The sequence below is a fragment of the Streptomyces sp. T028 genome, from assembly GCF_048159505.1.
In the GTDB taxonomy this organism is placed as follows: domain Bacteria; phylum Actinomycetota; class Actinomycetes; order Streptomycetales; family Streptomycetaceae; genus Streptomyces.
On the sequence record NZ_JBLRVZ010000052.1, the window covers coordinates 1 to 56,484 of the forward strand.

General features: G+C 72.2%; 48 protein-coding genes and 2 pseudogenes. 29 read left to right on the forward strand and 21 right to left on the reverse strand.

What is annotated here, in order from left to right:
- Nucleotides 1-430: pseudogene (locus ACLZN2_RS40665) on the reverse strand (RNA-guided endonuclease TnpB family protein); the annotation flags it as partial.
- Between the two features lie 687 nt (nucleotides 431-1,117).
- Between ACLZN2_RS40665 and ACLZN2_RS40670 the strand changes: the two are divergent.
- Nucleotides 1,118-1,810 carry a response regulator gene (locus tag ACLZN2_RS40670; RefSeq protein WP_416984885.1) on the forward strand — a complete coding sequence of 231 codons (693 nt, stop codon included), beginning with the start codon at nucleotides 1,118-1,120 and terminating at the stop codon, nucleotides 1,808-1,810.
- A 67-nt stretch (nucleotides 1,811-1,877) separates the two neighbouring features.
- On the opposite strand, the gene ACLZN2_RS40675 is transcribed toward ACLZN2_RS40670, so the two are convergent.
- Entirely contained in the window at nucleotides 1,878-2,300 is a 423-nt protein-coding gene (locus tag ACLZN2_RS40675) for a pyridoxamine 5'-phosphate oxidase family protein (RefSeq protein WP_416984698.1), read from the reverse strand.
- A gap of 161 nt (nucleotides 2,301-2,461) precedes the next feature.
- On the opposite strand from ACLZN2_RS40675, the gene ACLZN2_RS40680 reads away from it, so the two are divergent.
- Nucleotides 2,462-2,650: a hypothetical protein gene (locus tag ACLZN2_RS40680; RefSeq protein WP_416984700.1), complete on the forward strand. Its 189-nt coding sequence runs from the start codon at nucleotides 2,462-2,464 to the stop codon at nucleotides 2,648-2,650.
- 44 nt (nucleotides 2,651-2,694) lie between these two features.
- On the opposite strand, the gene ACLZN2_RS40685 is transcribed toward ACLZN2_RS40680, so the two are convergent.
- A complete protein-coding gene (locus tag ACLZN2_RS40685) occupies nucleotides 2,695-3,159 on the reverse strand; it encodes a cyclic nucleotide-binding domain-containing protein (RefSeq protein WP_416984701.1) in 465 nt (154 codons plus the stop codon).
- A 191-nt stretch (nucleotides 3,160-3,350) separates the two neighbouring features.
- Between ACLZN2_RS40685 and ACLZN2_RS40690 the strand changes: the two genes are divergently transcribed.
- The 4 genes from ACLZN2_RS40690 (at nucleotide 3,351) to ACLZN2_RS40705 (ending at nucleotide 7,067) form a co-directional block, all read left to right on the forward strand.
- Nucleotides 3,351-4,079, forward strand: coding sequence for a DUF429 domain-containing protein (locus tag ACLZN2_RS40690; protein ID WP_416984702.1), 729 nt, complete (start codon nucleotides 3,351-3,353; stop codon nucleotides 4,077-4,079).
- 119 nt (nucleotides 4,080-4,198) lie between these two features.
- Nucleotides 4,199-5,113 carry a universal stress protein gene (locus ACLZN2_RS40695; protein WP_416984703.1) on the forward strand — a complete coding sequence of 305 codons (915 nt, stop codon included), beginning with the start codon at nucleotides 4,199-4,201 and terminating at the stop codon, nucleotides 5,111-5,113.
- Nucleotides 5,114-5,230: 117 nt separating this feature from the next.
- Nucleotides 5,231-6,136, forward strand: a complete 906-nt coding sequence (locus ACLZN2_RS40700; protein WP_416984705.1) for a universal stress protein — start codon at nucleotides 5,231-5,233, stop codon at nucleotides 6,134-6,136.
- 25 nt (nucleotides 6,137-6,161) lie between these two features.
- Complete coding sequence (locus ACLZN2_RS40705) at nucleotides 6,162-7,067, forward strand: universal stress protein (RefSeq protein WP_416984707.1); 906 nt, start codon at nucleotides 6,162-6,164, stop codon at nucleotides 7,065-7,067.
- A 118-nt stretch (nucleotides 7,068-7,185) separates the two neighbouring features.
- On the opposite strand, the gene ppk2 is transcribed toward ACLZN2_RS40705, so the two are convergent.
- A complete protein-coding gene (ppk2, locus tag ACLZN2_RS40710; protein ID WP_416984708.1) occupies nucleotides 7,186-7,989 on the reverse strand; it encodes a polyphosphate kinase 2 in 804 nt (267 codons plus the stop codon).
- 191 nt (nucleotides 7,990-8,180) lie between these two features.
- Between ppk2 and ACLZN2_RS40715 the strand changes: the two genes are divergently transcribed.
- From ACLZN2_RS40715 to ACLZN2_RS40725, 3 genes are all read left to right on the forward strand, one after another.
- Nucleotides 8,181-8,678 (forward strand): flavodoxin domain-containing protein, encoded by a 498-nt coding sequence (locus tag ACLZN2_RS40715; protein ID WP_416984709.1) that lies wholly within the window; start codon nucleotides 8,181-8,183, stop codon nucleotides 8,676-8,678.
- Between the two features lie 14 nt (nucleotides 8,679-8,692).
- Nucleotides 8,693-9,394, forward strand: a complete 702-nt coding sequence (locus ACLZN2_RS40720) for a helix-turn-helix domain-containing protein (protein WP_416984710.1) — start codon at nucleotides 8,693-8,695, stop codon at nucleotides 9,392-9,394.
- 143 nt (nucleotides 9,395-9,537) lie between these two features.
- Nucleotides 9,538-11,259 carry a GAF domain-containing protein gene (locus tag ACLZN2_RS40725; protein WP_416984711.1) on the forward strand — a complete coding sequence of 574 codons (1,722 nt, stop codon included), beginning with the start codon at nucleotides 9,538-9,540 and terminating at the stop codon, nucleotides 11,257-11,259.
- Nucleotides 11,260-11,359: 100 nt separating this feature from the next.
- Here the strand turns inward: ACLZN2_RS40725 and ACLZN2_RS40730 are convergent, their stop codons facing one another.
- Nucleotides 11,360-12,514 (reverse strand): Gfo/Idh/MocA family protein, encoded by a 1,155-nt coding sequence (locus ACLZN2_RS40730; RefSeq protein ID WP_416984713.1) that lies wholly within the window; start codon nucleotides 12,512-12,514, stop codon nucleotides 11,360-11,362.
- Nucleotides 12,515-12,635: 121 nt separating this feature from the next.
- Between ACLZN2_RS40730 and ACLZN2_RS40735 the strand changes: the two genes are divergently transcribed.
- A complete protein-coding gene (locus ACLZN2_RS40735) occupies nucleotides 12,636-13,646 on the forward strand; it encodes a LacI family DNA-binding transcriptional regulator (protein ID WP_416984714.1) in 1,011 nt (336 codons plus the stop codon).
- 64 nt (nucleotides 13,647-13,710) lie between these two features.
- On the opposite strand, the gene ACLZN2_RS40740 is transcribed toward ACLZN2_RS40735, so the two are convergent.
- On the reverse strand, nucleotides 13,711-14,748 hold the full coding sequence (locus ACLZN2_RS40740) for a PucR family transcriptional regulator (protein ID WP_416984715.1): 1,038 nt from the start codon (nucleotides 14,746-14,748) through the stop codon (nucleotides 13,711-13,713).
- Between the two features lie 111 nt (nucleotides 14,749-14,859).
- Here ACLZN2_RS40740 and ACLZN2_RS40745 point away from each other — a divergent pair, with 111 nt between their 5' ends.
- The 3 genes from ACLZN2_RS40745 to ACLZN2_RS40755 all read left to right on the forward strand — a co-directional run bounded on the left by ACLZN2_RS40745 (nucleotide 14,860) and on the right by ACLZN2_RS40755 (nucleotide 17,925).
- Nucleotides 14,860-15,774 carry an alpha/beta hydrolase gene (locus ACLZN2_RS40745; protein ID WP_416984716.1) on the forward strand — a complete coding sequence of 305 codons (915 nt, stop codon included), beginning with the start codon at nucleotides 14,860-14,862 and terminating at the stop codon, nucleotides 15,772-15,774.
- Nucleotides 15,775-15,852: 78 nt separating this feature from the next.
- Complete coding sequence (locus ACLZN2_RS40750; protein WP_416984718.1) at nucleotides 15,853-16,398, forward strand: TetR/AcrR family transcriptional regulator; 546 nt, start codon at nucleotides 15,853-15,855, stop codon at nucleotides 16,396-16,398.
- A gap of 102 nt (nucleotides 16,399-16,500) precedes the next feature.
- Nucleotides 16,501-17,925 carry an MFS transporter gene (locus ACLZN2_RS40755; protein ID WP_416984720.1) on the forward strand — a complete coding sequence of 475 codons (1,425 nt, stop codon included), beginning with the start codon at nucleotides 16,501-16,503 and terminating at the stop codon, nucleotides 17,923-17,925.
- A gap of 118 nt (nucleotides 17,926-18,043) precedes the next feature.
- Here the strand turns inward: ACLZN2_RS40755 and ACLZN2_RS40760 are convergent, their stop codons facing one another.
- The gene (locus tag ACLZN2_RS40760) at nucleotides 18,044-18,787 is read right to left on the reverse strand and encodes a class I SAM-dependent methyltransferase (RefSeq protein ID WP_416984721.1); all 744 of its coding nucleotides are present in this window, start codon (nucleotides 18,785-18,787) and stop codon (nucleotides 18,044-18,046) included.
- Nucleotides 18,788-18,871: 84 nt separating this feature from the next.
- Between ACLZN2_RS40760 and ACLZN2_RS40765 the strand changes: the two genes are divergently transcribed.
- On the forward strand, nucleotides 18,872-20,368 hold the full coding sequence (locus ACLZN2_RS40765) for a glycoside hydrolase family 3 N-terminal domain-containing protein (RefSeq protein WP_416984723.1): 1,497 nt from the start codon (nucleotides 18,872-18,874) through the stop codon (nucleotides 20,366-20,368).
- Nucleotides 20,369-20,424: 56 nt separating this feature from the next.
- On the opposite strand, the gene ACLZN2_RS40770 is transcribed toward ACLZN2_RS40765, so the two are convergent.
- The gene (locus tag ACLZN2_RS40770) at nucleotides 20,425-21,651 is read right to left on the reverse strand and encodes a glycoside hydrolase 5 family protein (protein WP_416984886.1); all 1,227 of its coding nucleotides are present in this window, start codon (nucleotides 21,649-21,651) and stop codon (nucleotides 20,425-20,427) included.
- 77 nt (nucleotides 21,652-21,728) lie between these two features.
- Between ACLZN2_RS40770 and ACLZN2_RS40775 the strand changes: the two genes are divergently transcribed.
- Together ACLZN2_RS40775 and ACLZN2_RS40780 are read left to right on the forward strand one after the other, a co-directional pair.
- Nucleotides 21,729-22,760: an N-acetylglucosamine kinase gene (locus ACLZN2_RS40775; protein ID WP_416984724.1), complete on the forward strand. Its 1,032-nt coding sequence runs from the start codon at nucleotides 21,729-21,731 to the stop codon at nucleotides 22,758-22,760.
- A gap of 24 nt (nucleotides 22,761-22,784) precedes the next feature.
- Complete coding sequence (locus ACLZN2_RS40780) at nucleotides 22,785-25,082, forward strand: glycoside hydrolase family 3 N-terminal domain-containing protein (protein WP_416984725.1); 2,298 nt, start codon at nucleotides 22,785-22,787, stop codon at nucleotides 25,080-25,082.
- On the opposite strand, the gene ACLZN2_RS40785 is transcribed toward ACLZN2_RS40780, so the two are convergent.
- From ACLZN2_RS40785 to ACLZN2_RS40810, 6 genes and pseudogenes are all read right to left on the reverse strand, one after another.
- Nucleotides 25,072-25,950, reverse strand: a complete 879-nt coding sequence (locus ACLZN2_RS40785; RefSeq protein ID WP_416984726.1) for a carbohydrate ABC transporter permease — start codon at nucleotides 25,948-25,950, stop codon at nucleotides 25,072-25,074. The genes ACLZN2_RS40780 and ACLZN2_RS40785 overlap by 11 nt on opposite strands.
- Nucleotides 25,947-26,909 (reverse strand): carbohydrate ABC transporter permease, encoded by a 963-nt coding sequence (locus tag ACLZN2_RS40790; protein WP_416984887.1) that lies wholly within the window; start codon nucleotides 26,907-26,909, stop codon nucleotides 25,947-25,949. The genes ACLZN2_RS40785 and ACLZN2_RS40790 overlap by 4 nt, the downstream gene beginning before the upstream one ends.
- Nucleotides 26,910-26,968: 59 nt before the next feature.
- A pseudogene (locus tag ACLZN2_RS40795) lies at nucleotides 26,969-28,334 on the reverse strand (extracellular solute-binding protein).
- Between the two features lie 142 nt (nucleotides 28,335-28,476).
- Nucleotides 28,477-29,103, reverse strand: coding sequence for a peptidyl-prolyl cis-trans isomerase (locus ACLZN2_RS40800; protein ID WP_416984727.1), 627 nt, complete (start codon nucleotides 29,101-29,103; stop codon nucleotides 28,477-28,479).
- A complete protein-coding gene (locus ACLZN2_RS40805) occupies nucleotides 29,100-33,431 on the reverse strand; it encodes an NEW3 domain-containing protein (RefSeq protein ID WP_416984728.1) in 4,332 nt (1,443 codons plus the stop codon). Before ACLZN2_RS40805 ends, ACLZN2_RS40800 begins: the two co-directional genes overlap by 4 nt.
- A 116-nt stretch (nucleotides 33,432-33,547) precedes the next feature.
- Entirely contained in the window at nucleotides 33,548-34,432 is an 885-nt protein-coding gene (locus ACLZN2_RS40810) for a MurR/RpiR family transcriptional regulator (protein ID WP_416984730.1), read from the reverse strand.
- Nucleotides 34,433-34,622: 190 nt separating this feature from the next.
- On the opposite strand from ACLZN2_RS40810, the gene ACLZN2_RS40815 reads away from it, so the two are divergent.
- Together ACLZN2_RS40815 and ACLZN2_RS40820 are read left to right on the forward strand one after the other, a co-directional pair.
- A complete protein-coding gene (locus tag ACLZN2_RS40815; protein ID WP_416984732.1) occupies nucleotides 34,623-35,411 on the forward strand; it encodes a sugar isomerase domain-containing protein in 789 nt (262 codons plus the stop codon).
- A gap of 106 nt (nucleotides 35,412-35,517) precedes the next feature.
- The gene (locus ACLZN2_RS40820) at nucleotides 35,518-38,100 is read left to right on the forward strand and encodes an NACHT domain-containing protein (RefSeq protein WP_416984734.1); all 2,583 of its coding nucleotides are present in this window, start codon (nucleotides 35,518-35,520) and stop codon (nucleotides 38,098-38,100) included.
- A 184-nt stretch (nucleotides 38,101-38,284) separates the two neighbouring features.
- Here ACLZN2_RS40820 and ACLZN2_RS40825 read toward each other — a convergent pair whose 3' ends face one another.
- The 4 genes from ACLZN2_RS40825 to ACLZN2_RS40840 all read right to left on the reverse strand — a co-directional run bounded on the left by ACLZN2_RS40825 (nucleotide 38,285) and on the right by ACLZN2_RS40840 (nucleotide 42,424).
- Nucleotides 38,285-39,169 (reverse strand): aminoglycoside phosphotransferase family protein, encoded by an 885-nt coding sequence (locus tag ACLZN2_RS40825; RefSeq protein ID WP_416984735.1) that lies wholly within the window; start codon nucleotides 39,167-39,169, stop codon nucleotides 38,285-38,287.
- A gap of 48 nt (nucleotides 39,170-39,217) precedes the next feature.
- The gene (locus ACLZN2_RS40830) at nucleotides 39,218-40,306 is read right to left on the reverse strand and encodes an IS630 family transposase (RefSeq protein ID WP_416984737.1); all 1,089 of its coding nucleotides are present in this window, start codon (nucleotides 40,304-40,306) and stop codon (nucleotides 39,218-39,220) included.
- A 628-nt stretch (nucleotides 40,307-40,934) separates the two neighbouring features.
- On the reverse strand, nucleotides 40,935-41,315 hold the full coding sequence (locus tag ACLZN2_RS40835) for a hypothetical protein (protein WP_416984739.1): 381 nt from the start codon (nucleotides 41,313-41,315) through the stop codon (nucleotides 40,935-40,937).
- Between the two features lie 29 nt (nucleotides 41,316-41,344).
- Nucleotides 41,345-42,424, reverse strand: coding sequence for an FUSC family protein (locus ACLZN2_RS40840; protein ID WP_416984740.1), 1,080 nt, complete (start codon nucleotides 42,422-42,424; stop codon nucleotides 41,345-41,347).
- 197 nt (nucleotides 42,425-42,621) lie between these two features.
- Between ACLZN2_RS40840 and ACLZN2_RS40845 the strand changes: the two genes are divergently transcribed.
- The gene (locus ACLZN2_RS40845; RefSeq protein WP_416984741.1) at nucleotides 42,622-43,314 is read left to right on the forward strand and encodes a GNAT family N-acetyltransferase; all 693 of its coding nucleotides are present in this window, start codon (nucleotides 42,622-42,624) and stop codon (nucleotides 43,312-43,314) included.
- On the opposite strand, the gene ACLZN2_RS40850 is transcribed toward ACLZN2_RS40845, so the two are convergent.
- The 3 genes from ACLZN2_RS40850 to ACLZN2_RS40860 form a co-directional block, all read right to left on the reverse strand.
- On the reverse strand, nucleotides 43,301-45,376 hold the full coding sequence (locus tag ACLZN2_RS40850; protein WP_416984743.1) for a SpoIIE family protein phosphatase: 2,076 nt from the start codon (nucleotides 45,374-45,376) through the stop codon (nucleotides 43,301-43,303). The two genes, ACLZN2_RS40845 and ACLZN2_RS40850, sit on opposite strands and share 14 nt — an antisense overlap.
- A gap of 74 nt (nucleotides 45,377-45,450) precedes the next feature.
- Entirely contained in the window at nucleotides 45,451-45,936 is a 486-nt protein-coding gene (locus ACLZN2_RS40855; RefSeq protein WP_416984744.1) for an SRPBCC family protein, read from the reverse strand.
- Nucleotides 45,933-46,307: an ArsR/SmtB family transcription factor gene (locus ACLZN2_RS40860; RefSeq protein WP_416984745.1), complete on the reverse strand. Its 375-nt coding sequence runs from the start codon at nucleotides 46,305-46,307 to the stop codon at nucleotides 45,933-45,935. Before ACLZN2_RS40860 ends, ACLZN2_RS40855 begins: the two co-directional genes overlap by 4 nt.
- 130 nt (nucleotides 46,308-46,437) lie before the next feature.
- On the opposite strand from ACLZN2_RS40860, the gene ACLZN2_RS40865 reads away from it, so the two are divergent.
- From ACLZN2_RS40865 to ACLZN2_RS40910, 10 genes are all read left to right on the forward strand, one after another.
- Entirely contained in the window at nucleotides 46,438-46,695 is a 258-nt protein-coding gene (locus ACLZN2_RS40865) for a DUF6400 family protein (protein WP_416984746.1), read from the forward strand.
- The gene (locus ACLZN2_RS40870) at nucleotides 46,682-46,939 is read left to right on the forward strand and encodes a hypothetical protein (RefSeq protein WP_416984747.1); all 258 of its coding nucleotides are present in this window, start codon (nucleotides 46,682-46,684) and stop codon (nucleotides 46,937-46,939) included. Before ACLZN2_RS40865 ends, ACLZN2_RS40870 begins: the two co-directional genes overlap by 14 nt.
- A gap of 869 nt (nucleotides 46,940-47,808) precedes the next feature.
- Nucleotides 47,809-49,584 carry an enoyl-CoA hydratase-related protein gene (locus ACLZN2_RS40875; RefSeq protein ID WP_416984749.1) on the forward strand — a complete coding sequence of 592 codons (1,776 nt, stop codon included), beginning with the start codon at nucleotides 47,809-47,811 and terminating at the stop codon, nucleotides 49,582-49,584.
- Between the two features lie 63 nt (nucleotides 49,585-49,647).
- Nucleotides 49,648-50,736, forward strand: a complete 1,089-nt coding sequence (locus ACLZN2_RS40880; protein ID WP_416984751.1) for a hydrogenase expression protein HypE — start codon at nucleotides 49,648-49,650, stop codon at nucleotides 50,734-50,736.
- A gap of 110 nt (nucleotides 50,737-50,846) precedes the next feature.
- Nucleotides 50,847-52,628, forward strand: coding sequence for a nickel-dependent hydrogenase large subunit (locus ACLZN2_RS40885; protein WP_416984752.1), 1,782 nt, complete (start codon nucleotides 50,847-50,849; stop codon nucleotides 52,626-52,628).
- Entirely contained in the window at nucleotides 52,625-53,158 is a 534-nt protein-coding gene (locus ACLZN2_RS40890; RefSeq protein WP_416984753.1) for a hypothetical protein, read from the forward strand. Before ACLZN2_RS40885 ends, ACLZN2_RS40890 begins: the two co-directional genes overlap by 4 nt.
- Nucleotides 53,155-53,784 carry a DUF5947 family protein gene (locus ACLZN2_RS40895; protein ID WP_416984755.1) on the forward strand — a complete coding sequence of 210 codons (630 nt, stop codon included), beginning with the start codon at nucleotides 53,155-53,157 and terminating at the stop codon, nucleotides 53,782-53,784. The genes ACLZN2_RS40890 and ACLZN2_RS40895 overlap by 4 nt, the downstream gene beginning before the upstream one ends.
- Nucleotides 53,781-54,485, forward strand: a complete 705-nt coding sequence (locus ACLZN2_RS40900) for a DUF6084 family protein (RefSeq protein WP_416984756.1) — start codon at nucleotides 53,781-53,783, stop codon at nucleotides 54,483-54,485. Before ACLZN2_RS40895 ends, ACLZN2_RS40900 begins: the two co-directional genes overlap by 4 nt.
- A complete protein-coding gene (locus ACLZN2_RS40905; protein WP_416984757.1) occupies nucleotides 54,482-55,930 on the forward strand; it encodes a hypothetical protein in 1,449 nt (482 codons plus the stop codon). The genes ACLZN2_RS40900 and ACLZN2_RS40905 overlap by 4 nt, the downstream gene beginning before the upstream one ends.
- Nucleotides 55,927-56,460 carry a hydrogenase maturation protease gene (locus ACLZN2_RS40910; RefSeq protein WP_416984758.1) on the forward strand — a complete coding sequence of 178 codons (534 nt, stop codon included), beginning with the start codon at nucleotides 55,927-55,929 and terminating at the stop codon, nucleotides 56,458-56,460. The genes ACLZN2_RS40905 and ACLZN2_RS40910 overlap by 4 nt, the downstream gene beginning before the upstream one ends.
- The last annotated feature ends 24 nt before the right edge of the window (nucleotides 56,461-56,484 follow it).

Here is a 56,484-nt window from a genome sequence, read left to right on the forward strand (position 1 = left end):
ATCCACGCTTGGTGTAGTTCAGCGTGGGCAGGGCCTCGCGCTTCTTCTTGTGCCCGGGCATCCCGGCGCGGCGGTGCATCGGCAGCCGGTCCCTGATGTCCTTCTGTGCCTTCGTACGAGACTTGCCGAAGTCGCGGATGATCTGCTGCTGCGGCACCGAGGAGCCCTGGGCCAGCCACGGAGTGCGGGCGCGGGCCTCGGTCAGCATCTTGTCGAGCTGTGCGGGACCGCATGTCCGCCTGTCGTGCGGGTGTGTCTTGTTGTGCAGGTGGACCGCCCTGGACTTGGCCACGCACTCGTTCCAGATCCAACGGCAGCGCCCCCACTCCGCCTCCAGCGCTACCCGGGCCGTGGCGGACACCCGGAGCCGGAAGGTGTAGCGGGCGTGCCCGCCGACCACGCCCGGTTCCATCGCCACGGTGGCTGTCATACGCCCTGCCTCCCTTCCCGANGCACTCGTTCCAGATCCAACGGCAGCGCCCCCACTCCGCCTCCAGCGCTACCCGGGCCGTGGCGGACACCCGGAGCCGGAAGGTGTAGCGGGCGTGCCCGCCGACCACGCCCGGTTCCATCGCCACGGTGGCTGTCATACGCCCTGCCTCCCTTCCCGACCCACGTCACGGCCGGCGTTCCGCCCCCGCACACCAAGACCGTATGCGCGAACAACGCACACCTGTACCCCGATTACGCCACCGCCACCGCCACCCGCACCAGCGACCGCGGGCACACATGTTCGCCAGGACTGCCCCGGGCTGATCAGCCGTGGGCGCCCCGCGCCCGGACCAGACGTCGCGACGCTCCGCGTCGCCGTGCCGGGATGCAAGTGCGCGATCCGGTCCAGGAGCGTGTCGGGGCGGGTGCCCGGGCCGAACAGGGGGACCAATGGCCCCGTCGACTCGGGAGCATCGGCCCGGCGGTGATCCCGGCCGCAGGGCCCTACGGCGGGACACGACCGCCTTTCGGCCCAGGGACCCTCGTGCAGTAGGGTCGACCGGCCCTGGCTCTTCGGCCCCGGATGGAGCAAGATCTGCATAGGGCAACGACCGGTCACGCCCCTCGTGAGGGGAAGGCGCTCCGGCCCGGAAGTCAGATGGCACGACCGAACGAGGAGCATTCGATGGCGGACGGCGAGCGGCCCGGCCCCGACAGCCCGATCCGGGTCTTCCTGCTGGACGACCACGAGGTGGTGCGGCGCGGGGTGCGCGACCTGCTGAACGACGAGCCGGACCTCACCGTGGTCGGCGAGGCGGGCACGGTCGAGCAGGCCCTCGTCCGGGTGCCCGCGCTGCGCCCGCAGGTGGCCGTTCTCGACGTAAGGCTGCCGGACGGCGACGGTGTGACCGTGTGCCGTGAGCTGCGTTCGAGCATGCCGGAACTGGCCTGCCTGATGCTGACCTCGTTCGACGACGAGGAGGCGCTGCTCGACTCGATCATGGCCGGCGCCTCGGGCTATGTGCTGAAGCAGATCCAGGGCACGGATCTCGTCTCGGCGGTCCGTACGGTCGCCGCCGGGCAGTCGCTGCTCGACCCCAGCGCCACCACCCGGCTCATGGCCCGGCTGCGTCAGGGCCAGGAGCCGGAGCCCGAGCCGGACGCCCTGCCGGGCCTGACGGAGCGGGAACGGGAGATCCTGGCCCTGATCGGTGAGGGGCTGACCAACCGCCAGATCGGACAGCGGCTGTATCTGGCCGAGAAGACGGTCAAGAACCACATCTCCCGGCTGCTCGCCAAGCTCGGCGTGGAACGGCGCATCCAGGCCGCCGTGATCGCCACCCAGGCCCAGGACCGGCTCCGCGAGAAGGGGCACTGACCGCCCCCCGGCAGAGGCGGCCCGAGGGGTCGTGGCCCAAGGGAACCCAGGCGGGGCCCCGGCGCGCTCAGGCGCTGTCCCGGGCCCCGATCACCTCGCGTCCCGTGACCATCCCCGGCTCGATCCGTACGAAGACCCCGTCCTGGATCGGCATCCAGGAGGTGGGACCGCTCTCGGACAGGCGCTCGTGCTCGGCCGGGTCGGTCACCACGGCCGCCTGCCCCGTGACGACGACGCTCCAGCCGGACTGGGTCGCCGCGTGCCACTCGTCCGCCTCGAAGGCGACCACGACGCCGTCTATCGCGCGGACCAGGTCGGAGGCGGCCGACGTGCGCAGCACGACGGAGGCGTCCGCGTCGAGGGTGAAGTTGACCGGGAGGACCGCGGGCAGCGCGTGTCGGGTGTACACGACACGGCCGACCGGCACCTTCGCCAGCAGGCGGAGGCACTCCTGCCGGTCGAGTGAGCGAAAGGCATCGTTCTGAACCATCCCTCCATGGTCGGTCGCGCCGGGGGACGCGGGTAGGGCCGGTCGGCCCGTTCTGGGCGCGGGACGCGGATCGGGGACGTCCGGCGCCGCACCCGGGACCGTCCGCCCGGTGACAGGGACCGCTGGCCCCGGCCGACAAGGGCGGCTCGGTCACCGGCATCGTGGGCGCCGCCGGCGGCCTCGGCGGCTTCGTACCGCCCCTGGTGATGGGCTCCCTCTGCGGCGCCTACGGCTCGTACGCGATCGGTCTGATCCTGCTGGGCGTGGTCGCGGCGGCGGCACTCACCTTCACCGGGACCGGCGTACGGCACGCGCTCACCCGCCGGCCGGCCGTCGCCCGCTCGCACTGAACCGGGTACGCCGGGTTCGTGAGCGGACGGTTTCGGTCTCGGGATCAGACGGCGCGGCCGGCGCCCCACGGGGCGTACAGGTCGAGGAGCCGGGTCCGGGTGGAGCGCAGCCGGTGGGCGAGCACGTCACCGACCCACTGGCCGACGGCCCGGCCCAGGACCGGGTCCTCCTCGCACATCGTGCGGACGGCCGTGGCGTCGAACTCGTACGCCCGTACCGGCGTCGCCGCCTCCGCGCCCAGGTGCCAGACGTGGGGGGTGAACAGCCAGGACCAGCCGACGAGTTCGTTGTGCCGCAGGGACTCGATGACGGCCGGGCGGCGGCCGGGCACACGCAGGTCGAGGTCGACCGTGCCCGTACGGACGATCCAGAACCGGTCGGCCCGGCCGCCCTCCTCGAACAGACGCGTCCCCTGCGGGAAGGACACCTCGCGGGCGACCCGCAGGAGCCGCTCGCGGTGCTCGGCGGGGAGGGCGCGCAGCATGCTGGGCGCGGGGATGTCGATCATGGCGTGCCTCCGGTCTGGTCTGCTCTGGCCTGCTCTGTTCTGGTTCGTTCTGCTCTGATCCGATCGGGCCCGCTCTGGTGTGCGGGAACTGCCACGCCCAGCGTGATCCCGGTGCCGGCCGGCGGACCAGGGGCCGTCCGGCACCCCGCCCGGGCCGGTCGGCCCGGCGCCAGACCGGGCATCCTGACGGCATGCGCACCCTCGGCGTGGACCTCTCCGCGCGCCCCCGTCGTACCGCCGCCTCCGTGATCGACTGGTCCGGGGAGCGGGCCGTCGTCCATCCCCCGATCCTGCGCTGCACGGACGAACGGCTGCTGGAGCTGCTCACCGCCCTCCGGGAGCGGGACCGGGCCGGGGTGGACTGCCCGTTCGGCTGGCCCGTCGCGTTCGTCGAGGCGATGGCGGCCCACGCCGCGCCGCACCCCGACTGGCCGGGCCGTGACGCCGAGGGTGACGACGATCTACGGTCCCTGCGCTACCGGCGCACCGATCTGCTCGTCGCCCGCCACGCACCGCGCTTCCCGCTGTCGGTCTCCTTCGACAAGCTCGGCTCCGTCGCCGCCCGCTGGGCCCGCCTCCAGGCACGGCTGGCCCGCCTCGGCCACCCGGTGGACCGCACGGGAGCCGGCCGGGTGGCCGAGGTGTACCCTGCCGCCGCCCGGCACCAGTGGGGCCTGACCCTCGGCACGGTGGACGAACTGACCGCCGCCGCACCCTGGCTGCACCTCCCCGACGAGGCGCGGCGGATGTACGCCGCCGACCGGGACGCCTACGACGCGCTCGTCGCCTCGCTGGCCGCCCGGGCGATCAGCTTGGCCCTCACTGCCCGGCCCACCGCCGAGGACGCCGTACTCGCCCGCACCGAGGGCTGGATCCACATCCCCGAGCCGGGCTCCCTCGCCCGCCTCCCACTGGACTGACGGGCCGTCACCGATGCTGTTCCGTAGGGACGTTCGGCCCTCGGAAAGGACCTCAGGCCCCTGCTGTGGCGGATGCGGCGCCCGGAGACTGGTGATGCATCCCCCAAGGAGGTCCGCACATGCCCGTCATCACCGTCGGTCTCGACGGCTCGCCCGAGAGTCTCGCCGCCGCGGACTGGGCCGCCCGTGAAGCGGCGCAGCAGGAGGCGCTCCTGCGGCTCGTCCACGCCGAGGAGCCGGTGGTCCCCGTGTACGCGCCGCTCGGCGGCATCTCCGCCCCCGGTGTGCTCGCCGCGCAGCGCGCATGGGCCGCGCACCTGCTCCGGGAGACGGAGTCCCGGCTCGCGCTGCGCCGCCCCGATCTGCGGATCACCGCCGAGGAGACCCGGCAGGAGGCCGTGCCCGCCCTGCTGTCCGCCGCCGAGCACTCCGACCTGCTGGTGCTGGGGTCCCGTGGCCTCGGCACGGTCACCGGCTTCCTGGTCGGCTCCGTCGCCCTCGCCGTCGTGGCGCGCACCGAGCGGCCCGTGGTCCTCGTCCGGGCCGGTGAGCGGGCCGAGGACGAGCATCTGCCGGACGCCGGCGGAGCCGCCTCGGACACCACGCCGTACCGCGACGTCGTGCTCGGCCTGGACCTGGAGAACCCGGCCGACGCCGTCCTCGAGTTCGCCTTCGAGGCCGCCCGCCGCCGCGCGTCCGGCCTGCGCGTCGTCCACGGCTGGAACCCCGCGGCCGTCTACGGCTACGGCGCCGCCCTCGACTCGGGCCTCAACGCCGAACTGGCCCAGGAGGCGCGGAACGGCCTGAGCGAGGCACTGCGGCCGTGGCGGGACAAGTTCCCCGGCGTGGAGATCAGCGAGCAGGCGGTCATCGGCGGCGCCGGCCGCCATCTCGTCCACGCCTCACGGGACGCCGCGCTGGTCGTCGTGGGCCGCGAGCAGCGCCACGCCCCGGTCGGCGGCCGTATCGGCCCGGTGACGCACGCGGTCCTGCAGCACGCCTCGGCACCGGTCGCCGTGGTACCGCACGACTGACGACGCGAAGCCGTCACCGGGGCCGGTCGGCCGTCGGCCGGGACCAGTGGCCCTTGCCGCCCCCGCCCCGAAGAAACAACTCTGGAATCGGATCCCCTGCCCCAGGAGGTGGAGATCATGCTCCGCACTGTCACCGTAGGCCTCGACGGCTCGAGCGAGAGCCGGGCCGCCGCTGAGTGGGCGGCCCGCGAGGCGACACTGCGCAGCCTGCCGCTGAAGCTCGTCCACGTGTGGGAGCCGGTGCCCGAGCCGATGGCACAGGCCCCGCTCCTCGGCACGGAGACCCAGCAGCACTGGACCGAGCGGATTCCGCGGGAGGCCGCCGAGGGCATCGCCCTGCGTCACCCCGATGTCGAGGTGATCACCGAGCAGCTCCACGGCCACCCGGGCGACGTGCTCGTGGAGGCGGCGAAGGACGCCGAGCTGCTCGTCCTCGGCTCGCGCGGTCTCGGCGGGGTCGGCGGCTTCATGGTCGGCTCGGTCGGCCTGGCCGTCGTCGCGCACACCGAGCGCCCGGCGGTGCTGGTCCGCGCGCTGGAGCAGGCCGCCGACGAGCACGAGGCGGACCCGGCGGGCATCCCGTCCGCCGCGACACCGTTCCGGCCCGTGGTCCTCGGGCTGGACACCGCGCACCCGGACGACACGCTGATCGAGTTCGCCTTCGACGCGGCCCTGCGCCGGGAGACCTCGCTGCGGGTCGTCCACGCATGGAACCCGCCCCCGTACTACGCCTACGCCACCCCCGCCAACCCCGCGCTGCACGAGGCACTGGCCCTCACCGCCGCGGAGGAGCTCGCCAAGGTGCTCAGCCCCTGGCGGGCCAGGTTCCCGGGCGTGGAGATCGTCGAGGTCACCCACTACGGCAGCCCCGCGGTCCATCTCGTGGACGCCTCCCACGAGGCCTCCCTGGTCGTCGTCGGCCGGCGTACCCGCCGCAACCCGATCGGCACCCACATCGGGCACGTCACCCACGCCGTCCTGCACCACGCCACCGTCCCCGTCGCCGTCGTCCCCCACGACTGACCGGCCATTTCGAGGAGTCCACCCCATGATGAAGGCAACGACCGTGATCGGCTCGTGGGAGCGGGCCGGTGACGAACTGCCGGTGGTCGTCGGCGTGGACGGCTCCGAGCACGGACTGCACGCCGTGGACTGGGCGGCCGACGAGGCCGCGCTGCGCGGAGTGCCGCTACGGGTCGTGTACGCCTCCCTCTGGGAGCGCTACGAGGGCACCGCGCTCGCCGGGGACCACAAGCCCTCCGAGGAGGTCCGCGCCGACGACATCGTGGCGGTGGCGGCCCGCCGGGCCCGCGAGGGCAGGCCCGGCCTGAAGGTCTCGGCCGAGGTGGTGCCCGAGGAACCCGGGTACGTGCTGGTGCGGGAGGGACGCAACGCCTGCGCGCTGGTGGTCGGCACCCAGGGCCGCGGCAGCATCGTGGAGATGATCCTCGGGTCCGTCAGCCTCACGGTGGCCGCGCACGCGCACTGCCCGGTGATCGTGGTGCGCGGCAGCCACTCCGCCGCCGGGACGCGCGGCCGTGTCGTGGTCGGCGTCGGCGAGGAGGGCAAGAACTCGGCGGCGGTGCGCTTCGCCGCACAGGAGGCGAGGCTGCACAGAGCGCCCCTGGACGCCGTACGGGCCTGGCGCCGCCCGGCGAAGGAGAACGTGGTGCATCCCCTGCTCACCGGCAATCCCGCGCGCCGGTACGAGGAGCAGGCCGCCGAGGCGCTGGAGGAAGCCCTCCAGGACATCCCGGCGGACGTCGAGCCGCACCGCCGTACCGTCGAGGGCCCCGCCCGTGACGTCCTGCTGGACGCCTCCCGCGACGCCGGCCTGCTGGTGGTCGGCGCCCGGCGCACCCACGGGCACCTGGGGCTCCAGCTCGGCCGGGTCGCCCACGGCGTCCTGCACCGGGCCACCTGCCCGGTCGCCGTGGTACCCGAACCGGCGTAGCGGCGCTCAGAGCCTGTGTCGTATCCCCGGCCGGGCGCGCGACGCCTGGCACGCTCCCCCAGAGGTGGGACCCCCATGACGCCGCGCGCTGATCCGGCCGGGGATATGGCACAGGCTCTCAGAGACCCGCCGCGTGGTCGGGGACGTACGTCTGCAGATCGCGCGGCGGGCGCTGGTAGCCCGTCGACGCGGGCCGTTCCGGCAGCTCCAGGACGGGCGGCGGCACCTCGCGGTACGGGACGGACGACAGCAGGTGGGCGATCATGTTCAGCCGGGCCTTGCGCTTGTCGTCGCTCTCGACGACGTACCAGGGCGCCTCGGAGATGTCGGTGTGGACCAGCATCTCGTCCTTCGCCCGGGAGTAAGCCTCCCAGTGGGTGATGGACTGCAGGTCCATCGGCGACAGCTTCCAGCGTCGCAGCGGGTCCTCCAGACGGCGCCGGAACCGTTCCTGCTGCTCGGTGTCGCTCACCGAGAACCAGTACTTGCGCAGCAGGATGCCGTCCTCGACCAGCATCCGCTCGAAGATCGGGCACTGGCGGAGGAAGAGCTGGTGCTCCTCCTTGGTGCAGAAGCCCATCACGTGCTCGACGCCGGCGCGGTTGTACCAGGACCGGTCGAACAGCACGATCTCGCCGGCGGCCGGCAGATGCTCGACGTACCGCTGGAAGTACCACTGGGTGCGCTCGCGCTCGGTCGGCTTCGGCAGCGCCGCGATCCGGGCCACGCGCGGGTTCAGATGCTCGGACACCCGCTTGATCGTGCCGCCCTTGCCGGCCGCGTCCCGCCCCTCGAAGACCACCACCAGCCGGGTGCCGTTCGCCCGCACCCACTCCTGGAGCCTCACCAACTCCGCCTGCAGACGCAGCAGTTCCTTCTCGTACACCTTGCGCGGCAGCTCCGCCGCCTTGTTGCCGGCCATGGACGCACGGTACCCGGCACGGGATGCGGGCGGGACCATCGGGGCCGCGGGGGGCCGACCGGCCCCGGATCCGGTCCCGGACAGCCCATGCCGTCCCCGCCGAGCCGCGCGACGATCGAAGGGTCGGGACGTGTCGTGCGACGCGTGCCGTCGGACCCGAGGGAGAGCGATCACGAAGGAGGCGAACCGCCATGGCCGACAAGGTGCTGGTCACCTACGGGACGACCAACGGTTCGACGGCGGAGATCGCCGAGGCGGTGGCCGCCGTCCTGAGCAAGGACGGGCTGTCCGTCGAGGCGCGCCCGGCGCGGAACGTGGCGAGTGTGGCGTCGTACGACGCCGTGGTGGTCGGCGGCGCGCTGTACGCCGGACGCTGGCACAAGGACGCCCGTCGGTTCGTCCGGCGCCACCGCCGGACGCTGGCCGAGCGCCCGGTGTGGTTCTTCAGCAGCGGCCCGCTGGACGCCTCGGCCTCCGAGCGGGACATACCGCCCGTACGGGGCGTGCGGCGGGCGATGGCCCGGCTGGATGTCCGGGAGCACATCACGTTCGGCGGACGTCTGGAAGAGGGCGCCAAGGGCCGGGTGGCCGGGATGATCCTGCGCTCCGGAAAGGGCGGCGACTTCCGGGACTTCGGCGCGATCGAGACCTGGGCGGCGGGGATCGCCCACGAACTGACCCGCTCGTAGAGGACGTGACGGCCATGGCCGAACAGGAATCGGCGCCCGTGACGGAAGGGCCGCCCGCCGGTGACCTGGGCCGCAGGCTCGCCGCACGGCGCGCCGAGCTCGGACTGTCGTTGCGGGAGACGGCCGCCCGGGCCGGCATGGCCCCCAGCTATCTGGCGCACCTGGAGCGGCACCCCGGAGCCGCGCCGGGCCAGGGCACCCTGCACAGCCTGGCGGGGGTCCTGCAGACCACGGTGTCGGCCCTCACCGGCGGCGACGCCGATCTCCCGCCCGGTCCGGGGCGGGCCGGACACGCGCCCGAGTTCACCGAGCTGACCAGGACCGAGTGCGGCGACCTGCTCGCGACGCACGGCGTGGGCAGGCTCGCTGTGCCCACCGCCCAGGCGCCGGTGATCGTGCCCGTCAACTACAGCGTCGTCGACGGCATGATCGTCTTCCGGACCGCGCGGGGCGCGACACCGTACCTGGCGGTCGGCTGCCCGGTGGCCTTCGAGGTCGACCGCATCGACGACGCCTTCAGCGAGGGCTGGAGCGTGCTGGTGCGCGGTCACGCGCGCATGGTCACCGACCTCGGTGAGGCGCAGCGCCTCGCGGGGCGGGCGCACAGCACCCCGTGGGCCGGAGGCCGGCGTGACGTGTGGGTCCGTATCCAGCCGTACGCCGTCACCGGACGCCGTATCACCCGAAGGGCGGGGACGGACGAGCACACAGGGTGATCCGCGGCGCGGCGGCACCGCGCCCGGAAGGCGAGCCGTGTCGGGTCATCGGGCCCTCCCGGTTCCACCTCGGTTCGCCGGGCATTACCGTGGCACATGATCGGACCGGTGGGTGTCCGGCATGGTCAGGGTGAGGAGTGCGGGTGGGAAGCCCCGAGGATGCCCGGGTACGGCTGCCTCAACTGAGGCTCGACGAGCTGCTGGAAGAGCTGCAGGCACGGTTGGACGCTGCCCGGGGCACCCGGGACCGCGTGCACAGCCTGCTGGAAGCGGTGCTCTCGGTGGGCCGGGAGCTGGATCTGGAGCAGGCGCTGCGCAGCATCGTCGAGGCGGCCGCGGTGCTGGTGGACGCGGAGTACGCGGCGCTCGGGGTGATCGGTCCGGACGGCAGGCGGCTGTCGGCGTTCCACACCGTCGGGGTCACCGAGGAGGAGATCGCCCGCATCGGCCCGTTCCCGGAGGGCCACGGCATCCTCGGGGAGCTGATCCGCAACCCGGAGCCGCTGCGGCTGGCGAGGATCTCCGAGCATCCGTCGTCGTACGGCTTCCCGCCCCACCACCCGCCGATGAACACCTTCCTCGGCGTCCCGATCCGGGTCCGTGACCAGGTGTTCGGCAACCTGTACCTGACGGAGAAGCGCGGCGGCGGCCAGTTCGACGAGGAGGACGTCTCCGTCACGCTCACGCTGGCCGTGGCCGCCGGTGTGGCCATCGACAACGCCCGCCTGTACGCGGAGTCCCGGCTGCGGGAGCGCTGGCTGGGGGCGAACGCCGAGATCACCCACAGCCTGATGTCGGGGGCCGACCGGGCCGAGGTGCTCGGACTGATCGCCGAGCGGGCCCGGGAGATCACGGGGGCGGAGCTGGCCGTGGTGGCCATGCCCATGGAGGAGACGGGCTCACTCACCGTGGAACTCGCCCTCGGCCAGGAGGCGGAGACGCTGCGGGGTCTCGTCCTGCCCGTCGAGGGCAACCTCATCGGCGAGGCGTTCGCCACGGCGGCCGCCGTCATCAGCGCGGACGTCACCGAGGACGAGCGGATGCCGGCGGGGCCCCTGCGTCTGACGGGGCTCGGCCCGGCGGTGGCCGTTCCGGTGGGCACGGGGGACAGCGGTGTACGCGGTGTCGTGCTGCTGGTCCGGGCGTCCGGGCACACCTCCCCGTTCACCGAGTTGGAGACCGAGCCCCTCCAGGTCTTCGCGGGGCAGGCGGCGATCGCGATGGAGCTGGCGGAGCGCCGGCAGGACGCCGAGCGGATCGCCGTCCTCACGGACCGCGACCGCATCGCCCGCGACCTGCACGACCTCGCGATCCAGCGGCTCTTCGCCACGGGTATGACCCTGCAGAGCGCGGGCCGTTTCATTGAGCATCCCGAGGCCGCCGAGCGCGTGGTGCGGGCGGTCGACGACCTCGACGAGACGATCAAGATCATCCGCTCGACGATCTTCGGCCTGCGCACCCGCGACGGAGCCGGCGGCACCGGACTGCGGGCCCGCGCGGTCCGGGCGGTCGGCGAGGCGGCCCCGGTGCTGGGCTTCGCCCCCAGCGTGCGGATGGAGGGACTCCTCGACACCGACGTCCCGAAGGAGGTCGCCGACCACCTGGTGGCCGTCCTCTCGGAGTCCCTGACCAACATCGCCCGCCACGCCCGCGCCGACCGCGCCGAGGTCGCCCTCACGACCGACGGCCGTGAGGTACGTCTGTCGGTCACGGACAACGGCGTGGGCGTGCCGTCCGGCGGCCGGCGCAGCGGGCTGCGCAACATGGCGGAGCGAGCCGAACAGCTGGGCGGCACCTTCGACCTGACGGAGCCCGAGGGCGGCGGTACGTCACTGGCGTGGCGGGCGCCGCTGAAGGAGGGGTAGCCGACAGGCCCTTGGGGGCCTGTGAACAACTTGCCGCCTTCGCTCGCGTGGGGGCACCCCCGTCGTGCCCGCGCCGACCACACCGGCGCGCGGCAGGCTCTCAGGGCAGGTCCACCCACGTTCCCGTCTCGGCGGACCGGGTCATCGCCTCCAGCGCGGCGGCGCTGCGCACCGCGTCCGTGAGCGTCGTGCCGTACGGGGTGCCCTCGGCGATCGAGCGCAGGAAACGGTACGCCTCCACGACCTTCAGATCGTCGTAGCCCATGCTGTTGGCGGCGCCCGGCTGGAACGCGCCGTACTCACCGGCGCCGGGGCCGACGTACACCGTGCTCACCGGCTGGTCCTGGTACGTCGTACCGCGGCTGACGCCCAGCTCGTTCATACGGCGGAAGTCCCAGAACACCGCGCCCCTGGTGCCGTGCACCTCGAAGCCGTAGTTGTTCTGCTCGCCGACCGAGACCCGGCAGGCCTCCAGGACACCGCGGGCGCCGGAGGCGAAGCGCAGCAGGCAGTTGACGTAGTCCTCGTTCTCCACCGGCCCGAGTTCGCCGCCGGTGGCGCGGGTGTGGCCGGCCGTCGCGCCGGTCGGGCGGGCCCGCTCGGGGACGAAGATCGCGGTGTCGGCGGTGAGCGAGACGATGTCGCCGAGGAGGAAACGGGCCAGGTCGACACCGTGCGAGGCCAGATCGCCCAGGACGCCGCTGCCGCCGCGCGCCCGCTCGTAGCGCCAGGTCAGGGCACCCTCGGGATGGGCCGCGTAGTCGCTGAAGAGCCGGACGCGGACATGGGTGACCGTCCCGATCTCCCCGGAGGCGATCAGCTCACGCGCGGCCTCGACGGCGGGCGCGTTGCGGTAGTTGAAGCCGACCGTGCCCTGGACGCCCGCCTTCGCGACCGCGTCGGCCACCGCACCGGCGTCCCCGGCGGTCAGGCCCACCGGCTTCTCGATCCAGATGTGCTTGCCGGCCTCCGCCATCGCCACGCCGATCTCCCGGTGCAGGAAGTTCGGCGCGGTGATGCTGACCGCCCGCACGCGCGGGTCGGCGGCGACCTCGCGCCAGTCCCGGCTGGTCGAGGCGAACCCGAACTGCGCGGCGGCCTCCTCCGCCCTGCCCGGCACGTCCTCCGCCACCCGGATCAGCTCCGGACGCAGCCCCAGCCGCGGATAGTGGTGCGCGATCCGGGCGTACGCCTGGGTGTGCACCCGCCCCATCCAGCCGAACCCCACGACGGCGACACCGAGCGTGCTTGTCATGACACCCCTTGTTTTGGACCGTTCCACAGGCGACCTGGCTCACCCTGGGGCTCGAACCCACAGGTGTCAACCCCATGACTGCCCTTTGACAAGGTGGTTGCGCTGTGGAACGGTCCACGCCATGAGACCTCCGACGATCCGCGACGTGGCCGAACGCGCCGGCGTGTCGAAATCCCTGGTCTCACTGGTGCTGCGCGGCTCCGAGCAGGTGCGCCCCGAGAAGCGGCAGGCCGTGCTGGCCGCCGTCGAGGACCTCGGCTACCGGCCCAACGCCGCCGCGCGCAGTCTGAGCGAGCGCCGCACCCGCTCGGTCGGCGTCCTGCTGAACGACCTGCGCAACCCCTGGTTCGTGGAGTTGCTGGACGGCCTGAACTCCCGGCTCCACGACAGCGGCCTGCGCGTGCTGCTCGCCGACGGCCGTCTCAACCGCCGCCTCGGTGAGGACCTCACCCGGACGTTCACCGAGCTGAGGGTCGACGGACTCATCGCCGTCGGCACCCTGCCGCCCTCCGAGGCCCTGCGTGCCGCGGCCCTCCACATTCCGACCGTGGTGGCGGGCGCCCGTGAGCCGGATCTGCCCCGCGTCGACGTCGTCGCGTGCGACGACGAGCGCGGCGCGCGGCTGGCCACCGAGCACCTCGTCGCGCTCGGCCACCGCCGTATCGCGCACATCGCGGGACAGGGAGTCGTCGGGGGACTGCGCCGGCGCAGCTTCGAGACGGTGATGAGCGAACACGGGCTCGCGGCGGAGGCGACGGTGGAGCAGGGCGACCTGACGGAGGAGGGCGGCTACCGGGCCATGGTCCGGCTGCTCAGCGCGCCCCGGCGGCCGACCGCCGTCTTCGCCTTCAACGACATCGCCTGCGTGGGCGCCCTGTCCGCGGCCGAGGAGTCCGGCCTCCGGGTGCCCCGGGACCTCTCCCTCGTCGGCTACGACAACACCTACCTGTCCCGGCTGCGGCATCTGTGGCTCACCACGGTGGACAACGCCGGCCACGACGTCGGCCGCGGCGCCGCCCAGCACCTCCTCGACCGCATCGAGGACCCGTCCCGCCCGAAGCGGACCGTTCTGTCGCCGCCGACGCTCGAGGTGCGGGGGACGACCGCGCCACCGGCCGCCGACATCCGCTGACGGGGACCACGGCGTCGTACGCCCCGAGGAGTCCTACTCCTCCTTGGAGGTCATCCAGTCGATCTCAGGTGTCGAGCAGCCGCCAGGCGGTCAGGGCGAGGTTGGCCCGCAGCAGGCCGGTGGGTTCGGTGAGGTCGAGGTCCAGGGCCCTGCCGATCTGTTCGAGGCGGCGGGCGACGCTGCTGTGGTGGAGGTGGAGGAGGTCGGCGGCCCGGCGCAGGGAGCCGGCGGCGCAGTAGGCGTCGAGGGTGTCCAGGTCCTCCGGGCTGTCGGCGATGCGGGCGATCGCGGCCACGTCGGGGTTGTCCCGCGCGGCGTTCTCCGACACCTCGGCGAGGAGCGCCAGAGCGCCCAGGCTGTCGTACCGGACGACCGGCCGACGCGAGGTGGTGAAGCGCAGGGCGGTGCGGGCTTCCCGCCAGGACCGTTCGGGGGCGGCGGCAGCGCTCCCCACGCCCGCTCGTACGTCCGCCGGGAAACGTGCCGGGTCCACGGCGCCGGCCAGGACGACGCCCATCTCGGCGAGGGGCGCCGCCTTCACCGGACGGGCCGGGCAGATCAGCCTGCCGACGCGGTCGAGCGGGAGCCGCGACCGTACGGCGACGACGTGCACCGGCGCTCCGGCGGCGAAGCCCAGCAGCCGCAGTGCCCGTGCGCGGGCCGCCTCGTCGCAGTCGGCGCTGATCACCAGCTCGACGAGGGCCGGGTCGGCCATGGTGGTGCGGGCGGGGCCGTACCGCTCGGCGACCGCCGCGGCGGCGAGGGCGAGCCGGTCCAGCAGCACGTCGTCCAGGGAGCCGGGCGGGCCGGGGCGCTCCAGCCACACCGTGCCGATCTCCTCCTCGTCGAGGGTGATCGGCGCCGTACTTGACGCGGCGGACGGCGGGCCGGACGCCTCCCGCCCCTCCGGCGACATACGGATCACCGTGCCCGTACCGTGCAGCCGCACCCCCGCCACACACTCGGCGAGCCCTGCCGAGGCCCGGACCAGCGCCGGGAGATCCACCCGACGGCGCATCAGCGTGTCGTAGAACGCCACGACACGGACCGCTCCCTCGGCGTGCGAGTCGAGCCGTGACAGCCGTTCGGCCAGTGCCTCCATGGCCAGGAGGATAGGTCCGCCGGGCCGGCCGGGGCACCCGCCGAGCGGCGCGCCCGCGGCGGGGGAGACCCGACGAACGGCTGACGACCCCGGTGCCGGCGGGAGGTGAGGATGATCGCCATGGACAACCTGGACCCCGAACTCGAAGCGTTCGTACCGCTGTTCCCCAAGGCCGACCTGACCGACCCGGTCACCGACCGCAAGACCTACGCCGCGCTGGCCGCCGCCAGGCCCGCACCGGACACCTCGGGCCTGGAGATCGAGGACCGCACGGTCCCCGCCGACCCGGACGTGGCGATACGCGTCTACCGACCGGTCGGCGCCCGGGGTGCCGTCATCTGGCTCCACGGCGGCGGATACGTCGTGGGCTCCCTGGACACCGAACACCTGTGGGCGGCCCGTCTGGCCCGGGACTCCGGCGCCACGGTGATCGCGGTGGACTACCGCCTCGCCCCCGAGCACCCCCACCCGGCCGCCCTGGACGACGTCTACGCCGTACTGGAGTGGACGGCCGCGCACGCGGCCGAACTCGGCATCGATCCGGAACGGATCGCGGTCGGCGGACACAGCGCCGGCGCGGGACTCGCCGCCGCGGTGGCGCTGCGGGCGCGCGACGAGCAGGGCCCGTCGATCTGCTTCCAACTGCTCAACGAGGCGGAGCTCGACGACCGCCAGGAGACCTGGTCGGCACGGCACTTCACGGACACCCCCTGGGTGAACCGCGCCATCGTCACCCGGTCCTGGGGCCACTACCTGGGCAGCACGCCCGCCACCCCGTACGCCGCCGCGGCCCGCGCCACCGACCTGACCGGTCTGCCGCCCGCCTACATCGCCACCGCCGAGTACGACCCGAACCGCGACGACGACATCGCCTACGCGCTGCGCCTGCTCCAGGCGGGCGTGTCCGTCGAACTGCGCCAGTGGCCCGGCACCTTCCACGGTTCCCAGGCGATCCTGTCCGCCGATGTCTCCCAACGGCAGCTCGTCGCCCTCACGGCGGTCCTGCGCAGGGCCCTGACCGAGTGACGCGCACCATGCGACCGCCACGGCGAGATGGACACGGCGCGATTGACACCGTGCGTATGTGAGTGGTTGATTACTTCCATGGAAGCGAGGACACGGCAGCGTTCCACTGCCGATGAGCGCCGGGCCACGGTCATGCGCACGGCGATCACGACGTTCGCCGAGCGCGGGTACTACGGGACCTCGACGATGGACGTGGCCAAGGCCGCCGGTATTTCGCAGGGCTATCTGTACCGGCTCTTCAAGGACAAGGAAACCCTGTTCGCGGCCCTGGTCGACCACTGCTCGGACCGGCTGCGGGAGAGCGCCGCCGCGGCGGCCGCGGCCGTGCGGGGCACCGACCCGGAAGCGGTGCTCGAGGCGATGGCCGGCTCGTACGGCGAGGTCATCGCCGACCGGGAGGTGCTCATGATCCTCCTGCACGCGCAGTGCAGCGCGAGCGAGCCGGTCATCGGCGAGGCTGTCCGCAGTTGCTACGCCAAGCAGGTCGAGTACGTCCGCGCCGTCTCCGGCGCCTCGGAGGAGCAACTGCGCCGCTACTTCGCCGACGGTCTGCTCCGCAACGTCGTGGTGGCGATCGACGCCGCTTCCGTGGACGCCCCCTGGGCGCGCACCCTGCGCGCCTAGGTTCCTGGCTCCCGTCCTCCACCGGGCCGCTCCCGAGCGGCCCTTTCTTTCGGTCCCGCTTGTAAGCGGTTAACCACTTACTTGGAAGGCTGTTGCTCCGTCATGCTGTCCCCCTCGCCGCGCCGCGGCCACGGGCCGCTGCTGGCCCTGCTGGCGTTCGCGCAGTTCATCAGCGCCATCGACTACAACATCGTCTACGTCGCCCTGCCGGAGATCGGCCGTGAGGTCGGGTTCGACGCGCACAGCCTGCAATGGGTGGTCAGCGGCTATGCCGTGGCCTTCGGCGGCTTCCTGCTGCTGGGCGGCAGGGCCGCCGACCTGCTCGGCCGGCGCCGTATGTTCGCCACCGCCCTGGCTCTCTACGGCCTCGCCTCACTGCTGGGCGGACTGGTGAGCGACCCCGGGCCGCTGGTGGCCGCCCGCGCACTCCAGGGGCTGGGCGGCGCGCTGCTGTTGCCCGCCACCCTCTCCCTCATCGCCACCACCTTCGCCGAGGGTGCCGAACGCAACCGGGCCCTGGCGGTCTGGGGTGGCGCCGGAGCGGTCGGCCTGGCGCTCGGCTCGCTCCTGGGCGGACTGCTGACCGAGTACTTCGGCTGGGAGGCCGTTTTCTACGTCAACGTCCCGCTGGCGCTGGGTGCCGCCGCGGCCGCCTTCTCCGTCGTCCCCGGGGACGTGCCCCGGGAGCACGGCCGCGGCTTCGACCTGACCGGCGCGCTCACCGCCACGATCGGTTTCACCGCCCTGGTCTTCGGTGTCGTCCAGGGCCCCGAAGCGGGCTGGACCTCCGCCGAGACCGTCGCCGCGCTCCTGGCCGGCGCCCTGTTCATCGGCCTGTTCCTGCTCGTCGAGGCCCGCACCGCCCACCCGCTGATGCCGCTGCGCCTGTTCCGCAACCGCAGTCTGGTCGCCGCGATGGGCGTCACCTTCGTCTTCATGGGCACTTTCGGCGCCCAGTACTACTTCTTCACCGTCTACCTGCAGAACGTCCGCGGCTACGACGCCCTCGCCACCGGCCTCGCCTTCCTGCCCTCGGCACTGGTCGGCATGGCCGGCACCAGGCTCAGCGAGAAGCTGCTCGGCAGGGCCGGGGTCCGCGCCACCATCGTGACCGGACTGCTCCTGGGCGCCGTGGGCATGACCGCGCTCGCCCTGGCGATGTCCCCGGACGGCGGCTATCCGGCCCTCCTGCCCGGCGTCGTCCTGCTCAGCCTCGGCCAGGGCGTCGCCTGGACCGCGATGTTCGCCGCGGCCGCGACCGGGGTCGAGGTCCACCACCAGGGCATCGCCTCCGCCATGGCCTCCACCACCCAGCAGATCGGCTCCGCCGTGGGCCTGGCGGTCCTGGTCGCCGTCGCCAACTCGGGCGCCGAGGCCACCACGGGCCCGGACCTCGTCCCCGGCCTGCGCACCGCCGGCCTCACCGCCGCCGCCCTCACCCTCCTCGGTGTCGGCATCGCCTCCACCCTGCGCGCCCCGCGAGCGGCGGAACATCCGCAGGCGGCGGCTCTCCTCGCCGACGACTGATCAGGACTGCACTCAGAGCCTGTGTCATATCCCCGGCCGGATCAGCGCGCGGCGTCCGGCGCCTTGCGAGCGTGCGTGCCAGGCGTCGCGCGCCCGGCCGGGGATATGGCACAGGCTCTCAGAGATCGGCCACGAGCAGCCGGTACCCGGCGTCTATGGCGTCGAGCGAGAGCAACTCGGCGTGACGTGTGTGCCAGCGGCCGGACGCCAGGTCCTCCGCCAGCCGGGCGAGTCCGGGCGCGAGGGTGTCCTCCCCGGGCTGGGCGAGCAGGGAGATCCCCGCCCTCACCCGTGGATCGAGATAGGCGGCCGGCCGCCGCCAGTACGCGGCGGCGAACCCGTCGACGCAGTCATGCGGAACCGGTACCACCTCCTGGCGTGCCCCGCCCAGCAGTTCACACAGCCGGTCGACCGGCGTCGCCCGGAGGTCGTCGAACGCGGCCGCCTCCGGCAGATAGTCCCGGACGAGCCAGAACCGCTCACGGAACACGCGCTGGTCCCAGGTCAGCACGACCACCCGACGGCGTGCGACCCGCCGCAACTCGCCGATCCCGGCCGCCAGGTCGTCCCAGTGATGGACGGTGAGCAGAGCCAGCACCGCGTCCACGGCCCCGTCGCGCACCGGAAGCCGCTCCGCGACGCCCTGCACCGCGGGCGCTGCCCCCACCGCCCGCTGACCGATCATCACCCGACTGGGCTCCACCGCCAGCACGGTCCCCACCGGCTCGTACGACCCGCTTCCCGCCCCGACATTGATCACCCCGCCGACATCCCCGAGCGCACCACGAATCCGCGCCGCAATCCGAGGATCGGACCGCCGCGTCCGCCCGTACGTCGCGCCCAGCGCGTCATAGATGGCCATGCCGCCAGTATCCCGGGCTGTTCTCGGGTTGAACAATTCACGTAGATGTTGACTTTCGGCTTGTTGAGCCAGAGGATTTCGAGGGTGACGGAATTCGCCTCCCGGGCGCTGGGCCCGGATCTGCCCGCCGCTCTCGATGAGGCGGCGCACCGCTGTCTCGTGGCGGGGTTCGACGGTACGACGACGGTTCCCGACACCCTGAAGCGGCTCATCGACCGTGGGCTGGGGGGAGTCATCCTCTTCACGCGGAACGTGCGTGACGCCGGGCAGGTGCGGGAACTCACCGAGATCCTGCGGACGTTGCGGCCCGATCTCCTCGTCGCCATCGACAACGAGGGTGGCGGCATAGGCCATCTGGTGGCGGCGGGTGCGCCCGAGGTGCCCGGGTCGTGGGCACTCGGAGTCGCCGACGATCTGCGGCTGACCGCCGGCTGTGCCGACGCGCTCGCCGGGCATCTGCTGTCGCTCGGCATCACCGCCTCCTACGCCCCCGTCGCCGACGTGCAGAGCCGGCCCGAGAACCCGATCGTGCGGACCCGTGCCTTCGGCGGCGACCCGGAGCTGGTCTCCCGGCATCTGCGGGCCTGGATCGCGGCCACCGAGGCGCGTGGCGTGGCGAGCTGCGCGAAGCACTTCCCGGGGCACGGCGGGACCGTCACCGACAGCCACCACGAACTCGCGGTGGACCCGAGGCCGTACGACCGGCTCGACCTCGCCCCCTTCCGCGCGGCCGTCGACGCGGGCGTGCCCATGCTGATGAGCGCCCACGTGGTCTTTCCCGCGCTCGACCCCGGGCGGCCCGCCACCCTGAGTCCGCGCATCCTCTCCGACCTGCTGCGCGGCGAACTCGGCTTCGAGGGCGTCCTGGTGAGCGACGCGCTGGAGATGAAGGCCATCGCCGACCGCTACGGCGAGGCGGCCGGCGCGCGTCTCGCGCTCGCCGCCGGAGCGGACCAGGTCATCGTCGCCGTACCCGACCTGGAGGTCACCCTCGCCTGCCGGGACGCCGTACTCCACGCCCTCGCGTCGGGTGAGCTGCCCGAGGAGCGGGTGACCGAGGCCGCGGAGCGGGTACGGCGGCTCGCCCTGCGGTACGCCGTGCCGCCCCGGCCGGAAACGGTGGCGGCCTGGGACGACGGGGCCGGGCTCACGGCGGCGCGGCGGGCCGTGAGGAGGAGCGGGGCGCCGCTGCCCGGAGCGATGCCGGGTGCGCATGTCGTCGATCTCTTCCCGGCCCCGCACCCCGCCCTCAACTGGGGCGGCGAGGACCTCCTGACCGGGGTGCGGGCCTTCGACGCGGCGGCCACCGGGACGGCCGTCGCCGCAGAGCCGGGGGACGTCGAGGCCGTCGTGGAGGCGGCGCTGCGGGCTGCGGAGGGGCGGCCCCTGGTCGTCGCCACCTGTGATGCCGGGCTGTATCCCTGGCAGGGGCGGGTGCGGGACGCCCTGCTCGCCGTACGGCCGGACGCGCTCCTCGTCTCCACCGGGCTGCCGGAGCCGGGCGGCGCCCTGTGCGCGCACGGCAGGGGGCGGGTCAATCTGCGTGCGGTCGCGGAGGTGCTGACGGGGCGGGCGGTCTGACCCGTACGGATGTGGTCCGGGGCCGGAGTCCCGGCCGGCCCCGGAGCGCCCCCGGCTCACTTCGCGTCGATCAGCTCCGTGATCCCCCTCGCCGCCAAGTACGCCTTGTCCTGCGCGTGTTCCGCCAGGACCACCGCCGGGCGGGCGCCCTCCTGGCGCAGTCGCATCCAGGTGTCGAAGAAGGCGCCACCGGGGCCGGAGACCGAACGGGTGGACGGGGTGCAGTCCAGGACCAGGGCCTCGGCGCGGGGCGGGGGCGGCGCCGGGGCCGCGCGGAGTTCGGTCACCGTCTCCGACAGGGCCTCAGCGATCGGCTTCGGGCGGCCCGTGGCGTCGAACAGGCCCAGGGTGTACTCCAGTTCCGGGAAGTCGGCCAGGGAACGGTCCACGTCGTGGGAACACCACCAGGTCACCCCCCACAGCCGCGCGCAGCCGGCCGCGTTGCGCAGGGTCGCGCGGGCGAAGTCGGGGGCGTCGGCCGCCGGGACGTGGGGCTCGGGTGCGCCCGTCTCCTGGACCCAGACCGGGCGGACCGGGTCGGTGGCGTAGGCCGCCGCGAGTTCCGTGCCGTACTCGGCGAGATGGTGCACCTGCGGCGAGCGCGGGCCGTAGCGGCGGGCGCAGTCGGCGGAGAACACCCAGGGATGGACGGTCGTCAGATCGCCCTTGCGGGCCGAGGCCTGCGGGGTGAAGGGGTGGTCGTCGCCGTACCAGGCGGCGTCGTACGCCGAGTGTGTGACCAGGCCCCCGCCCTCGCCCAGCCCCTCCCGCGCGGCGGCCAGCAGGGTGTCCAGGTAGTGGTCCACCTCGGCCGCAGTCACCGGGTTGTGCTCGACCAGGTTGTTGAGCTCGTTGCCGAGCTGGAGCCCGATGAGACGCGGATGGCCGGACAGGGCGCGGCCCAGGGTGCGCAGCAGCAGCGCCTGGGCCTCGACCGCCCCGGGGTCGGTGAACACGTTGCGGTGGTGCCAGCCGCGCGTCCACTCCGGATAGAAGTCGAAGCTCGACAGATGGCCCTGGACACCGTCCACGAGGACGTCCAGACCGCACTCGCCCGCCAGGTCCACCAGACGGACCAGCTGGTCGACGGCCGACGCGCGGACCAGGGCGCGGTTGGGCTGCAGCAGCGGCCACAGATGGAACACGCGCACGTGGTCCAGGCCCAGCCCGGCGATCTGCGCCAGGTCCTCGCGCGCGAGCCCGGGATCGAAGTCGTGCCAGGCGTGGAACCAGCCCCGGCGTGGGGTGTAGTTGACCCCGAATCGAAGCGCGGGCGTGTCGATGGCGTCCTCCTCGAGAGCCGGACCTTGTCAACGGCGAACCTTGTCAGTGGCGAATGTATCAACCACCATGGGGATCGATGAATAGTGATTTGAACCAGGCCTTCGTGGTCGGCCTCGACGCCGGCGGCACCCGCACCCGTGCCGTTCTGGCGGACCTCGGCGACGGCCGCCCCCGGGGCGAGGGAACGGCAGGCCCGGGCAACGCCCTCACCGTGTCGGGACCGGACCTCGCCGGCCACCTCACCGAGGCCCTCTCGCAGGCTGTGCCCGCACCCCTGCGCGCACGGGTCGCGGCGGTCGCGGGCGGTTTCGCCGGCGCCGGCCACCAGGCCCAGGGCGCCGACGAGCCGGGCCGGGTACGGGCCCGCACGGCCCTGACCACCGCCCTCGCCCGGCTGGGCATCACCGCCGGCACGGTCGACGTCCACAGCGACATCGAGACCGCCTTCGCCGCCGCCCCCGGCCACCCCGCCGACGGTCTCGTCCTCGTCGCCGGCACCGGCGCGGTCGCGGCCCGGATCGCCGCACGGGTCCCGGCCGCGACCTCCGGCGGCGACGGCTGGCTCCTCGGCGACGACGGCAGCGGCTTCTGGATCGGCCGCGCCGCCGTCCGGGCCACCCTGCGCGCGGCCGACGGCCGGGGCGCACCCACGGCGCTCGTACGCGCGGTCGGCCGGGAACTCGGGCTGCCCCCCGGGGTCCTGCCGCCCGAGGGCTACGGCATCACGGACACCGCCCGCTGGAGCGCCACCCTGCGCACGGCCTACCGCGCGCATCTCCTGCCCGCCGTGATGGACCGGCCCCCGGTCCGGCTGGCCGACCACGCGCCCCTCGTCGTCGCGGCGGCGCAGGAGAAGGACGCCGTCGCCGCGGAGATCCTCCGGGAGGCCGCCCGACGGCTGGCCGGGAGCGTGGAGGCGCTGGCACCCCGCCCGGGCGAACCCCTCGTGGTCACGGGCGGCCTGCTCGCCCCGCACGGCCCCCTGCTCACGCCCCTGACCGAAGGCCTGGCTCACCTCGCGCTCACGGTCACCCCGGTGTCGGACGGTTCCCCGGGCGCCGTGGCCCTCGCCCGCCTCGCGGCCCTCGCCCACCGGCCCAGACCCTGACGCACGCCCACAAGGACACCTCCCATGCCTCTTCAGGACCGCACGGTCGCCCGGCCGCCGTACCCGTACCTCGACCCGGCCGCCCCCCTCGGCACCCGGGTCGCCGACCTCCTCTCCCGGATGACCCTGCGTGAGAAGACCGGCCAGCTCAACCAGCGGATGTACGGCTGGCACGCCTACCGGCGCACCCCGGACGGCGGCTTCCGGATCACCGAGGCGCTGCGGGCCGAGACCGAGCGCTTCGCGGGGCTCGGCGCCCTGTACGGGCTGATGCGCGCCGACGCCTGGTCCGGCGTCGGACACGGGGACGGGCCCGGCATCGAGGACAGCGCCGAACTCGCCGACCTCGTCCAGCGCCACGTCCTGGAGCGCAGCCGCCTGCGCATCCCCGCCCTGTTCGTCGAGGAGGTGCCGCACGGGCACATGGCCCTCGACGGCACGGTCCTGCCCGTGAACCTGGCCGTCGGCGCCACCTGGGACCCCGCCCTGTACGAGCGGGCCGCCGCCCACGCCGCCGCCGAACTGCGCGCCCGGGGCGGTCATGTCGCGCTCGTCTCGGCACTGGACATCGCCCGCGACCCGCGCTGGGGGCGCACCGAGGAGTGCTTCGGCGAGGACCCCTGCCTCGCGGCCCGGCTGACGGAGGCACTCGTGCGCGGCATGCAGGGCACCGGCGCGTACTTCGCCGCCGACAAGGCACCGGTCGTCCTCAAGCACTTCGCCGGGCAGGGCGCCACGGTCGGCGGCCGCAACTCCGCCGAGTCCGAACTCGGCCCGCGTGAACTGCACGAGATCCACCTCCCGGCCGCCCGGGCCGGAGTCCGCGCCGGCGCCGCCGCCGTCATGGCCGCCTACAACGAGGTCGACGGACTGCCCTGCTCCGGCAACCGCGCCCTGCTCACCGGGATCCTCCGGGACCGCTGGGGCTTCGAGGGACTGGTCATGGCCGACGGCCTGGCCGTGGACCGGCTCGCCCGCATCACCGGTGACAAGGTCTCCGCGGGCGCGCTCGCCCTCGACGCCGGGGTCGACCTCAGCCTCTGGGACGAGGGCTTCACCCAGCTGGAGGAGGCCGTCGAGCGGGGGCTGGTGAGCGAGGCCGCCGTGGACGCAGCCGTCGCCCGCGTCCTGCGCCTGAAGTTCCGCCTCGGCCTGTTCGAGCAGCCGTACACCCGCCGCACACCGCGGCCCGACGGCGGACGCGAGCTGAGCACCGCGCTCGCCCGCGCCTGCGTCACCCTCCTGCACAACAGGACGGGGGCCCTTCCCGTCCGCCCCTGCACGCGCCGGATCGCGGTCCTCGGCCCGCACGCCGCCACGACCGCCCATCAACTCGGCGACTACACCGCCCCGCAGCGCTCCGGCACCGGGGTGAGCGTCCTCGACGCGCTGCACCGCCTCGCCCCGCCCGGTACCGAGGTCCGCCACGCCCGCGGCGCGGCCCTCACCGGCGACGACCGCACCGGCATCCCCGAGGCGGTCGCCACGGCCGCCGCCTGCGACCTGGCCGTACTGGTGCTGGGCGGCAGCAGCGCCCGTACGCCCGACACGGAGTTCGACGCCAACGGGGCCGCGCGGACGGTCGTGTCCGAGATGACCTGCGGCGAGGGCGTCGACCTCGCCGGACTGCGGCTCGGCGCCGCCCAGCACGCGCTCCTCGACGCCGTCACCGCCACCGGCACCCCCACCGCGGTCGTTCTCGTCCAGGGCCGCCCGCACGCCGTCCCGGAGGCGGCGGACCGGGCCGACGCCCTCCTCACGGCCTGGTATCCGGGCCCGTGGGGAGGGCAGGCGATCGCCGAGGTCCTCCTCGGGCTCACCGAACCCGCCGGCCGTCTCCCCGTCTCCGTACCGCGCTCGGCCGACCGGCTCCCCGTCCACTACAACCACAAGGACACCGAGTACGGCACTTACGTCGACGGCGACGCCGGGCCCCTCTACTCCTTCGGGCACGGGCTGTCGTACACCACCTTCCACCACGGCCCGCCCCGGCTCACCGGGCACACCGTCGAGGTCGACGTCACCAACACGGGCACCCGCCCCGGCCGCAGCGTCGTCCAGCTCTACGTCCGCCGGCTGCGTACCCCGGTCTGGCCGCGCTCCCTCGAACTGCGCGCGTTCGAGGCCGTCGAGCTCGCGCCCGGGGAGTGCCGTACGGTCGCGATCCGCCTCGGCGCCGACCAACTGGAGCTGGTCGGCGCAGACTTGGAGACTGTCGTACCGGAACAGGCGGTGGAGCTCCGGGTCGCAGCCTCCGCGCGCGAGGCGCTGACCGCCGTACCACTCGTGTTCGACCCGAGCGCCCGAGCGGTCAGAGCTTGACGGCCCCGGACGAGACGCCCTTGTAGAACCACCGCTGGGTGATCACGAACAGCACCAGCACCGGGACCACGGAGATCACCGAACCGGCCATCACCACCCGCTGGTCGTAGCCGAACGACGAGCTCGTGAGCCGGGACAGACCCAGCGTCAGCGTCATGTGGTCCTCGGAACGCAGCACGATCAGCGGCCACAGGAAGTCGTCCCAGGCGCTGATGAAGGTGTTGATGGTGACCACCAGGATCGCGCCCCACGCGGACGGCAGATACAGATGCCGGAAGCGCTGCCATTCGTTCGCGCCGTCGAGCATGCCCGAGTCCTCGATCTCACGCGGTACGGCGAGGAACGCGCCGCGCATCAGCAGGACGTTGATGGCGCCCACGAACCCGGGCAGCCACACGCCGACCAGACTGTCGACGAGACCCAGGTCGCGGATGCTCAGGAACAGCGACACCATGATCGACTCGAAGGGGAACATCATGGAGGCCACCAGCACCACCCAGACCGCCCGGCGGCCCTTCCAACCGGGCTTGGAGAGCATGTAGCCGGCCGTGGTGGAGAACACCAGCTGGCTGGTGATCGACAGCACGACCACGATCACGCTGTTCCTGATGTACGTCGCGACCGGCACCTGACCGAACACCTCGCGGTAGGCCCGCAGGGTCGGGTGGTGCGGCAGCAGGGTGGCGTCCGCGCCGAAGACGTCCTCGCCCGTGCTCTTCAGCGAGGCCAGGAACTGCCAGACCAACGGGCCGACGGTGAGACCGAGCACCAGGAGGAGCAGCAGATAACGGACGACCAGCTCGCGCGGGCGGCCGTAGTCCCGCCAACGCGGAAGGAAACGCCGGGGCTTCTCCAGGGCCGTCGTCATGACTCGTCCTCCTTCGTCAGCCGCTGCGCCAGCAGGGTCAGCCCCAGCGTCAGCACGAACAGCGCCACACTGACCGCCGAGCCGTACCCGGCGTTGCCCGTGATCGGGTCGAGGCCGACGTCCTTGATGTAGAAGGGCAGGGTGCGGTCGGCGCCCCCGGGGCCGCCGGTGGAGCCGCCGAGCATGTAGATCTCCGTGAACACCCGCAGCGAGCCGATGCCGGTGAGCGTGCCGACCAGCATCATGGCCTGCCGCACGCCCGGCACGGTGATGTGCCAGAAGCGGCGCGCGGCACCGGCGCCGTCCATCGCGGCGGCCTCGTGCAGCTCCTTGGGCACGTTCCCGAGCGCGGCCAGGTAGAACACCATGTACCAGCCGAGGCCCTTCCACAGGGTCAGGCCCATCGCGGACAGCAGGATCAGCCACGAGTCCGACAGGAACGGGATGGCGCTCCTGATCAGATGGGCCTTCTCCAGCCAGGTGTTGACCAGCCCGTCGTCGGCCAGCAGCCACTGCCAGCTCAGACCCACCACCACACTGGAGGCGAGGACGGGCGTGTAGAACGCCGAGCGGAAGAAGCCGATGCCGGGCAGGTTCTTCTCCACCAGCACCGCCAGCAGCAGCGGCAGCAGCACCATCAGCGGGACGACGATCAGCGCGTACAGCACACTGTTGCAGGTCGCCAGCCAGAAGTCCGGGTCGTCCAGCATCCGCGTGTAGTTGGACAGCCCGACCAAGCTCGCGGCGCCGCCGAGCGGCTTGGCGTCGGTGAACGACAGCAGGACGGTGTTGAGGAACGGGAACACCCCGAACACCGCCGCGCAGACGATCGCGGGCGCGGTCCACAGCCAGGGCAGCCACCAACGGCGGTACAGCGCCGCCCCGTTGGCGCCGGGGACGGGGCCGGGCAGGATCGCCCGGCCGAGCCGCCGGACGCGGGACGGGGCCGGGCCCGGCACGGAGGCGGTGTGCTCCGCACCGGGCACGGACACCGGCTTCACGGTCTGGGTCGCCACGTTCAACCCGCCTGCTTCAGCAGCTCGTTGGCCTTCGACTGGGCGTCCTTCACGGCCTGCGCCGGGCTCTTCTTGCCCTGCATGGCCAACTGCACCTGGGCCACGATCGCGTTCTGCACCGCAGGCGAGAGGTTCGTCTGGTCGGCGGTCGCGGTCTTCAGCTGCTCCGCGACCAGCCTGCGGGCCTCGGAGAACGGGTCGTCCCCGGACACCTTCTGGAAGAACGGGTCGTCCAGCGAGGCCGTGGTCGTCGGGAAGATCACCACGTTCGGGTCCTTGCACCAGGCCGTCTGGTTCTCGGCGTCGGTCAGGAACTCGGCGAAGGCGAGTGCCGCCGGCGCGTGCTTGCTGGTCGCAGCGACGCCTATGTACTGCGGGGCGCCGGTGGTGTGGCCGAGCGCGTCGAACGGCTGCTGCCCGACACCCGTCCTGGTGTACACCGAGGGGCTGTTCTGCTTCACGAAGCGGACGAAACTCGGGTTCGTCGAGCCGTAGGCGACCTTGCCCTGGCTGTACAGCGTAGAGGGGTCGTTGCTGGAGGACAGCGAGTCCTTCGGCATCGCGCCCTCCTTGTACAGCTTCGCCATCCACCCATTGCGTGGTCCGCGGATCGTCGCCGAACACGGCGGTTTTGCCGTCCTCGGACAGCACCTTGATGTTCATCTGGTCGAAGTCGGCCGGGATCCGCCACACCGGATTGGCCATCGTCGCGTAGTACTTGCCGTCCGCCGCCTTCGCGATCTTCTCGTAGTCGGCGAACAGCCCGAAGACGCTCGTCGGCGGCTTGGCCGGGTCGATGCCGGCCTTCTTCAGCAGGTCGGTGTTGTACGTCAGGACGATGCCGCCCGTGTACCAGGGCAGCACGGTGTGCGCGGACGCTCCCGAGGCGTCCGTCATCGTGCTGGAGTTCCAGAACGCGGGGACGAACGGCTTGGAGGCGTCCGGGTCCTTGACGCCGATGTCCAGCAGATAGCCCGCCTTGGTGAGAGCGGTCGCCGTCTCCGAGTTGAGGTTGATGACGTCGGGCAACGTACAGGCCTGCGCGTCGGCGACGTTGCGCTGGGTGAAGGTGTTGTCGCCCGGGTCGTCGATCCACTTCACCGAGGTGCCGGGGTGGGCCTTCTCGAAGGCCTTGATCACTCCGTTGAAGAACTCCCCGAAGTCTTTCTTCAGGTTCGTCGTCTGGAAGGTGATCTTCCCCTCGACCTTCCCAGTGAGCTTCCCGGAACCGACGTTGCCCTGGTCGACCTTGCAGCCGCCGGCCGTCGCCTCCCCGGTGTCGGAGCCCCCCGACAGACCGCAGCCGGCGGCGGTCAGGGCCAGGGCGATGACGCCCGCCACGGTTCCGGTCAGTCTTCCCGCACGCATGTCGCCTCCAGGTGCTGGTTCTGCTGGAGCTGCTGGTTCAAATCACCAACTTGGACTCCGGTTGATGAAAAGGTGGACCAGAATTCATCGGAGGTCAATGGCTTGCCGTGTTGCTTTTGGGTTCCGGGTGTCACCGGGGTGGTCAGTGCCGGTGCTCGTGGTCCGGGTGGCCCGGATCGCCCGGGTGCTCATGGCCGGGCGTGTACTCCACGCAGGCCCGGGCGCGGTCCAGCCAGTCGAAGAAGGCCTGCCGGGCCAGCGCCCTGCGCAGCTCCCGCGCCACACCGTCGCGGACCTCGTCGTACGGCAGGACATCGGAGGGCTGCAGGACGTAGTAGGGATCGACACCGCGTCGTAGGGCGTCCGTGGTGAGGAACCGGTCCTGGTTGCGGTCGTAGTAGTCCCGTGCCGCCCGCTCCGGGACCCGCTGCTCGGCCTCCAGCGCCGACAGCAGGGCGCGCGCGGCGGGGGAGTGCGCGAGCGCCACGGCGACGATGCTGCCGAGGTCGGCCACATCGGACCCGGACACCGCGAGCAGTCGCGCCGGGGGCACCTGGGGCGGCGGCGCGAGACCGCGCTCGGCGCAGGCCCGGCGGGCGAGTTCGTCGACGACCACGACCTGGGTGGCCCACCGTCTGCGCTGCCGCTCCGCCCGTGCCAGGGCCTCCGGCCGGGTCTCCCGGTCCCGTGCCGGGACGGCCGCGAGCAGCGCGTCCACCCGCTCCACCGGGACTTCGTCCCCACTGACGACGGCGGCGTGCCCGTTCACTCCGTCACCTCCAGCACGACCGCCTCCGTGTAGGCCACGCAGCCGTGCCACCCGGCCTTCGCCATCAGCCAGTACGAACCCGGCGGCACCGCCGAGCCGTCCACCTCCACCTCGCACACCGTGCCCTCCCCGCCCGGCAGGGTGAATCCCTGGCAGCCCGGCTCGACCCCGGCCCAGGTGCCCCAGGACGACACCGCCCACAGCGTTCCGTTCACGGGCCCACGCGTCGTGTTGCGCACGCGCACCGGCACCCGCACCCGTCCACCCCGGCGCACCTCGACCCGGTCGACGCCCAGTTCCAGCAGCAGACCCGGCCCGGTGCGCCCGTCGGGCCCGCCCTCCACCGCCTCGCCCGGCACATCCAGGGCGACCACGTCCTCGTACGTCTGTCCGCCGTACGCCAGCCGTGCGGCGAGCCGGTACCGGCCGGGCACGGGGTCCGGCGGGGGAGTGACGGTGACCTCGGTGAGGGTGAAGCCGCCCGGGCCGAGCGCGTACGGCAGTTCGGCGGGCTCGGCGGTCCAGCCGTACGGCACCTCCAGGGCCACCGTGCCCAGGACGGGCGCGTGGGTCAGCTCGGAGGAGACCCGCACGGTCACCGTGACCGGGCCGTCGGCCGTCAGTGTGGTCGGGGAGAGGTAGACGGCCACGGGGAGGTTTCCACGGGGCGCGGGGCCGGAGTTGTGCAGCCAGTAGCGGGTGTGCACCGGCTGCGCGGGCTCATGCGCGGCGACACCGTGTCCTTCGGCCGGCGCCACCGGCGCAGCCGCTGGCAATCGTGCCGCTGGGGCGGCACGGGCGGCACCCGGCAACGCCGGTGCGCACCTCGCGGTCGACGGCGAGGCCAGCACGGTGGCCACCTCGAAGCCCGTCAGCCCCAACTCCAGGGCACCGTCCGGGCCGGGGGCCACGGGCTCGCCCGGCCGCTCCAGCACGTCCGCGCGTGTGCCCTCCGCCCACTCCACCGGTCCCGCCAGCCGCGCCCGCACCGGCCGTCCGTCCACCTCGTGCGCCCGTACGACCACCCCGCGCGCGGGGTCCACCGGCTCACTGCCGCCCCGGGCCAGCGGGGAACCGGCCGGCTTCAACGCGTCCAGCAGCACCCGGCCCTCGGGCTGGAGTGTGAGCAGGGTCGCCGTCCTCGGCAGGTCGGCCGGTGTCTCGCAGGGTCGGCGCAGTCGTGCGGTGAGCGGATGGTTGAAGGCATGTCCGGCAGCGGGCCAGCCCAGGTCGCGCCAGTCGCCCTCGCCCGCGACGACCGCGTACTCGAAGGTGTGCGACCAGCGTTGCAGCTGGAACGCGGAGCCGTCCGGAGCGGTGCGCCGGGGCGGGTCGACCCAGATGCCGGAGGGCCAGCCGGTGCAGGAACGCATCAGGGACATGCAGAGGTCCCCCGACGAGGTGACCACACACCCCGGCGTACCCCGGTTGAGGATCGCCAGCCCCCGGCCGTCCCAGGCGTCGCCCGGCGGCAGCGCCTCGCAGCCGCCCGCCGACGTGGCCCGTACGGTCGCGTCGTCCAGGTCGGCGATCAGCGCGTCCACGGCCTTCGCGTCGTCCTCGCCGCCCGCCACGACGAGCAGCGGCAGCCGCTCCAGGTCACGCAGATCGGCGCCCGGCACCCACTCCTCGCGCAGCGACGCCCGCGGCGCCACCCATACGGCGGCCGGGCCGCCCTCGTCGAGCCTGCGGCGCAACTCCCGGCCCGCCGCCGGATCCCAGCCGAGCGCCTCCGCGACCACCGGATTGCGCTCGGGCCCGCCGACCGCGATCCGTACGTCGGGCAGATTGGAGTCGACCTCCACATCCCCGTAGCGCGGGCCGCCCGCGATGGTCGAGGTGGCCGTGACCCCCGCCCGCACCAGGGCGGCGGCCAGCGGGGTGCCCAGCTCACCGGCCGTGGACCAGTCGGCGAACACCAGCTCGGCCACCCCGATCGACCGGTGCCCGAGCAGAGCCCCGGAACCGTCGTGCACGGCGATCCGGGCCGTGGAGCCCAGCCCGAACCACGTGTTGGCGGGGTTGTCCAGCGTCCAGGGGAACCGCTCGCTGTCCACCTCCACGAACCCGAAGCCCCGCCCGATCACCGCGTCCGCGACCTCGTGCACCGGCAGCCCGCCGCGCACGTCCGAGGGCCAGCGCACCCGGATCAGCCGGTCGGCGCCGTCGTAGCCGTCGACGGTCGTCGACACGTCCAGCCGGTCGACGCCCGCCCAGAGCGTGAGCCGCTGGGTGCAGCGGAAGAGCCCGAGGTCGGCGCGGACGGTGACGCGGGAGCCGGCCGGTGAGTGCTCGACATCGATGTCAGCCGTCACGTCCCGACTCCTCGCGACGGTGGTGCCGGTCGGCGTGAGATGCCAGGGTCCCTCACCGAAGCGCGGATGCCTCGGGTACTCCTCCTGGACCACCAGTTCGTTGCCGATGTCCCCGGGGCGCAGCAGTTCCCGGCCGCCCTCGGCGAGCGCGCGCAGGCTGCTGACGCCACCGCCACGCGCGGGGTCGACCGTCACCTCGTAGAACTCGTTGCGGATGGTCGTCCCCTCGCCCGCCGTCCAGCCGGGCACCCGGCCGTCCGCGAGGGAGAGCGCCTTGAGGCCCATGCCGGGCACCTCCGGTACGACGACCCGCAGTTCGCCCTCCTCGCGCACCGCCGGCAGCGGCAGGCCGGTGACGTCCAGCGGGACCAGGCCCGGGTCCGACACGGTCAGCACGTCCCGGCGCTGCCAGGTCGCGGAGTTGAAGACGACCAGGTCGGGCGCGCCGCCGGGCAGCGGGACCACCCGGCGGGCCAGCGCGTCGGTCGCGTCGGCGTGCACGGTCCGCGCCAGGTCGTGCAACTCCCGCCAGCCGGTGAGCAGGTCGATGTAGACCTGGTCGGACTCGGAACCGGTGATGGCGTCGTGGTGGGCGCCGTAGACCAGCTGCCGCCATGCCTTGTCCAGGGCCGCGTCCGGGTAGGGGTGCCCGGCGACGAGGGAGGCGAGGGTCGCCCAGGCCTCGGCGTCGGCGAGGAGCGTCTCGCCGTACCGCTGGGCCTGCTTGGTGTCGATGTAGGAGACGTCCTTGCCGGTGTAGACGGGGTTCATGTCCCGCGTCTGCGGGGACGCCGTACGCCTCTCCCGCTCCAGCTCGGCCCGTACGGCGGCGAAGAAGTCGCGCGGGATGCCGCTGATGAACCGGGGCCAGACGTAACGGGCGTTCCAGTCGCGGTGGATGCCCATCACCCAGCGGCACGGCGGGGCATAGTCGCCGCCGACGGGCAGCAGGACGTTACGGGTGAGGGCGACCTTCTTCAGCCCCTGGAAGAGCTTCAGCGCGGCCGCCTCCGCCTCGGGCAGGGTGGGTGCGTTGTCGATGGCCCAGCCGGCGCCGTAGTGGTTGACCATGTAGGCGGTGAGCAGCCCGCGTCCGGAGGGAGCGATCCAGCTGAACTCCGCCGGGAACTGCATCCGTTGCGGGTCGCGCGGCTCCTCGCCGAACACGGACAGCGTCGGGCCCCACTGGTGGAAGGGCCCGCGCGCCCATGAGCTGGATGTGACCCCCGCGTCGGCCATCAGCCCCGGGAACTGTGGATCGTGCCCGAACGCGTCCAGCTGCCACGCCGTCTCGGGCGCGGCCCCGATGATCCCGCGCTGGAAACCGTCCCCGTACAGCGCGTTGCGTACGGTCGCCTCGGCGCCGGTGAGGTTGGTGTTGGGCTCGTTGTAGGTGCCGCCCATGATCTCGACCCGGCCGGTGCGGATCAGCTGCCGCAGGAAGGCCCGCTCCTCGGGGAAGGAGTCCCAGTACGGCTTGAGGTAGTCGACCTCGGCGAGCACGAAGGTGTACGCCGGGTCGCGCCGCGCCAGGTCGCAGTGGGCCCGCACCAGGCTCATCCCGGACTGGCCGCGCGAGTCGAAGGTACGGGCGGGCAGGCCCGTGACGGCCGGATCGTCGGTGACGTCCCAGGTCTCGGTGTAGGCGGCCTGGGTGTTCCACCAGACCGGGTCGTAGTGGAAGTGGCTGACCATGAACATGGTCCAGCCGGGCTCGGCGGCGGTGAACTCGGCGGTACGCCGGGCGAGTTCGTCCCCGTCCTCGGCGGTGACGGTGATCTCGCGGCGGTCCCCGGGCACCAGGCCCTCGACGGCCACGGGTATCTCGGCGCGCCCGGCTCCGTCCTCGCCCACGATGACGACGGTCTCCCCGACGCTGTGCACATCCGTGCCGGTCACGCCCAGCCGGACCGCCCGGCCCGGTTCGTGCCCCACCTCCACGGCGACCACCTGGTGCGGCTGGTCCTCGGTGCCGGTGAAGAGCTCGGTCGACGCGACGGAGATGACACGCATGGGGCTCCTAGCGGTGCGCGGGGGAGCCCCATCCTGGCATCGAGGGATGGTTCAATCAACCATAGGTTGTCATCTTGGTTGGTTCATCCATGCATTCCTGGGCCTCTCGAAACCGCTCAGCGGGCCCGCCGGGACTTCACCGCGTGCGCCCCGGCGATGTGGTCGGTCAGTGCCAGGGACGCGCTCGCGCGCTGGTAGGAGAGCTGGCCGACCCGGACGTAGAGGCAGTCGATGAGCATCAGCACCGAGTGGCGGGCGCCGATGCTGCCGGTGCGGAAGCTGGTCTCCGAGGACGACGAGATCAGCCGTACGTCGGCGGCGCGGGCCAGCGGCGACCGCGGGTCGGCGGTCAGCGCGACCGTGGTGGCGCCGCGCTCCCTGGCCAGTTCGAACGGCTCGATCGTCTCCCGGGTGGCGCCGGAGTGGGAGATGCCGATCGCCACGTCCGCCGGGGTGAGCAGCGCGGCCGAGGTGGTGGCCGCGTGCACCTCGGTCCAGCCGCGCACCGCGCAGCCGATGCGGAACAGCCGGGTCTCGGTCTCCTGGGCGACCGCGCCGCTGCCCCCGACGCCGTACACGTCGATGCGCCGGGCGCGCGCCACGGCCTGGGCCGCGCGCTCGATCGCGTCCAGGTCGATCCGGTCGATGGTCTGCTGGATGGCCCGCAGGTCGGCGGTGCCGACGACCTGCACGACCCGCTCCAGACTGTCGTCGGGGGAGATGTCCGGGCCGATCTCGGCGCTGCCCCAGTCCGAGGACTCGCCCCGGCCGCGCTCCTGGGCGAGTTCGATCAGCAGATGCTGGTACGAGTCCAGGCCGATGGCGCGGCAGAACCGGGTGACGGTGGCCTGCGAGGTCCCGGTGCGGCGGCCCAGCTCCGCGGCCGAGCAGTGGGTGACGGCGGCCGGATCCTCCAGGATCAGCTCGCCGACCTTCCGCAGGGAGCCGGCCAGCCGGGGCAGTTCGGTGCGGATGAGGGTGGTGACATCGGTCGAGGGCATGCTTCAGAAGGTATCAGCCACCCGTTGCGGCGGTGTCTGAATACCAGGACCGGAAACCCTCTTGGTCTCCCTCGGTGAGCTGCGCCATTGCCGGGGTGTCGACGGCTGTGATTTATTGATTCACCTGTATGTGGGTATGAGGTGGTTCAATCCACCGGATGATCAGTCGCCGCCAGTGGGGAGTGCAAAGGTGTCCGTCGAGTCCGCCAACGAGTCCGTGCCCGAACCGGTGAGCGCCGACCGCTTCGCGTACGAGAGCCTCGCCGTACTGCACCGCCTGACCGAGACCTCGCGCGCCGACGTGGCCGCCGCCGCCACCCTGATCGCCGACTGCGTCCGCGAGGACGGTGTCGTGCACGCCTTCGGCACCGGCCACTCCCAGGCCCTCGTCCTCGAGCTCGCCGGCCGCGCGGGCGGCCTCGTGCCCACCAACCGCCTCAGCATGGCCGACCTCGTCCTCTACGGCGGCGACGACCCCGGCGTCCTCGACGATCCGCTGCTGGAACGCGAACCCGGCATCGCGGCCCGCCTCTACGCACTCGCCGCCCCCCGCCCCCAGGACCTCTTCGTCGTCATCTCCAACTCCGGCGTCAACAACGTCATCGTGGAGATGGCCCTGCGCGTCAAGGCGCAGGGCCATCGGCTGCTGGCCATCACCTCCCTCGGCCACACCCGGTCCGTACCGGCCGCCCACCCGAGCGGGCACAAGCTCGCCGACCTCGCCGACGTCGTCCTCGACAACGCGGCGCCGCGCGGGGACGCGCTGCTTGAGCTTCCCGGTGGGGGCGCGGTGTGCGCGTTGTCCACCCTTACCGGTGTGCTCCTGGTGCAGATGACGGTCGCCGAGGCGGCGGGGCTTCTTCTTGCCTCCGGCGACCGTCCTCCGGTGTATGTCTCCGCCAACGTGCCTGGGGGGTTCGAGGGGAATCTGGAGTTGGAGAAGCGGTATGCCGGGCGGATTCGGCGTACGGCCAGCTGAGACCGCGCTCGGCGCGGTGACACGCGCCGTCCGCACGCGGCCACGACGGGGCTGCGAATCCGTCAACTCATGGAAAAATGGGGGCTTCTGACTCGGGGAGGCCAATGTGACGGTGCAGCAGATGACGGAGAAGGGCCTGCCGGAGGCCATCCGCCGGCTCTTCGAGTCGAACAACTACCGGGTCCGGACATCGGTCCACGTGTTCGGGGCCGAGGTCGACCTGATCGCCGAACCCAAGGGCGACGCCTTCGCATCTCCGATCTACATCGAAGCCACAGTCCAGCACGTGGACAATGCGAAGTACGGCAAGGACCTCTCCAAGCTGGCCATGATCCAGGTGAAGGATCCCCGGGCACGTCTCCTGATCATTTCCTCCGCGGGCTTTACCGCGGCCGTCGTGGAACGTGCTGCGGAGACTGGCGTGGAGTGCCTCACCTACGAGGAACTCTTCCGCAGGTTCGAGAAGTTCGAGCCGTACATCAGCTATGTCACCAGTGCCGACTCCAGCCCCATCGCCCGCGAGCTCAGTTACCTGAGCGACATATACCAGCCTCATCGCTTCCGGGACGTGATGGGGAACCACTCCGCGGTGGAGTGGCTGGAGCAGTGGCGTGGTGACAACAGCACCTCGGGGCGCTGGCTCGTCACTGTCGGCGAGTACGGCACCGGAAAGACGGCCCTGACCAAGGTGCTTCAGTACCGCTGGACGCAGGACTACATCCGTGATCCGTCCCTTCCCATTCCCTTTCGCATCGAACTGCGCAATTTCACCCGCCAGTTCGACGCCCGCGGGTTGCTGCACTACTTCCTTGACCACAACGAACTCGGCCATGTACCGATCGAGTTCGCCTTCTCGCTGATCCGCAGCGGCCGAGTGGTCCTGCTGCTCGACGGATACGACGAAATGGCCCAGTACCTGAAGTCGCGGGAACGCCGAGAGTGCCTGCGGGCGCTGGCGGAACTCGCCGACGGCGGCGCCAAGGGCATCCTGACGAGTCGGCCCAACTACTTCACCGAGGCCGAGGAGCTCCAGGTCTTCGACACGTTGTACCGGTCGCTCCGCACGGAATACCTTCTGACGGCTTCCGACGAGGAGCAGATCAAGCAGGAAAAACAGATCGACGAGTTCATCAGGAGGAGTTTCCTGGAGCGCTCGGAGAGATCCCTGCAGGACCTGGACAAGGCCCAAACCCGGGCGCTCGTCGAACGGCAGCTTCATGACGATCCCGAGGGTCAGAACGTTCTTTTCGAGATCCTCGACCGAGTGTTCCGGGAAGAGGGCGGGAAGGACGTGTCCCTGTCTGGGAAGCCCGTCATCGTCAGCTACCTGCTGGAGGTGGTGGAGCAGCTCAAGGCGGACCAGATCTCGGAGATGCCGGAAAGGCTCACCGAGTGGTACGTCTACAAGCTCATCATCGGCAAGCTGATGATGCGTGACCTCCACAACGGCGGCGAACTCGCCCCGGAGCACAGGCGGCGCTTCCTGCAGTCCCTGGCCGTCCGCCTGTCGGAACGCGACGCGCCCTCCGCCGACGAGGCGACTCTGCGGTCCCTCATCAGGAGCGTGTTCGCCTCCGAGATCCGCAGACTGGGCAGGGACTCCTCCGGCGACAACCCCGAGGATGTCTATTTCAACGACCTGCGCCGGTCGTCGACGCTCACCAGGTCGTCCCTCAGCCAGGACCGGGGGTGGGCCTTCTCTCACAACTCGCTGCGTGAGTTCCTCGTCACCGAGTACATGCTCAACAAGCTGGTGTCGGAAAAGCCTCCGAGCATCAACGTCCCGATCTCCGAGGCGATGCAGATCTTCGCCGCCACGCAGAGTCAGAGGGACATCGAGGTACAGGTGACGGCGCTGAGGAACGCCTGGCCGTCGCGCAGTACGACACCGTCCTTCGGAGCACTGCTCGCCCTGCTCTGGCAGGCTGGATGCAAGAATTTCGGCCGGCAGGGGAGCCGGAGTCCAGTCCGCTCCTTCCTGGAGTACTGCAGCGCGGAGACGCGCAACTTCAGCGCTGTCCCGCTGCGGAAACTGAACTTCTCGACGGCCAGCGGGTCGACCGATCTCAACGGTTTCGACATGAGCTCCACCGAAATCTCGGAGTGCACCTTCGAGAAGGTCAACTGCGCGGGAGTGAACTTCTCGGACTCGATCCTCGAAGCCACCAACTTCAGGGACGCCGACCTGAGCGGGGCCCGCTTCACCAACGCAGACCTCATCGACATCGACCTCACCCGGGCCAAAGTCGCGGGTGCCGACTTCCGCCAGATCTCCAGGGACTCCACCATAATCGTCACCACCGGAGAGTCCACCGCAGCCGAGATGCTGACCGATGCGGACGCCCTCGGGTACCTGAACTATCACGGTGCCCAGACCGACGAAGTAGGGAGTTACTACGCACTGCAGTACCACCCGTACTTCTTCATCGTGGAGAAGATCTGCACCAAGATGAAGGAGTCGAGTCCCCGGCAGCGCCAGGGCATTGAACAGCGTGGTGTCGCGCAGCGCAACGTGCCCTTCGCCCGCCGGTTCATCGCCGAGATGGAGCGGTGCAACTACATCTCTGCGCCCGGTGGGCGACTCAATCAGCTGGTTCTGACACCCGAGGGACGCAACGCGTTCGCGAGGTTCGTCGACCACAACGAGGTCCCCGCGGAGATCGAGCGGTTCCTGCGGGACAACCCCTGATCCGCCAGCCTGCCTAGTGTCCTGAGTCGTTAGTTCGCTTGCGGTTGCAGAGTGGCGCGGTGCCTGGTCCGAAGCCGGCCGCTGGAGTTGTCCGATCACGAACACCGGGTGCTGAGGGGCTGGTTGCGCAGGCAGACCGACTCTCAGGCGGTGGCCCCGGTGGTCCACGCGCCCCTATGACCCCTCAGCCTCGATCAGCGAGGATCTCTGAGAGCACGCGTCGCGCGTTACGGGCGTCAGTGCCGTCCTCGCCCAGGCTGTTGGCGCACGAGACGAGCGTCTTCCACAGCGCCCAGCCGCGTCCGCGCGCCCACGTCGCATCGTCGACGCCGAGCTGCCTCCGAAACAAGTTGCGACCGTCGGCCGAGAGTAAGGTCCAGGCGATCGCGAGGTCGCAAGCGGGGTCCCCCACGCCACACGTACCGAAGTCGATGACGGCGGCGAGCTGTCCGTCCTCAAGGAGCATGTTTCCCTGGGCAAGGTCGCCGTGGAACCAGACGTCCACCCCGTCCCACTGTGCCTCGAGCGCCTGAGTCCACAACTCATGTGCCGACGCGACATCGGTGTGGCCGCGCAGTTCGTCCAGCGCACCGAGCGCCTGCGCCTCGTAGGTCCGCAGTGTTGCTCCACGGAACCAGTTGTGCTTGCCAGGCTGTGGCCCTTCCGAGGCATCGATGCTCTGCAACGCGGCGACGAAGTTGGCCAGGTCCTCGGTGAAGCGGATCGGATCGACAACGGACTCGAACGTCGCGGGCGTGCCGTCGATCCACCCGTAGACCGACCACGCGAACGGGTAGGTCGCACCAGGGCTCCCCTTCGCCAGCGGTATCGGGATCGGCAGCGGGAGAGCGGGTGCCAGCTCGGGTAGCCAACGGTGCTCCTTCTCCACGGCCAAGGCGTACTCCTCCGCGCTGGGCAGGCGGAGCAACATGTTGTCGCCCAAGTGGAAGGTCCGGTTGTCCCAGCCGCTGTTCTCCACAGCCGTCACAGGTAGTGCGGCCCATTGTGGGAACTGTTCGGCCACGAGCCGCCCTGCCTGTTCGGCACTGATGGTGACCCGCTGGGGCATGGGCCCAAGATCTGGAACATCGTTCAACAAGTACATCCTTGCCTGGATTTATTGTCCTGATTTGTCAATTCGTGCGCAGTATGCGGTGAGGGTGTCGAGGATGTCGTCGGCGGTCTTCGTCCAGATGAACGGCTTGGGCTTCTTGTTCCACTCGTTGATCCAGCTGCGGATGTCCCGTTCGAGTTCGACGACGCTGCGGTGGGCCGAGCGGCGGAGTTTGCGAGAGGTCAGCTCGGCGAACCAGCGCTCGGCGAGGTTGAGCCAGGACGCCGAGGTGGGAGTGAAGTGCAGATGGAAGCGGGGGTGACGCAGCAGCCACTTCTTGACCGGCTCGGTCTTGTGGGTGGCGTAGTTGTCCAGGACCAGGTGGAGTTCGAGGTGCTTGGGGACGGCGGCGTCGATGACCTTCAGGAAGCGGAGGAACTCCTGGTGGCGGTGGCGGCGGTAGTGCTGGGCGATGACCGATCCGGAGGCGATGTCAAGGGCGGCGAACAGGCTGGTCGTGCCGTGCCGGACGTAGTCGTGCGTCATCTTCGCCGGCGTGGCCGGCGCCATCGGCAGCACCGGCTGGGTCCGGTCCAGGGCCTGTATCTGAGACTTCTCGTCCACCGCCAGGACCAGGGCGTTCTCCGGCGGGGACAGGTAAATGCCCACCACGTCACGGACCTTGGTCACGAACTGCGGGTCGGTCGACAGCTTCCAGGTCTCCACGATGTGCGGTTTGAGGCCGAACGCCCGCCAGATGCGCGAGACAGCCGACTGTGACATCCCCGCCGCCCCAGCCATCGAACGCGTCGACCAGTGCGAATCACCCGTCGGCGGCGCCTGGCCGAGCGTCCTTGCGACCAGGGCTTCGACCTGCTCGGCCGTGATCTTCCGCGGCGCCCCCGAACGCGGCCGGTCCACCAGGCCCTCCAGCCGGTCCGCGACGAACCGGGACCGCCACTTGCGCACCGTCTCCCGCGAGACACCCAGGTCATCCGCGACCCGCGCGTTCGACAGGCCCTCCGTGCACGCCAGCACGATCCTCGACCGCAGCACCAGCGCCTGAGAGGCGGTCTGCTTGCGCAACCAGCCTCGCAGCACCCGGCGTTCGCGATCGGACAACTCCAGCGGCAACGGCTTCGGACCAGGCACCGCCCCACTCTACAACCGCAAGCGAACTAACGACTCAGGACGCTAGCGCACCGGAACGAGCGTCACGGCAGCCGCCAGCGGGTACGCCCCTGCTCTCAGCGACGGACCGACCGTCGCCGAGCGGCAGCCTCCGACTCGCCGGCCGCCCTTCCCACTGTGGTGTTGCCATCCGATCAACGACACGCCCTCGGAAAGGTCACGCATTCGACCCACGCACTCACACACGACCCAGCTGACAGCGCCTGCCCCACGACACGACACCAACGGATAACACGCCACTACGGATCACCACGGATCCGAAAGGAAGCATGGGAACCCGTCAGTCGTGGCCTACGCGGGTAACTCCATGCCGGTGATCGACGGGGGCGTGGTGCGGTCTCCATCGGGCTGGAGGGCACGGGGCCGGTGTTCATCGCGTGCAAGGCCGCGCTCGTCACGATGGCGGCCGGGTACCTTGCTCAGTCGGCCGGTGCCCACGAAGGCGTGACAGCGTACGACTTGCACGATCGGGGCCCCTGTTCCACAGTCCGACGGCGCCCTGCCGGCACCGGTCCTCGATGTCCTGAGGACCGGTGCCACCTGACAGGCCCGCCTCGATGCGGGAGAGCTGGGCGGTCCGGCTCATCAGCTATGCCTCCAGGTCGATGAGGGTCGGCAGGGGTGGTGGGGGCGGTGGCGCCGGTTCCGGCTGTGCTTCCTGCGGTGGTGGTCGCTCCCCCGTGCACAGGGCCGCGAACCGGTCGATCGTCCCGGAGGCCGCCCGGGCATCGGCCCCCGGCCGCTCCACGGCCTCCGGGGGCAGGGCGGTCGTGGGCAGGTCGAAGCGGGGCAGCCAGTGGGCGCCGAGCAGGATCTGGTGGGTCGCGATGAGCACGCCGTGCCAGTCGGCGCCCGCTGCGGCCGACCGGGCGGCCGGTTCGCTGCGGAACTGGGCGTAGGCGGACTCGGCCAGCCGCATCCGGTGCAGGGCGTGGAGGATCGACGGGGGCGGAGTGGAGCCCGGGGGCACCGCCGTCAGCGTCGTGACGGTGCCCCTGATCAGCGACGCGCACGCGCGCAGCAGGCCGCCATGGTCCGCCGTACCTCGCGGCGGGCACCGGACGGCCAGGCCAGCAGCGCGCACAGCAGACTGATGAGGCTGCCCGTCACCACGTCCACGATCCGCGCCTCCGCGAGCCGCCAGGTGGCCGGGGTGATCCGGGCGAACGCACTGGCCACGACGAGGGTGAACAGCGCCTGCGCCCATGCGATGCCGAGCAGCGGCCCGACCGAGAAGGCGATCAGCATGCAGGGCGCGAGCATCGCGGCGTAGGCGTCGGTGTGCTGTCCGAGGCCGATGAGCAGGGCGCCCGCCGCGACCGCGCCCACCAGATTGCCGGCCACCGCCTGCCGCATGGCCGCCCAGGTCTCCCCGGCCGTGGTCCTGCTCAGCGTCAGCACCGCCAGCAGCACCCAGAACCCGTGGGTCAGGTCGAGCGAACCGGCCACCAGCCGTGCCGCGGCGAGGGCGACCCGGAGCGCGTTGTGGAACCGCACCGAGCGGACCGTCATGTTGCCGACGATCCGGCGCAGCCACAGCCGGGCCGTCGGCGCGTTCGTGTACCAGAACAGCTCTCGTGGCTCGATCGGCGGCGTGCGCCGCCCGTCGACGCCGACCCGTACGGCGATCTCCAGCGTCCGCACCGACTCGGCGACCCCCAGCAGCGCGGCCTCCCACCGCAGCACCGCCACCGCCCCCGGCCCCTCGGCGCCGGTTCGCGCCCCCTGCCGCGCCCGCATCCGCTGGAACGCGCCGATCGCCTCGTCCAGACGCCGCGGGACCGGGGAGGCCCGGCCCGCCAGCAGGGCCGCGGCACTCGCGGCACACCGCGCCGCCACCTGCGGCAACAGCCACCGCGAGGCACGGTCGCTGGGGCGGCCGCCGCCCCCGAGGAGGCTGCGCAGTCGCCCCGTCTCCGTCAGCTGGGCCAGCTGTTCGAGGAGACGGCGGGCCGCGGAACCCGCCTGGGCCAGGCCCCGGACCCCACGGCCCGGGCCCGCGGGGCGTTCGCCGGGCCCGCGGGGCGTTCGACGGGAGGGAACCGGACGCCCCCGAGGCATCGCGGGCGGGCCGGGCACTCGCGTCCCGCCCCCTCATCGTCGGCCGCCCCCGCGCAGGCCGCAGCCCAGCCGTACCGGACGACGGGCCTCCGGGCAGCGACCGCGTGACGTGCCGCCCGGGCGGCAATACGCTCACATCGGCGTCGAACCCGGCCGAACCGCTGTGGGTTCACGGCTGTGGATTCTTCGAGGGGGCAGATGGTCGAGGGGGGCACATGATCTGGTCACGGTTGCGCGGCGGTCGGAGGACGCCCAAACTCCCGCTGCCCGGCGCGTGCGGGCAGCGACGGCACACCCTGCACACCGAGCGCCTCCTGCTCTACACCCCGCAGACCCGGCTGGACCTCGCGGTCTGTGTGGCCGCGGGCGCGGACCCCCAGGCCCAGCGCTGGCTCGGCTGGGAGAACCTGGGGCCGATAGGTGAGCCACGCCTTCGTACGGCCCTGGTCCAGCTGCGCCCCGCCGACGCCGCCGGCCGGCCTCCGTTCCCGGGCATCCCGGCCGTGCGGGCCCAGCCCTACGAGCCGGGCCCGGACGACGGAGTGACCCTGATCGCCGTCCGACTCGACGACGGCAGATACGCCGGCCTCCTGGAACTGGACCCGGGCACCGGCGAGATCGGCGGCTGGCTGGCCCCGCACGCGCGCGGCCTCGGACTCGGCACCGAACTGTTCCGCGCCGCAGCCCTCCTCGGGCACGACCACCTGGGACTCGCGGCGGTGCGGGCCGGGTACGAGCCCGCCAACACCGCGAGCGCGGGAGCCCTGACGGCCGCCGGTTTCGTCCCCGCCGACGGGCCGCCCCGCCACCGCCTGCACAACGGCCGCGTGGTCGACGCCCGCTGGCTGCGGCACACCGCGTCGATCCCGCCGGGCCGCTGCTCCGGCGCCGGACCTACAACGCCCTAGCCACGAGCAGCGCCACGTCGTCATGGTCGTCGGGGTGGCGCAGGCCGTACAGCAGGAGGTCGCAGAGCTCCTCCAGGGGCCGGTCGGTTTCGTCCAGGAAGGTGAGCAGCACGTCCAGACGGTCGTCGATGGAGTGGTGCCGGGTCTCCACCAGACCGTCCGTGTAGAGGACGAGCACATCGCCGGGGGCGAGGTCGGTCGTGGTGGTCCCGAAGGGGATCCCGCCCACGCCGAGTGGGGCGCCGGACGGCAGGTCGAGCAGCGCGGGGGCGTGGCCGGGACCGACCAGGGCGGGCGGCATGTGTCCCGCGTTGGCGATCCGGCACCGCCGGGTGCGGGGGTCGTACACCGCGTAGAGGCAGGTCACGATGTAGTGCTCCAGATCGCAGGTGATCTTGTCCAGGTGCCGGAGCACTTCCCCCGGATCGAGGTCGAGGTCCGCGTAGGCGCAGGTGGCGGTGCGCAGCCGGCCCATCGTGGCGGCCGCGTCGATGCCGTTGCCCATGACGTCCCCGACGACCAGCGCGGTCCTGTCGTCGGTCAGCGGGATGACGTCGTACCAGTCGCCGCCGACCTCACTGGTGGCCTGGGCGGGCTGATAGCGGGAGGCCAGGTCGAGACCCGTGTGGTGCGGCGGGTGGTCGGGCAGCAGGCTGCGCTGGAGGGTCAGCGCGGTGTTGCGCACGCTCTCGAACCAGCGGGCGTTGTCGATGGCCACGGCGGCACGTCCGGCCAGCTCACCGGCGAGTACGACGTCGTCCTCGTCGAAGGGGAGCGGATTGCGGGTCCGCTTGAGATCGAGGGCGCCCAGCACCTCGCCGTGGGCGATCAACGGCACCGCGAGATACGAGTGGACACCCGCCCGGGCCAGCAGGGAACCGGCCTCGGCGTCCCGGGCGATACGGGGGATGTCGGCGGCGCCGACGTGGCGCACCAGGACCGGCCGGCCGGTGTGGACGCACAGGGTGACCAGCCGGTCGCCGTCGTAGGCGGCGACATCGCCCGGGGCGTCGGCGGCACGCAGGGCCACGGTCGGGTGGGCCGCCTTGAGCGCGAGGGAGCGGAAGAGTTCCGGGCCCTCGTCCGGTCTGCGGGAGCGGCGGCAGGCCAGCGCGGAGTCGAGGACGTCCACGGCGACCACGTCGGCGAGCTGCGGGACGGCGATCTCGGCCAGCTCATGGGCGGTCTGCGCGACCTCCAGCGTGGTGCCGACCCGGGTGGAGGCCTCGGCGATCAGGGCGAGGCGCCGCCGGGCCCGGTCGGCCTCCGCCGCCGCCCGGTGCCGCTCGGTGACGTCGACGACCGAGGCCGCCGCGCCCAGGACCCGCCCGCCGGGGTCCTCCAGCCGGTAGAAGGAGAGCGACCAGGCGTGCTCGCGCTCGGGGTCGGCGGGCGGGCGGCCCACGTGGTACTGGTCGAGCAACGGTGTCCCGGTGGTGAGCACCTGCCGCAGCGCGGACTCGATGGTCCCCACGTCGGGCAGCGGCAGGGTCTCCCGCAGACGACGGCCGACATGCTCCTCGGCGGGGATGCCGTCGATGCGCTCCAGCGCCGGATTGACCAGCAGGTACCGCAGATCATGGTCGAGGAGCGCCAGCCCGATCGGGGACTGGTTGATCAGCCGCTCGCACAGCGCCAGATCCGTCTCGACGCGCTGCAGCAGGGTGTGGTCGGCGGCGATACCGAGGGCGTACACGCCCCCGAGGTCGTCCTGGAGCCGCATGTTGCGGAACTCCATGAGACGGGTGCTGCCGTCCTTGTGCCGGATCGGGAACGTGCCGGCCCAGCTCCGGCCGGTCTCCAGCACCTCCGCGAACAGCCTCACCACGGCCTTCAGATGCTGGGAGTGGATGAACAGCCGCGCCGCGTACCTGCCGAGGGCCTCCTCGGCGGTGTAGCCGAACAATTCCTCCGCCTGCGGGGTCCAGAACACGATGCGTCCGTCGGCGTCCAGGACCATCGCGGACACGCTCAGTACGTCCAGCAGCCCGGTGGGAGGAGGTGCCTCGGCCGCCTCGGCGCCGTACACGCCCTCCTGGGGCGGGAAGGGTTCGGCTGTCATCCCCAACCTCCTCCCCTCCATGCTGCCCCCGCCGGGAGCGTCCGGAAAGCGTCAGGGACGACTGGGTCCGGAGATCAGTCGGTGAGCAGCGCGTCCATCTGGCCGACCGCCAGTCGCAGGCCCTCCTCCATGCCCATCTCCACCAGCTGGTCCAGCTGCTCCCGGGTGTCGAAGGAGGACCGGATCTCCATGCGCGTGCCGTCCCCGTGCGGGGTCAGCCGGACCCGCACGCTCGTGGTCGGCAGGGCGGGGTTCGGCTTCCCCTCCTCGTCGGCGAAGCCGTCGGTGAACTCCAGGGACGTGGGCGGGGCGACCGAGGTGACCCGCCACCAGCCGCGGTGCTTGTCGCCCTCGGGGCCCGTCATGAAGTAGGTGACCTCGCCGCCCGGGGTCAGGTCGTGGTTCTCCATGGTCGCCGGGTAGGTCGGGGGTCCCCACCAGCGCTCCAGCCGGCGGGGGTCGGCCCACAGCCGCCACACCTCCTCGACGGGGGCGGCGAAGTCGGCGACGAGGGTGAGGGTGAGGCTGTCGAAGTCCTTGTCCACACTGGTCACGGTCATGGTTTCGGTCCTTCCTTCGGATGGTGCTCTTCTGCACGGGGTTCCGGTGCCAGCAGGCCGGACATCCGCTCCACCCTGCCGCGCCACAGAGCCTCCAGGTCGTCGAGGGCCTGCCGGGCCCGCGCCAGCGCGTCGGGCTCGGTGCGGACGAGCTGCTCCCGCCCGCGCCGCCGTTTGCTGACCAGTCCCGCCCGCTCCAGCACCGCCACGTGCTTCTGCACCGCGGCGAAGCTCATCGGGTAGGCGGCGGCCAGCCGCGACACCGACAGACCGTCGTCGACACAGCGGCGGACCATGTCCCGGCGGGTCGGGTCCGCCAGGGCGTGGAAAATCCGGTCCAGGCTTCCGGCACCACCGTCATCTACAACCATTTGGTTGTACGTTAACGGGCCCCGCGGACCTCCGCAACCGCGGCGGCACCACTCTCACCTGCTGTCACCTGCTGTGACATCCCCCACCTGCTCTTGCCCGAGCGAGGAGCGCTTCCCTACGTTCGGACACATGTCCCACCACGGCTCCACCCCTTCCGGCGAACCGTTCGACTGGTCCGTCGACCTGAGCGCTCACGAGATGCTCAGGCGGGCCCACGTCATGGACGCCCTCGGCGCCGACTGGGACCCGGTGGAGGCGCTCCAGGGCGAGGAGGCGGCGTACGGACTGCTCTACTCCGGCCTCAGCGCCGAGCAGCAGCGGATCCACGACGACCTGGTCGCGGCCGGTGTGCTCCCGCGCAGGGGAGACGGCGATGCTGCCGCTTGACCCGCAGGCCGACCCCGGCCGGCGCGCCTGGGTGGCCTGCCCCCGCTGCAACGACCACCAGGGCTGCGCCACCTGCGAGGGCGGCCGCACGTGTGCCACGCACTGGCGCTACCTGCTCTCCAACGTCGGCAGCCTGCTCCATCTGCAGTGCCCCTCGTGCGCCCACGTCTGGGACCACGAAACCCACTTCGGCGCCACCCGCACCCCCTGGGAGCGCATCACCAGCGGCCTGCGCCGCCCGTGACAGCCCCGGCGGCCGGCGCTACGAGTGAAGCCCGGTTTGCCTGCGCGGCCGTGAGGCCCGGCGGTCGGCGCCGCCGGTGAGGCCCGGAGGCCTGGCCGGGTGCGACGCCGCGCGGTCCGCGCAGCGGGGGCGCACCGGGGCTGAGGCGGCGCCAGGTTCACCGCCTCCGCCGCGAGAACGTTCGCCGCCCCCGCCCCGCCGCCCTCGCCGCAGGAGCGGCCCTCGCGTCGCGCCAAGACGCCGCGTGGCCTCCGGCGACGTGATGCCAGGGCGCCCGCGCCACCCGTGACGCCCGGCGCCACTGGCACCCTGGTAGCGCATCACCAGCGGCTTGCGCCGTCCGTAGGCCCTGGCGGCCCTGTGCCGCGAGTGAAGCCCGGTTTGCCTGCGCGGCCGTGAGGCCCGGCGGTCGGCGCCGCCGGTGAGGCCCGGAGGCCTGGCCGGGTGCGACGCCGCGCGGTCCGCGCAGCGGGGCGCACCGGGGCTGAGGCGGCGCCAGGTTCACCGCCCGCCCGCCCCTGTCGCCGCCATCGCCCTCGCCGCAGGAGCGGCCCTCGCGCCGCCGTGACGCCGCGTGGCCTTCGGCGACCTGAAATCAGCGCGCCCGCGCCGCCCGTGATGGCCGCGCCGCCCGCGCGGCCCGTGCTGCCCGCGCCGCCCATGACGCCCATGACGCCCATGACGCCCGTGCCGCCCCGACGCCTGGGGGCGCCTGCCGCGCCCGCGCCGGCCCGGTGAGCCCGGACGGCTCAGCCGTGTTCGCTTTCGGATGACCCCGGCCGTCTGTCGCCGGGGGCGGCCGGCGGGCCTGGCGGAGGATCGCCCTCGGCGGTCATTCCCGCCTGCCGCCCGTCCGCCCGGAGGCAGCCGTGCACATCCTGCTCGTAGCCAGCGCGTTCAACAGCCTCACCCAGCGGGTCCACGCCGAGCTGCGCGACGGCGGCCACTCGGTGGCGGTCGAACTCGCCCTGCCGGACGGCTCGTTGCCGGACGCCGTACGACGGCACGCGCCGCAGCTCGTGGTGGCGCCGATGCTCAGGACGACGATCCCCGAAGAGGTGTGGACGGCGTACCCCTGCCTCGTCGTCCATCCCGGACCCGTCGGGGACCGCGGACCGTCCTCCCTGGACTGGGCGATCCACGAGGGCTACGACGACTGGGGCGTCACCGTCCTGCAGGCCGACGCCGAGATGGACGCCGGTGACGTGTGGGCCTGCGTGGCCTGCCCCCTCCCGCCGGTGGCCAAGAGCGACCTGTACCGGGGTGAGATCGCCGACGCCGCGTTGCGGGCCGTCCTGCTCGCCGTGGACCGCTTCGCCGGCGGAACGTACGTACCGCTCCGGCAGGACCCGGCGGACACGGCCGACCCCCGTCTGCGGACGCGCCCGTACCTCGACCAGGGCGTCCGGCGCATCGACTGGGCCGAGGACTCCACCCGGACCGTGCTGCGCAAACTGCGGGCGGCGGACTCACAGCCCGGGGTGCTGGACGTGCTGTTCGGCGAGGAGTGGTACCTGCACGGCGGTCACCCCGAGCACGTACTGCGCGGCCGCCCCGGCGAGCTGCTGGCCACCCGGGCCGGGGCGGTCTGCCGGGCCACCACGGACGGCGCCGTGTGGATCCCCGAGCTCAGGCTCCGGCGGCTGCGCGGGGCGCCGACCACCTTCAAACTGCCCGCCGTGCGCGCCCTCGGCGACCGGCTGCCGCCGCTGCCCGACCGAACCCCGCTCGGGCTGTCCGGCGCACAAGGGCCCACCTGGACGGACATCCGCTACCGGGAGGACGGGGACGTGGGCTTCCTGTCGTTCTCCTTCCCCGGCGGCGCCATGAGCACCGAGCAGTGCCGCCGTCTGCTGGACGCCTACCGGGAGGCGTGCGAGCGGCCCACCTCGGTGCTGGTGCTGGGTGGCGAGCGCGACTTCTTCTCCAACGGCATCCACCTCAACGTCATCGAGGCCGCCGCCGACCCGGCCGCGGAGTCCTGGGCCAACATCAACGCCGTCGACGACCTGGTCGAAGCGGTCCTGATGACCACGGACCGGCTCACCGTCGCCGCCGTCGCGGGCAACGCCGCGGCCGGTGGTGTGATGCTCGCACTCGCCGCCGACGAGGTCTGGTGCCGCTCCGGGACCGTGCTGAACCCCCACTACCGGCTGATGGGCCTGTACGGCTCCGAGTACTGGACCCACACCCTCCCGCGCCGCGTCGGCCCCGCCGTCGCCGAACGGCTCATGAGCGAGGCTCTCCCCGTGAGCGCGGCGGGCGCCCGGCGCCTCGGGCTCGTCGACCATGTGGTCGACTGCGCGCCGGACGCCTTCGCCCACGAGGTCGGCGAACTCGCGGCACGCCTCGCCGCCCTGCCCGCGACGGCGGACCGCGTCACCGCGAAGAAGGCGGCACTGGACCGGCTGCAGAGCCTGACCCCGCTGGCCGGCTTCCGGGAACGGGAACTCGCCCGGATGCGGGAGACCTTCGACGACCCCGACGCCCCGTACCACGCCCTGCGCCGGGCGTTCGTCCACAAGAAGCGGCCCGCCGGCACCCCGCCGCACCTCGCCCCGGTGGCCCGAACCGGGCCGCCCCCCTCCGCCGCCCACGTCACCGGAATGGCCCCCGCCGGTGTCTCACCCGAGCCGAACCACTGATACGAAGAACTCTGATGGCCGAAATGCAGGCCTTCGTCCCTTACCTCCCCAGGAGGCGGTCCCATGAGCCAGGCGACGCCGAACACGGTCGGCGCTGCGGACGCCACAGGCGCGCCCGCAGACGAGACACCCACGATCCACGTCCTCTGGATCAATGCCGGCCTGAGCTGCGACGGCGACTCGGTCGCGCTGACCGCGGCCATGCAGCCGAGCATCGAGGAGATCGTCCTCGGTGCGCTGCCCGGCCTGCCGAAGATCCAGGTGCACTGGCCGCTCATCGACTTCGAGAGCGGGCCGGTCGGCGGCGCCGACACGTTCATCGAGTGGTTCTTCAAGGGGGAGCGGGGCGAGATCGACCCGTTCGTCCTGGTCGTCGAGGGCTCCGTCCCCAACGAGGCGATCAAGCCGGAGGGCTACTGGTGCGGCTTCGGCGACAACCCGGAGACCGGCCAGCCCATCACCACCAGTGAGTGGATCGACCGCCTCGCGCCCAAGGCCCTCGCGGTCGTCGCCATCGGCACCTGTGCCACGTACGGCGGTATCCACGCGATGGCCGGCAATCCGACCGGCGCGATGGGCGTCCCGGACTACCTGGGCTGGGACTGGAAGTCGCAGGCCGGCATCCCAATCGTCTGCGTACCCGGCTGTCCGATCCAGCCCGACAACTTCGCCGAGACCCTCACCTATCTGCTCTACCAGGCGGCCGGTGCCGCCCCGATGATTCCGCTGGACGACAAGCTGCGTCCGACCTGGCTGTTCGGGGCCACCGTCCACGAGGGCTGCGACCGGGCCGGCTACTACGAGCAGGGCGAGTTCGCGGAGTCGTACAACTCGCCCAAGTGCCTGGTGAAGATCGGCTGCTGGGGCCCGGTCGTCAAGTGCAACGTGCCCAAGCGCGGCTGGATGAACGGCATCGGCGGCTGCCCGAACGTCGGCGGCATCTGCATCGCCTGCACCATGCCCGGCTTCCCCGACAAGTTCATGCCGTTCATGGACGAACCCCCCGGCGCCAAGGTCTCCGTCACGACCAGCGGCGTGTACGGCTCCGTGATCCGCAGGCTGCGGGACATCACCGCGAAGACGGTGGACAAGGAGCCCAAGTGGCGCCGTACCGGAGAGAAGATCACCACCGGTTACCGGCCCCCTTGGTGACGTCCCCTCACCCCCTCGCTCCCCTCACCAGTGACCACGCGTGACCCGCTTCTGCTTGGTGCACCCCCCACACCCGAACCCCCCGCGCAACGAAGGGCACGGCAACGACCATGGCAAGGACGAAGGCGGCCGGAGACGGCACCGGTCTGGTGGAGATGTCCTGGGACCCGATCACCCGGATCGTGGGCAGTCTGGGCATCCACACGAAGATCGACTTCAAGCAGAAGCGGGTCGCGGAGTGCTACAGCACCTCGTCGGTGTTCCGCGGCTACAGCGTCTTCATACGCGGCAAGGACCCCCGCGACGCCCACTTCATCACCAGCCGCATCTGCGGCATCTGCGGCGACAACCACGCCACCTGCTCGGTGTACACGCAGAACATGGCGTACGGCGTGAAGCCCCCGCATCTCGGTGAGTGGATCATCAACCTCGGCGAGTCCGCGGAGTACATGTTCGACCACAACATCTTCCAGGAGAACCTGGTCGGGGTCGACTACTGCGAGAAGATGGTCAAGGAGACCAACCCGGGCGTCCTCGAACTCGCCGAACGCACCGAGGCCCCGCACGCCGCCGAGCACGGCTACCGCACCATCGCCGACATCATGCGCTCGCTCAACCCCCTGGAGGGCGAGTTCTACCGCGAGGCCCTCCAGGTCAGCCGCTACACGCGCGAGATGTTCTGCCTGATGGAGGGCCGCCATGTGCACCCCTCCACGCTCTACCCGGGCGGCGTCGGCACGGTCGCCTCCGTGCAGCTCTTCACCGACTACCTGAGCCGCCTCATGCGGTACGTCGAGTTCATGAAGCGTGTCGTCCCGCTCCACGACGACCTGTTCGACTTCTTCTACGAGGCCCTGCCCGGCTACGAGGAGGTCGGCCGCCGACGGGTCCTGCTCGGCTGCTGGGGCGCGCTCAACGACCCAGAGCACTGCGACTTCACGTACGCCAACATGACGGACTGGGGCCGGCGCATGTTCGTCACACCCGGCATCGTCGTCGACGGCAAACTGGTCACCAACGACCTCACCGCGATCAACCTCGGCATCCGCATCCTGCTGGGCAGCTCCTACTACGAGGACTGGCAGGGCCAGGAGCAGTTCGTCACCCACGACCCGCTCGGCAACCCGGTCGACCCGCGCCACCCCTGGAACCAGCACACCATCCCCGCCCCACAGAAGCGGAACTTCGACGACAAGTACAGCTGGGTCATGTCCCCGCGCTGGTACGACGGCAAGGACCACCTCGCCCTGGACACCGGCGGCGGCCCCCTCGCCCGCCTGTGGTCCACCGCCCTGTCCGGACTCGTCGACATCGGCTACGTCAAGGCCACCGGGCAGAGCGTGGTCATCAACCTGCCGCGCACCCTGACCAAGCCGGAGACCACCTTCGAGTGGAAGATCCCGAAGTGGTCCAACGCCCTGGAGCGCAACCGCGCCCGCACCTACTTCCAGGCCTACGCCGCCGCCGTCGCCCTGCACTGCGCGGAGCAGGGCCTCGAGGAGGTCCGCGCCGGACGCACCCAGACCTGGGAGAAGTTCGAGGTCCCGGACGAGAGCATCGGCTGCGGCTTCACGGAGGCCGTCCGCGGCGTCCTCTCCCACCACATGGTGATCCGCGACGGCAAGATCGCCAACTACCACCCGTACCCGCCCACCCCCTGGAACGCCAGCGTCCGTGACTCCTACGGCACCCCGGGCCCGTACGAGGACGCCGTGCAGAACACCCCGATCTTCGAGGAGAACCCGCCTGAGAATTTCAAGGGCATCGACATCATGCGCACCGTCCGCAGCTTCGACCCCTGTCTGCCCTGCGGCGTCCACATGTACGTCGGCGGCGGGAAGACCGTGAAGTCCCTGCACGTGCCCACCGGCCTGAGCGGACTGGGCGGATGAGCGCGCCTGCCGCGCCACGCCCCATGACGGCGGAACAGACCGGACGCCGCGTCGAGGAGATCCTCGACCGGCTGGCCACGAGCGGCGACCGTGCCGCCGCGGCCTCGGCCGAGGAACTCGTCCGCTCCCTCATGGACTTCTACGGCTCCGGCCTCGCCCGTGTCGTCGAGCTGCTGGACTCCGCTCCCGGCGAGCCGCTCGCCGAACTGCTCGACGACGACCTAGTGGCGAGCCTGCTCGTCCTGCACGACCTGCACCCCGAGGACCGCGACACCCGGATCGCCAGGGCCGTGGACGGCGTCCGCGACCAGCGGCTGGAGGTGGTGGGCTTCGAGGAGCACAGCGGCACGCTGCGACTGCGCGCCCGGGCGGGCGGCGGCTGCGGCTGCGGCTCCGGTACGGACGCCGCACGGGCCGCCGAGGCGGCGCTCGCCTGCCTCGCCCCCGAGGTCAGGGCCGTGGACGTGGAGACCGCCCCCGCCGGACCCACGCTCCTGCAGATCGGCACGGCACCGACGGGGGCCCGATGACCACGACCACCCCCGGCCTGCGGAGGTTCCTCACCGAGCGTCCGCCACAACCGGAGCGGTGCGAACTGTGCGCGGTGGTCGTGCCCGAGGGCCACCGCCATCTCGTCGACACCGAGAAGCGTGCCCTCGTCTGCGCCTGCACGGCCTGCGCGGTGCTGATGGAACAGCCGGGCGCCGCCGCGGGCCGCTTCCGCGCCGTCCCGTCCCGCTACCTCAGCGACCCCGGCCACCGTCTCGACGAGCGGGCCTGGGAGGCGCTGCGGATCCCCGTCGGCGTCGCCTTCTTCTTCCGCAACGCCGCCCTGGACCGGCTGGTCGCCCTCTACCCGAGCCCGGCCGGAGCCACCGAGAGCGAACTGGAACCGGACACCTGGACGGCGGTCCTCGGCGGCAGCCCGCTCGCCGGCCTCCTCGAACCCGACGTGGAGGCACTGCTGCTCCGCCGCACCGACGACCGCGTCGACTGCCACCTCGTGCCCATCGACATCTGCTACGAACTCGTGGGCCGTATGCGCCTGTTGTGGCAGGGCTTCGACGGCGGCCGGGAGGCGCGCGCCGCGCTGGACGCGTTCTTCACGGACGTGGCGCGCCGCGCCCGGCCCCTGGCGGAGGCGGTGCGCTCATGACCGAGTTCTCCTTCACCTGCACCGGCGTCCGCGCCGACCGTTTCGCCGCCGGGCCGACCCTCGTCTTCCGGCTGCGGGTCACCGCGTCCGGCGACACCCCCGTGCACGCCCTCGCGCTGCGCTGCCAGATCCGCATCGAACCCGCCCGGCGTGGCTACGGCTCCGACGAGGCCGACGGCCTCCAGGACCTCTTCGGCGAGCGCTCCCGCTGGGGCAGCACCCTCAACCCGGTGCAGTTCGCCCAGGTCCCGCTGATGGTGCCCGCCTTCACCGGGGAGACCGAGGCCGACCTCGTCGTCCCCTGCACCTACGACCTGGACATCGCCGCCACCCGCTATCTCGACGCCCTCACCGACGGCGAGGTCCCGCTGCTGATGCTGTTCTCCGGCACGGCCTTCACCGGCGCCGACGGCTTCCGCGTCGAGCCCGTCCCCTGGGACCGCGAGGCGGCCTTCAGGATGCCGGTCGCCACCTGGCGGGAGATGGTCGAGCAGCACTTCCCGGGCTGCGGCTGGATCCGGCTGCCCCGCGACACCATGGACGCCCTCCTCGCCTACCGCTCCCGGCACGCCCTGCCCTCCTGGGAGGCGACCGTCGGGGCCCTGCTCGGCGGAGGCGCGCCGGTCGACGCTGTCGAGCAGCCCGAGAGCCGCGACCCGCTGCGCGCGCTCACCGCCCTGACCGTGAGGAACGACCCGTGACCGTGACCGGGTTCGCCCCCGAGACCGAGGAGCGGTTCGCCCTCGCCCGGCAGGTGGCCGACGCCGTCCTCTTCGAGGGCTATGTGCTCTACCCGTACCGCGCCTCGGCCGCCAAGAACCGGCTGCGCTGGCAGTTCGGGGTACTGGTGCCGCCCGCCTGGGGCGCCGGGTGCGAGGAACACGACTTCCAGCACACCGAATGCCTGATGGAACCGAGAAGGGGCGCGACCCTCGCCGTCGAGGTGCGCTTCCTGCACGCCCGTCGGCGCACCGTGCAGCGGGCGCGCCCGGACGGCGACTACGACACCGTCCCCGAACTCCGCCTCGACGACCGGGTCCTGGTGCCCTGGGACGAGGGCGGCGAGGAACGCGTCGAACTCGTCGTACCGGTCGAGGAGTTGCTCGGCGACGGCGTCACACACCCCTTCCGCCTGCCGGCCCGCGAGGACACCGAACCGGTCCTGGACGCGGCGGGCCGCACCGTCGGACGGCTGCTCCGGCGGTCCGAGGAGATCCACGGGACCGTCCGGCTGTCCGCCGCCGAACTCGACGGCCCCTACCGGACGGTGCGGCTGACCGCCGTCGTCGAGAACACCAGCACCTGGACACCCCCTGAGGGCCGCGCCGCCGACCGGGACGCGGCGCTGCCGCACTCCCTGGTGGCCACTCACCTCCTGATGGCCCTCAGCGCCGGATCGTTCCTGTCGATGACCGATCCCCCCGAATGGGCCAGGGGAGCCGTCGCCGCCTGCCGCAACCTGCACACCTGGCCCGTCCTCGCGGGCGAACCCGGCCGCGCCGACCTCGTGCTGTCCTCCCCGATCATCCTGGAGGACCATCCGGCCATCGCGCCCGAGAGCCCCGGCGCGCTCTACGACGCCACCGAGATCGACGAGATCCTCGCCCTGCGCACCGCCGCCCTCACCGACGAGGAGAAACGCGAGGCCCGGGGCACCGACGAGCGGGCGGCCGCCGTGATCGACCTGGCGGACTCGATGCCGGCGGAGGTGCTGGAGCGTCTGCACGGCGCGGTGCGGGGCCTGCGTGAGGTCACCGGGGAGGCCGACTCCTCCGACTCCTCCGACTCCTCCGACTCCTCCGGCTTCCCCGACGAGCACGGGGTGCGGCGCCCCGACACCCCCTGGTGGGACCCGGCGAGCGACGCGGGCTTCGACCCGGACCACGACACCGTCGTCGTGGGCGACACGCCCGTCGGCAAGGGCAGCCGCGTCGAGCTGCGGCCCGGCCTGCGGCACACCGACGCACAGGACCTGTTCCTGCACGGTCGCACCGCGACCGTCGAGGCCGTGCTGCACGACGTCGACGGCACCGTGCACCTCGCGGTCACCGTCGACGGCGACCCCGGCGCGGACATCCGCCGCGAACAGGGCCGCTATCTCTACTTCCAGCCGGACGAAATCGTGCCCCTGGAGGCCGGTCCATGACCCGCACCCTCGTGGCCGGCATCGGCAACATCTTCCTCGGCGACGACGGCTTCGGCGTCGAGACCGCGCGCCGACTGGCCGCACGCGGACTGCCCGCGCACGTCGAGGTCGCCGACATCGGCGTACGCGGGGTGCACCTCGCCTACCAGCTCCTCGACGGCTACGACACCCTCGTCCTCGTCGACGCCACCGCACGCGGCGAGACCCCCGGCACGCTCTACGTCATCGAGTACGACGGTCCCGGCGCCGAGCCCGGCGCGGTCCCCGCGATCGACGGCCACCGGATGACCCCCGACACCGTCCTCGCCCTGCTGGACACCCTGTGCGCCGGCACGGGCGGACAACCGCCCCGGCGCATCGTGATCGTCGGCTGCGAACCGGCCTCCGTGGAGGAGGGCATCGGACTCAGCCCACCGGTGTCCGACGCCGTACCCAGGGCCGTACGGCTGGTCGAAGAGCTGCTGCGGGACGGCGAGCCGTCCCCGGCACAGGCCGGAGCCGCCGAGGCTCCGCGAGCGAGATCGAGATGAGGAGAGCCGGGATGAAGAGGAGAG

Coding starts and splice junctions, on each gene's coding strand:
- ACLZN2_RS40670 (WP_416984885.1), top strand. CDS start 1,118: ATGGCGGACGGCGAGCGGCCCGGCCCCGACAGCCCGATCCGGGTCTTC.
- ACLZN2_RS40675 (WP_416984698.1), bottom strand. CDS start 2,300: ATGGTTCAGAACGATGCCTTTCGCTCACTCGACCGGCAGGAGTGCCTC.
- ACLZN2_RS40685 (WP_416984701.1), bottom strand. CDS start 3,159: ATGATCGACATCCCCGCGCCCAGCATGCTGCGCGCCCTCCCCGCCGAG.
- ACLZN2_RS40690 (WP_416984702.1), top strand. CDS start 3,351: ATGCGCACCCTCGGCGTGGACCTCTCCGCGCGCCCCCGTCGTACCGCC.
- ACLZN2_RS40695 (WP_416984703.1), top strand. CDS start 4,199: ATGCCCGTCATCACCGTCGGTCTCGACGGCTCGCCCGAGAGTCTCGCC.
- ACLZN2_RS40700 (WP_416984705.1), top strand. CDS start 5,231: ATGCTCCGCACTGTCACCGTAGGCCTCGACGGCTCGAGCGAGAGCCGG.
- ACLZN2_RS40705 (WP_416984707.1), top strand. CDS start 6,162: ATGATGAAGGCAACGACCGTGATCGGCTCGTGGGAGCGGGCCGGTGAC.
- ppk2 (WP_416984708.1), bottom strand. CDS start 7,989: ATGGCCGGCAACAAGGCGGCGGAGCTGCCGCGCAAGGTGTACGAGAAG.
- ACLZN2_RS40715 (WP_416984709.1), top strand. CDS start 8,181: ATGGCCGACAAGGTGCTGGTCACCTACGGGACGACCAACGGTTCGACG.
- ACLZN2_RS40720 (WP_416984710.1), top strand. CDS start 8,693: ATGGCCGAACAGGAATCGGCGCCCGTGACGGAAGGGCCGCCCGCCGGT.
- ACLZN2_RS40730 (WP_416984713.1), bottom strand. CDS start 12,514: ATGACAAGCACGCTCGGTGTCGCCGTCGTGGGGTTCGGCTGGATGGGG.
- ACLZN2_RS40735 (WP_416984714.1), top strand. CDS start 12,636: ATGAGACCTCCGACGATCCGCGACGTGGCCGAACGCGCCGGCGTGTCG.
- ACLZN2_RS40740 (WP_416984715.1), bottom strand. CDS start 14,748: ATGGAGGCACTGGCCGAACGGCTGTCACGGCTCGACTCGCACGCCGAG.
- ACLZN2_RS40745 (WP_416984716.1), top strand. CDS start 14,860: ATGATCGCCATGGACAACCTGGACCCCGAACTCGAAGCGTTCGTACCG.
- ACLZN2_RS40750 (WP_416984718.1), top strand. CDS start 15,853: ATGGAAGCGAGGACACGGCAGCGTTCCACTGCCGATGAGCGCCGGGCC.
- ACLZN2_RS40755 (WP_416984720.1), top strand. CDS start 16,501: ATGCTGTCCCCCTCGCCGCGCCGCGGCCACGGGCCGCTGCTGGCCCTG.
- ACLZN2_RS40760 (WP_416984721.1), bottom strand. CDS start 18,787: ATGGCCATCTATGACGCGCTGGGCGCGACGTACGGGCGGACGCGGCGG.
- ACLZN2_RS40775 (WP_416984724.1), top strand. CDS start 21,729: ATGAATAGTGATTTGAACCAGGCCTTCGTGGTCGGCCTCGACGCCGGC.
- ACLZN2_RS40780 (WP_416984725.1), top strand. CDS start 22,785: ATGCCTCTTCAGGACCGCACGGTCGCCCGGCCGCCGTACCCGTACCTC.
- ACLZN2_RS40785 (WP_416984726.1), bottom strand. CDS start 25,950: ATGACGACGGCCCTGGAGAAGCCCCGGCGTTTCCTTCCGCGTTGGCGG.
- ACLZN2_RS40805 (WP_416984728.1), bottom strand. CDS start 33,431: ATGCGTGTCATCTCCGTCGCGTCGACCGAGCTCTTCACCGGCACCGAG.
- ACLZN2_RS40810 (WP_416984730.1), bottom strand. CDS start 34,432: ATGCCCTCGACCGATGTCACCACCCTCATCCGCACCGAACTGCCCCGG.
- ACLZN2_RS40825 (WP_416984735.1), bottom strand. CDS start 39,169: ATGCCCCAGCGGGTCACCATCAGTGCCGAACAGGCAGGGCGGCTCGTG.
- ACLZN2_RS40845 (WP_416984741.1), top strand. CDS start 42,622: ATGATCTGGTCACGGTTGCGCGGCGGTCGGAGGACGCCCAAACTCCCG.
- ACLZN2_RS40850 (WP_416984743.1), bottom strand. CDS start 45,376: ATGACAGCCGAACCCTTCCCGCCCCAGGAGGGCGTGTACGGCGCCGAG.
- ACLZN2_RS40855 (WP_416984744.1), bottom strand. CDS start 45,936: ATGACCGTGACCAGTGTGGACAAGGACTTCGACAGCCTCACCCTCACC.
- ACLZN2_RS40860 (WP_416984745.1), bottom strand. CDS start 46,307: ATGGTTGTAGATGACGGTGGTGCCGGAAGCCTGGACCGGATTTTCCAC.
- ACLZN2_RS40865 (WP_416984746.1), top strand. CDS start 46,438: ATGTCCCACCACGGCTCCACCCCTTCCGGCGAACCGTTCGACTGGTCC.
- ACLZN2_RS40870 (WP_416984747.1), top strand. CDS start 46,682: ATGCTGCCGCTTGACCCGCAGGCCGACCCCGGCCGGCGCGCCTGGGTG.
- ACLZN2_RS40880 (WP_416984751.1), top strand. CDS start 49,648: ATGAGCCAGGCGACGCCGAACACGGTCGGCGCTGCGGACGCCACAGGC.
- ACLZN2_RS40885 (WP_416984752.1), top strand. CDS start 50,847: ATGGCAAGGACGAAGGCGGCCGGAGACGGCACCGGTCTGGTGGAGATG.
- ACLZN2_RS40890 (WP_416984753.1), top strand. CDS start 52,625: ATGAGCGCGCCTGCCGCGCCACGCCCCATGACGGCGGAACAGACCGGA.
- ACLZN2_RS40895 (WP_416984755.1), top strand. CDS start 53,155: ATGACCACGACCACCCCCGGCCTGCGGAGGTTCCTCACCGAGCGTCCG.
- ACLZN2_RS40900 (WP_416984756.1), top strand. CDS start 53,781: ATGACCGAGTTCTCCTTCACCTGCACCGGCGTCCGCGCCGACCGTTTC.
- ACLZN2_RS40910 (WP_416984758.1), top strand. CDS start 55,927: ATGACCCGCACCCTCGTGGCCGGCATCGGCAACATCTTCCTCGGCGAC.